Genomic DNA, 55,200 nt, shown 5'->3' on the forward strand with positions numbered 1-55,200 from the left:
CTTGCTCTCCTTGCAAAGGGCCGAAAGTGTAACCCATCTATCCGGAATGAACTGTCACCCATCTCTCGGGAAGGGCATATGAATCAGATAGGGACCCCACCGCTATCCCCAGCCCGCTTGGCTGCGGTGGTGCCGCAACATCTTCACCAATCATCCGCGGGTGCCATGGTCGAGTTCGACACGGGCATCTGGGGCCGCCGATTTGAGAGCCGATAAGGGGTGACTGCAAGGGCCGTAAAGCGTCTCGTAGTTACCATTCACGATGATTTTGGGCATGGTGGGCACAGGGAACCGGTAGCTATCCACCGCGTTCTCTCGGCATGCTCAAGAAAATCGCCTTTGCCGCCGTGCTTGTTCAAGTTGCAGCCTTGTCAGCCCTCCTGACGCAAACATTCCTCCTAGCATCCACGCCTACCCAAGCGGCCAGTGTGCAAGGCGAGCCCGTGGTGGCCGTTACGGCATCGGAATGCGCCAAGGCGACATGGCCTAATATTCCCGTTCAGTGCCTTGAGAGGGTTGAGGCGAGAGCGCAATAAAACTGGAGAAACGCAAGCCGGCGGGCCGCCTCCGACACACGGAATTGTTCCATTGCGTCCAAGGCGATCATTGCCATCGTCGAAAGCTACAGATTACTGCTGACGCCCGACCGGCGAAACTGTCACGATTAACGAATCATTGACCGCGCTGTCCTATTCTGAGACAGCGCGGTCAAATCCCAACCGGACTGCGCAGGCGGCTCCGGCAACCCAGCCCCCGCCGCACTGTCGGAGCCGCCACCATAAATGGAATACCAGCAATGGTTGAATCAACCGTTACTGCAGTTGTTGCAACTAGAACGAACGATTCCACTGTTCCGCATCATTCCACCTAGCGCGCCCGGTTCAAAAAACCGCAGGACGTCATAGGAGCCAAAAAAAGCCCGCCGGCGGAGTCAGCCCGCTCAGCGTGACAAACAGGAGACTGATAGCGAATCCGTTTCGATTTATGCTCTGAGCATGGAATGCGCCTTCGATGACATCGCCAGCGCCAGACAGCCCGCAAAGGGCAAACGGCAATGGGAAGCGCTATAGCAGCGAGTCCTGCTCTAGCTCCCTCTCGCAAGGCGTGGGCCGTGCCACAGCCGGCTGACACTCTACAGAAGAGCCGAGCAGTCTACCTGATCGCGCATCGAGGCTAGATCGTCGCGAACGAGCCATTCCGAGTAAGCCCTCAGTCGCCTGAGGCCAGCGGTCTTGGCGTCTCGCTCGGTTCGCTCAGTTTCCAGCGTTGCTGACGCTGGGAGCCACGCGATGCATTTAGGCTTCGGATGATACCGAAGTGATCCGACAATTTGATCCTTCACCGGCCATTCCCCTCATACGCCTTGTGAAGCTTTCACATGTGGCGGGGTAAGTCGTCCGTCATTGTGATGATGTCACGGCCAACTGCTATGCGTTAGCAATCGCTTGTTCCCTCTGGACTATCGCCGTGCCGACCGCGTTGTTTCCCGGCTGGTTCCAATGGCGGCACCTCCCAGCTGCGCGGGTGCAAAAGCCTTCGGCCGGGACAGGAGGCAGTTCAAAGGGGCGAACCGACAACAGGGAAGCGGACCAGTTCCGAACCTTCATGACCGGCACATATTTTTCAACCCACCAGCAAAAGGCCCGCCAGGTGGGAACCGGCGGGCAAGTTCTGGAGTGCTGGGATCAACCAGCATAGGTCAACGATGGGCGGCGAAGTTGGTTGCGGGGGCGACCCAACCGTAGACGGCTATTTCGACTCCACGCCCGGCTCAGGCTGAATGTCGATCGTGTCGCCATCTCCATGCACGGCATCACGGTCCCAGTCATTGGTCTTGTCAGGTGTTTTGGCAACCGCTTTTCGGGTGTCCCTTCCTCGGTCCTTGCGGGGTTCTGGACCTGGCAGTTCGCGTGATGACTTCGGCTCCACATGCGCCTCCTGTTCTCTACCAAAACAAAGTCGGGGGGCTCGGGTTCCAACAAAGCAAAGCCCGCCGCCTCCGGGAGGAGCGCAGCGGGCCATTCGGCCAAGAAATCTGGCTGACATGTCTCCGGCTAAAAGCCAAATAGCAAACGCCGATCGTTTGCCGGGGCGGAGCGGTTGCGGCGGCTGTTGGGCTAACACGCTATCTCACGGTCCCGTCATCAGGGAACCAATCCGCTGCCGATCTGTTGTTTTGGCAGCGTGGAGATGTCCCCTCAACTCCTAGCTCGGTCGCTTTTCGCTGCGCGTTCGTCTGGTGGCCCCGACGCTTGGTGCAACCCGACCGTCTCCCGCCGTTTGAATGATGCCGTTTCTGGAAGCTGGCGTATTAACGGTCAAGCTGGCGGGTAATCATCCCAACCCAACACCGCTGGTCAGGCCCGGCGGCGTCCCACCCCTCCTCGCCGGGCCGCCCGCATGTTGCACAAAGGCGAAGGTCGCCACCTTGCTCAGTCGGACTGCTGTGTACGCTCCGCGATGGCAAACGCCTGCAGGTTCCTGGCCTTGCCGATGTCCCGGTCGGCGTTCGCGATGATCGAAAAGAAGGCTGCTCTGGCGATATCCTTCTTGGAGGCCTTGGGGTGCGCTTTCCGGGCAGCCTTGACGAGCTGCTTGGGAGACATGTCGGGCGTGACGATCCTCATGAGGGTATCGCCGATCGCACTCATTTCGCTTGCATCCATGATGGGCGTCCCTGCTGACCGCAATGCCACAATAGCAAGGACAACTCGCGACCGACAATATGGTTCTGAAAATGAGAAACCCCGCCGGCAGGGACCGGAGGGGTTAGTCCTGGAAGGACGCGCGTTGCGCTGCGTTCGACAAGCGCGCATTGTCCAGATATCGCGCGGTTGCGACACCGATGTGACACAAGGACAGATGGCTGCGTACGCCCTTCGCAAGGACGATCGGTACGCGTCTCGCGGTCTTGCGACATCGGTGGCGATCACATGCCGGCCATAAGCATTATCGGAGATCCCTTCAGCCTTTGGAAAGGGAGATGTGGTTCTGCTGAGGAGTTGAAGCGCTGGCGGCGTGCCGGCGACAGGCTGGGCGATAGATGGACATCTTTGGCATCAAGGCGCTTTTGATCTGTGCGCTGATCTTCATTCCGTTCGAACATCTGTTTGCCGAGCAGCCGCAGAAGGTCCTCCGCAAAGGCTTGGATGTCGATCTGATTTATGTGCTGTTCAACACCTTCGTCATAAAGGCAGCCATGGCCATGATGGCGCTCGGCACCCTCGAAGCCGCCGCGATCCTTGTCCCGCAATCGGTAACGCGGGCCGTCAGCGGCCAGCCCATCTGGCTGCAGGTTGCGGAAATGATCCTGATCACCGATATCGGCGTCTATTGGGCGCATCGGGCCTTCCATAAAATCCCCGCTCTCTGGAAATTCCATGCGATACACCATGGCATTGAGGAGCTGGACTGGCTCGGCGCTTTCCATTCCCACCCGGTCGACGCGATCGTCACAAAGGCAATATCGTTGACGCCGATCTACCTCCTTGGCTTCTCCGACGCCTCACTCGCCGTCTTTTCGCTTATCTACTTCGGCCACACGATGCTTGTTCATTCAAACCTGCGGATTGCGTTCGGCCCCTTCAAGTGGTTGATCGCCAGCCCGCAGTTCCATCGCTGGCACCATGCCAACCAGCGCACAGCCTACGACAAGAACTTCGCCGGCCAATTGCCGTTCCTCGACGTGATATTCGGCACCTACAATGCCACCGGCAACAAGCTGCCCGAGAAATACGGCGTCGATGATCCCATCCCCTCCAGCTATTTCGGCCAGCTCGGCTATCCGTTCTTGCCTCACAGGAAGCCGTCGAAACGGGCAGCGCCGAGCGTCGAAGCAGGCTGGTTGCCGGACACGCCGGGCATCGAGCATGTCGACAGATGAGTTCGGGGCCACGGTGCCGAGGCCTTTCATGGCGAATCGGCTAAGCCTCGAGGCATGAACGAGACCTCACTCTACGCGCCGGTGAAGCGCTTCCTCGAAAACCTCGACTTCGTCGTGAAAGGGGAAATCGGCGGTTGCGACATCGTCGCGCTGCGCGAGGGAGAGCCGCCGATCGTCGTCATCTGCGAGCTGAAGCTGCAGTTCAATCTCGAACTGGTTCTGCAGGGCGTCGACCGTGCGGCTGCTTGCGATGAAGTTTGGCTGGCAGCGCGCATGTCGGCGCGGGGCAAGGGGCGCGAAAGCGATGCCAGGTTCCGCAATCTCTGCCGTCGGCTTGGCTTCGGCCTGCTCGCGGTGACCGCCAATGACAGGGTCGAAGTGCTTCTCAGTCCGGTCGCCCAGGCACCGCGCAAAAATGCGCGACGGCGTTCTCGCCTTGTCGATGAGCATCAGCGCCGCCGCGGCGATCCTGTCGCTGGCGGCGGATCGCGCACTCCGATCATGACCGCCTACCGGCAGAGCGCCCTCGCCTGCGCCGCCGCGCTTGCGGACGGCCCCAAACGGCCGCGCGATCTGAAAGCCTTGACGTCGATCGCGCCGAAGATTCTTCAGCACAATGTCTATGGCTGGTTCGCAAGGGTCGAGCGTGGTCTCTATGATCTCACGGATGCCGGCCGAGCTTCGCTGGTTCGTTGGCCGCAGGTCGCTCACGATGAAGCCCGACACGAGATTTTGATTGCGCCGGACCTCTGAATGCCGGGGTTTGCCGAGCATGAACCGCCGCTATTGGTTGATTTTTCAGACAAAACATGTTGCTTGTCCCGCCCATGAAGACACTCTGCATGATGGCCATTGCGTCCCTGACGCTGGCCTTTCCGGCCAGTGCGATGGACAACGCTTTGCGCGCCGGGCTGATGAAACTTGATCCGCAAACCCGCCTCGAACAGCGTTGCGATGCCGAAATCCTGGACCGGATCACCCACGATGATCGCAAGTTCAAGGCCGACCGCGTCGTCGCTTACGCCTTCGCGACGCCGGAGATGAGCGCCGACGCAATCCGGAGTCCCGGTGCGGCGTTCCGCAGCAAGGGGCAATGGTACCGGCTCAAATTCAAATGCCAGACGGGACCGGACCATATGGAAGTTCTCCAGCTCCGCTATCGGATCGGGGACGAGATTCCGGAAGCCGACTGGGCGAAATACAATCTCTACGATTAGGTTCTCGCGGGCTTGCGCCCGCCTCCGGCTTGTGCCGGCGGCTGTCGAGAACCTCCCGCAATTCCACCGCCACGAAAATGGTTTTCCAGCGTTGCCCGTTGCCGCACTTGACGCCAGCGGACCATGCCTTTAGGCCCGTTCGGACGATCGACGACGAACACTCGACGAAGGGCTTCCAGGTCGATGGAAATATTTACCGCCGCGGGCTTTTCGGCTCTCCTTCAGGTCATCGCCATCGACCTTGCGCTCGCGGGCGACAATGCCATCGTTATCGGCCTTGCCGCTGCCGGCCTGCCGGCCAGCCAGCGCCAGCGAGCCATTCTTGTCGGCATCGCGGCGGCCACCGTTCTTCGCATTTTCTTCGCCCTGATCACGCAATGGCTGCTGACCATTGGTCCCATGCTGCTTATCGGCGGCGGCCTGCTTTTGCTGTGGGTTTGCTGGAAGATGTGGCGCGAATTGCGTGTCAGCCACGACGATGAGCGCGACGCCACCGAAGCGCTGTCGAACGGCGACTTCGACAAGGATGGCGTCATTGGCGGCAAGGGGCCGAGCAAAACCTTCTCGCAGGCCGCCTGGCAGATTGTCATTGCCGACGTCTCGATGTCGCTCGACAATGTTCTGGCCGTCGCGGGAGCGGCTATGAACCATCCGACGGTGCTGATTGTCGGGCTGGCGCTGTCGATCGCTTTGATGGGCTTTGCCGCGTCATTCGTCGCGCGCTTGCTGCACAAATACCGCTGGATTGCCTATATCGGCCTGGTCATCATCCTCTATGTCGCGGTCAAGATGCTACTGGACGGAGCCGTGCAGCAATTCCCCGATCATTTCGCCTTCCTGTCACCCTGGTTCGGGTCAAGCGGGCACTGACGCAAATGCCGGGCCGCAGGGCTCCGTTTGCCTGATTGAGCAAGCCGTGCTATTGCGCCGCCCAAATTGAGCTCCTGCCAGGAGCCATGCAAGCCATCATATGTTGAGACTGCGGGCCGGATCGGTGTTTCCGGTTCGCGTCCATTGGAAAATTGCCCATGTCCGCCCCACGCGTCAGCTTCGTCAGTCTCGGATGTCCCAAAGCCCTTGTCGATTCCGAGCGCATCATCACGCGTCTGCGGGCCGAGGGCTACGAGATCGCCCGCAAGCATGACGGCGCCGATCTCGTTGTCGTCAACACCTGTGGTTTCCTGGATTCCGCCCGCGACGAGTCGCTTAACGCCATCGGCTCGGCACTGTCGGAAAACGGCAGAGTCATCGTCACCGGCTGTCTGGGCGCCGAGCCGGACGTGATCCGCCAGAAGCACCCCAACGTGCTGGCGATCACCGGTCCGCAGGCCTATGAGAGCGTGATGGCCGCCGTCCATGAGGCAGCCCCTCCCGCACACGATCCCTACATCGACCTGCTGCCGCCGCAAGGCGTCAAGCTGACGCCGCGCCATTATGCCTATTTGAAGATTTCGGAAGGCTGCAACAACCGTTGCACCTTCTGTATCATTCCGGCACTGCGCGGCGATCTCGTCTCGCGGCCGGCCGCCGATGTGCTGCGCGAAGCCGAGAAACTGGCCAAGGCCGGCGTCAAGGAACTGCTCGTCATCTCACAGGATACCAGCGCCTACGGCATCGACATCAAGTACCAGACGTCCATGTTCGGCGACCGCGAAGTGCGGGCGAAATTCCTTGATCTCTCGGAGGAGTTGGGCAAGCTCGGCATCTGGGTGCGCATGCATTATGTCTACCCCTATCCGCACGTCGCCGACGTCATCCCGCTGATGGCCGAAGGAAAAATCCTTCCCTACCTGGACATCCCCTTCCAGCATGCCTCGCCACAGGTGCTGAAGAACATGCGCCGGCCCGCTCATGGCGAGAAGACGCTCGAGCGCATTCGCGGCTGGCGCGACGTGTGCCCGGATCTCGCCATCCGCTCGACCTTCATCGTCGGCTTCCCCGGCGAAACGGATGACGACTTCGAGATGCTACTCGATTGGCTGGATGAAGCGAAAATCGATCGCGCCGGCTGCTTCAAATACGAGCCGGTCAGAGGCGCCCGCTCCAACGAGCTCGGGCTTGAGCAGGTGCCGCAGGAGATCAAGGAAGCGCGCTGGCATCGCTTCATGCAGCGCCAGCAGAAGATCTCGGCAGCGCAGCTGGCCAGGAAGGTCGGCAAGCGTCTGCCGGTGCTGATCGACGAGGCGCACGGCACTTCGGCAAAGGGTCGCACCAAATATGATGCGCCCGAGATCGATGGTTCGGTCCACATCCAGTCGCGCCGCCCGATGCGCGCCGGCGACATCGTCACCGTCAAGATCGAGCGCGCGGACGCTTACGATCTCTACGGCTCGGCTGTCTGAGCCTTCCATCAAGTTCACCATCCAAATGAAAAAGGGCGCCTCGCGGCGCCCTTCCCATAGAGACGTGGCGTGCTGCTTATTGCGGCAACTTGTCGTCGACGCCCTTGACGTAGAAATTCATGCCGAGCAGCGTGCCGTCGTCGGCGACCTCGCCGTCCTTCAGCCATGCCGAGCCGTCCTGCTTGGCGATCGGCCCGGTGAAGGGGTTCCAGCCTCCGGCGATCTTCTTTTCGGTCGCTTCGGCCATCGCCTTCACCTCGTCGGGCATGTTGGTGTAGGGCGCGAGCTTGACCGCGCCGTCCTTGATGCCGAGCCAGACATTGTCCGGCTTCCAGGTGCCGTCGATGGCCGCCTGCACGCGGCTGATATAATACGGACCCCATTCGTCCGTCAGCGAGGTCAGCTGCGCGTTGGGCGCGAACTTGATCATGTCGGACGACTGGCCGAAGCCGTGCAGCTTGCGCTCCTCGGCCACCTGCAGGGCCGCGGTCGAGTCGGTGTGCTGGACGATGATGTCGGCGCCCTGGTCGAACAGCGCCTTGGCGGCGTCGGCTTCCTTGCCAGGATCGAACCACGAATTGACCCAGACGATCTTGGCCTTGAAGTTCGGATTGATCGACTGCGCGCCGAGCATGAAGGAGTTGATCCCCATCACCACTTCCGGGATCGGGAAGGAGACGATGTAGCCGGCGACGCCGGACTTCGATTCCTTGGCGGCGATCTGGCCGAGCACGTAGCGGCCTTCATAGAAGCGGGCATTGTAGATGCCGAGATTGTCCCCGGTCTTGTAGCCGGTGGCGTGCTCGAACATCACCTTGGGAAACTTCTTGGCGACCTTCACTTCGGCGTCCATGAAGCCGAACGAGGTGCCGAAGATGATCTTGCAGCCTTCGCGCGCCAGGCGCTCGAAAGCGCGATCGGCATCGGGGCCTTCGGAGACGTTTTCCAGGTAAGCAGTCTCGACCTTGTCGCCGAGCGCCTTCTCGACCTCGAGGCGTCCCTGGTCGTGCTGGTAGGAATAGCCAAAATCGCCGATCGGGCCGGTGTAGACCCAGCAGGCCTTCAACTTGTCGGCTGCCTCCGCGGACACGGCCAGCGACAAAGCCGCTGTCGTCGTCATCAGGGCAATAAGCAGTTTTTTCATTGTGTTACCTCTCTGAGTTAAGCCTTGGAGCTTCCCGTCTTGTTCTTGTTGTCAACGATCCGGAACGAATGGCTGCCCCAGGGATGCCGGCGTGTTCATCATCGTCAGACGCTTGTTGCGCGAGATTAGAACGAGAACCACGACGGTTGCCAGATAGGGCAGAGAAGAAAGCATCTGCGAGGGCACTGGAATCCCAAAAGCCTGTGCATGAAGCTGGCCGATCCACACCGCGCCGAAGATGTAGGCGCCGGCCAGTACCCGCCATGGCCGCCAGGACGCGAACACCACCAGTGCGAGTGCGATCCAGCCTCGGCCCGCGGACATGTTCTCGACCCACTGTGGCGTATAGACGAGCGACAGATGCCCGCCGGCAAGACCGGCGCAGGCACCGCCGAAGATGACCGAGAGATAGCGGTAACGGATGACCTTGATGCCGAGCGCATGCGCCGAGGCATGGCTGTCGCCGATCGAGCGCAGCGTGAGGCCGGTACGCGTCTTGAACAGGAACCACATCACCGCCGCCGTCAGCGCGATCGAAATGTAGAAGATCGGATCCTGGCCAAAAAGAAGCCTGCCCACGACCGGTATGGAACTGAGGCCGGGAATATCGAGATTGGGCAGCCTGACGCCGGGCTGGCCGACGAAGCTTGTTCCCATCATGCCGGAAAGGCCGAGACCAAGCAGCGTCAGTGACAGGCCTGTTGCCACCTGGTTGGTGGCCAGCGACAGCGTCATCACGGCAAAAAGCAAGGAGAACAGCGCGCCCACGACAATCGCCGCCAGAAGGCCGATCCAGGGCGATCCCGTCAGATAGCCGGCCCCGAAGCCGCCGACGGCGCCCATGACCATCATGCCTTCGACACCGAGGTTGAGCACGCCGGAACGTTCGACCACCAGTTCGCCAATCGCCGCGATCAAAAGCGGCGTCGCCGCCGTGGCGATGGTCAGGAGGATGTTGACGGTGATGTCCATCAGCGGGCTTCCTTCAACTTTGGCGCGGCCTCGAGCTCCACGGGCGTTTCCTGTTTCGTCAGCGCCAGACCGATCAAGCGGATGCGGTAATGAATGAGCGTGTCGCAGCCGAGCACGAAGAACAGCAGCATGCCCTGGAACACCCTCGCCACCTTGTCGGAAATGCCGAGTGCGCTTTGCACGGCCTCGCCGCCGAGATAGGTCAGGGCCAGCACCAGGCCCGCGGCGACGATGCCGAGCGGATTGAGGCGGCCGAGGAACGCCACGATGATGGCCGTGAAGCCATACCCGGGCGAAATCACGGGCTGAAGTTGCCCGATGGCGCCGGAAACTTCGGAGATGCCGGCAAGGCCGGCCAGCGCTCCCGATAGCAGGAAGGCAAAGAACACCATCCGGTTGAGGCCGAAGCCGGCGAAGCGCCCTGCCCTTGGGCTGGAGCCCAGCACGCGGACCTCGAAGCCCTTGAGCATGCGGCCCATCAGGATCCAGATCAGCACCGCGGCCACCAGGGCGAACACAAACCCCCAATTGGCGCGCCCGGCATCGGGCATCAGTTCCGGCAGTACGGCCGCGTCGCCGAACTGGATCGTCTGCGGAAAGCCGTGGCCCTGCGGATCGCGCCAGGGACCCCGCACCAGCCAGTCGAGGAAGAGCTGCGCGACATAGACCAGCATGAGGCTGGTCAGGATCTCGTTGGTATTGAACCGGGTCTTCAGCAAGGCCGGGATCGCCGCGTAGGCCGCACCGCCGACCATGCCGAGCAGAAGCATCAGCGGCAGCACCAGCGGGCCATCGAATTGCGGGAACAGCACGGGAATGATCGAGCCGAAGATTGCCCCGAAGATGAACTGGCCTTCGGCGCCGATGTTCCAGATGTTGGCCTTGTAGCAGACCGACAGGCCGACAGCGATCAGGATCAGCGGCGCTGCCTTGATCGCCAGCTCATGCAACTGCCAGACCTGGCTGATCGGCTCGATGAAATAGATATGGAAGGCATTCAGCGGGTTGACGCCGAGCAGCGCGAACAGAACCGCGCCGGCAATGATGGTCAGCGCGAAGGCGATGAACGGCGACAGCATCGAAAACAGCGCCGAGCGCTGCGGGCGTTTGACAAGTTCGAGGCGCATCATGCCGTCTCCAGCGTATGTTCGGCGTGGCCGGGCTCGGCGCCACCCATCAGCAAGCCGACCTTCTCGAAAGTCGCTTCGGCGATCGGCATCGGCCTGGACAATTCTCCATTGTGCATGACGGCGATCGCGTCCGATATTTCGAACAGCTCGTCGAGATCCTGGCTGATCACCAGCACCGCCGATCCGCTGCGAGAGAGCTCGATCAAGGCCTGACGGATGTGCGCTGCGGCTCCTGCGTCGACACCCCATGTCGGCTGGTTCACCACCATCACGCTTGGGCGGCGGTCGAGTTCGCGGCCGACGATGAATTTCTGCAGATTGCCGCCCGAAAGTGCTGCCGCTTCGGGATCCGGCGCGCTCTTGCGCACATCCATCGCCTCGATGATGCGCTGCGAGGCGGCATAGACGGCGCCGCTCTTGACCATCCCGCCGCTGCCGACAAAAGCCTTGCCGTCCGTGGCATGGCGCGACAGCAGGAGGTTTTCCGAGAGCTTCATGCGCGGCGCGGCGCCATGGCCGAGACGCTCCTCCGGCACGAACGCGGCCCCCAACAGGCGCCGCCCGGTAATGGTGAGGCTGCCGGCGTTCTTGCCGCGGATGCGCACCGAAGCGGCATCCTGCTGCAAAACCTCGCCGGAGACGGATTCGAAGAACTCGCCCTGGCCGTTGCCGGCGACACCGGCAATGCCGATCACCTCGCCAGCGCGGACATTGAGGCTGATGTTCTTGAGCGGAATGGAAAACGGCGTTGCCGGCTTGCGGTTGAGGTTGAGGATTTCGAGCAGCGGCTGCGCGGTTTCGATCCCCTCGACCGGCGCGCGCACCACGGCCTGCACTTCGTTGCCGACCATCATGCGGGCGAGCGATGAGGCTGTCTCCTCGCGCGGGTTGCAGTGACCGACCACCTTGCCGTGCCGCAACACCGTGGCGCGGTCGCAGATGCGTTTGACCTCTTCAAGCCGGTGCGAAATGTAGAGGATCGATTTGCCTTCCGCGCGCAAGCGCTCCAGCGTCTCGAACAGCTTGTCCGCCTCCTGCGGCGTCAGCACCGATGTCGGCTCGTCCAGGATGATGAGCTGCGGCGTCTGCAGCAGGCAGCGGATGATCTCGATGCGCTGGCGCTCGCCGACGGACAGATCGCCGACCAGCGATTCCGGATCGAGCGGCAGGCCGTAGCTGTAGGAAAGCGCCCTCGCCTTGGCCGCGATGCTGCCGATCGGCGAGCCGTCATCCAGCGACAGCGCGATGTTCTCGGCGGCCGTCAGGGCTTCGAACAGGGAAAAATGCTGGAAAACCATGCCGATGCCGATCTTTTTGGCAACGCCTGGGCTGGTGATCCGCACTGCCTGGCCGTTCCAGAAAATCTCGCCGGAATTGGGTTCCAGCGAGCCGAACAGCATCTTGACCAGCGTCGATTTGCCGGCGCCGTTCTCGCCGAGCAAAGCGTGGATTTCACCTTTGGCGATGTTGAGATCGATATGATCGCACGCTGTCAGCGTGCCGAATATCTTGGTCAGGCCACGAACCTCGAGCAGGTTCGCCCCATCATGATTTGCACTCACAGTGCCTCCCATCCGGATTACCGGACATGTTCTGTGTTCCCGCAAGCATCGTATGCGCGGCCGGCTCTCGTGCGAAAGCAGCACCCAACTTGAAAGAGCTTCAAGAATTTCAGCGGAAACTCAAGGGCAAAGATCAGCCTTCCTTCGCACAAGCATATGGCGGGCCGGCTTTTCGGGCAAACCATGCTCGCGGCTGCGGCAGCGCGCTGAAAACCCAGGCAGATTGCCGTCAGGGAACCAGGATGGTCGTACCTGTCGTTCTGCGGCCTTCAAGGTCCGCATGTGCCTTGCCGGCATCTTTCAGCGCATAGCGCTGATTGATCTTGATCTCGACGGCGCCGCTGAGCACGACCTCGAACAGTGCGGCGGCGGAGGCATCGAGGTCCTCACGTCTGGCATTGTAGACGAACAGCGTCGGCCTGGTTGCGAACAGCGAGCCCTTCTGCGCCAGCAGCGACATCGAGAACGGCGGGATGGGTCCCGAGGACTGGCCGAAGCTGACGAACATGCCGAGCGGCTTCAGGCAGTCGAGCGAGGCCGGAAATGTGTCGTTACCCACCGAATCGTAGACGACGTCGCACTTCTTGCCGCCGGTGATGGCTGCTACGCCGGCGACGAAATCCTGCTCCTTGTAGTTGATGACATGGTCGAAGCCGTGCGCCTTAGCGAGTTCGATCTTGTCGGTGGAGCTGGCGGTGCCGATGACCGTCGCGCCGAGATGCTTCGCCCATTGGCCGAGGATCAGGCCGACTCCGCCGGCCGCGGCATGAAACAGGATGGTGTCGCCCGCCTTCACCTTGAAGGTGCGGCGCAGAAGGTATTCCGCGGTCATGCCTTTCAGCATCATGGCGGCGGCCTGCTCGTCGCTGATGCCGTCCGGTACCTTGACGACCTTGCTGGCATCGATGACGCGCTCTTGTGCGTAAGCGCCCGTCGTCACGGCATAGGCTATCCGGTCGCCCGGCTTCAGCCAGTCGATGCCCCCGCCGACTTCCAGCACCACGCCGGCGGCTTCGCTGCCCGGAATGAGCGGAAATCCGCCGGGCGGCGGATAAAGACCCGAGCGATGATAGACATCGATGAAATTGAGACCGATCGCGGTATGCCTGATCAGGATCTGCCCCGAACCCGGCTGGCCAGGATCGGCGTCCTCATGGATCAGGACTTCCGGACCGCCATTGGCGTGGATGCGGATGGCTTTGGACATGGAGAGGATTCCTTGAAGAGCGGCTGGTCAGGCCTTTTTGGCGCCGAGGTTCGGAAAGAACTGCATGAGGCCACCAATGGTTGCGAGATAGAGCCCGGTAACGGTGATTCCGATCTTGGTGAAAGTGCCGACTTGTTCGCCAAGCACGCCGATCTGGTCGTAGAAAGCGGCGAGTGCGGCCTGCGCAAGCGCGAGCGCGCCGAAAGCACACCACAACAGCGTCATGCCGAGATTGATCGGCCGCAGCCGCTTCACCCGCACCGGATGGATGAAGTTTATCGGGACAAAAGTCAGAATGCCGGCCACCACCACCACCGCGAACGAGACCCATTGTCCCGGTTCGATGACAAACAGCGTGAACACGACCATGTTCCAGACCACCGGGAATCCCTTGAAGAAATTCTCCTTCGTCTTCATGCCGGTGTCGGCATAGTAGATCGCGCTGGAGACGACGATGATCGCCGCCGAAAGGAACGACAGGCCTTCGCCCATGAAGCCCCGTTGGTAGAGCGCGAAGGCCGGGATCAGCACGTAGGTCACGTAGTCGATGATGTTGTCGAGGAGTTCGCCGGACCAGGTCGGCAGGATTTCCTTGACCTCCAGCTTTCGGGCGATCGGCCCGTCGATGCCATCGACGAACAGCGCCAGGCCTAGCCACCAGAACATGGCCGTCCAGCGCTCCTCGCTCGCCGCCACCAGCGACAGGAAAGCCAGGAACGAACCGGAGGCGGTCAGCAGATGCACCGAAAACGCACGCGCCTGCGGCCAGGTGACCTTCTTCTTCGGCCGTGGAATCCGGTCGGTGATCTTCCCGGCGATCTTGCGGGCTTTTGTGTTCTTGCTCACGGGCCCCGCCAATCAAGCTTGCAGATCTCGGCCGAGCGGCCGGCGAAATTCCAGTTGCGGCCAAAGGCGCGCATCTTGCTCTTGTCGGACCTTGCCACGATGATCTCCGGCGCGATCCAGTATTCCGAATTCGTGATCACCGTATCCTTGTCGCGGTCCTTGCCCGCGATTGGCGTGACCGCCCCGTCGATGATCTTCGGAATCTGGAAGATACGCGTCTTGTCCCGTGTCTCGTAGGTGATCGGCACCTGTTCTACGCCCAGGAATTTGCCGACCAGAATCGAGAGCAGCGACGTGGTCCCGCCGGCCTTGCCGGTGAAGATCTTGGTCAACGCCTTGACCGCGTAAACCGAGGCTCTGATGTCGATGAACAGGCCTGCGGTCCAATTGCCGCGGCTCATGTAACCGGGAATTTCCATGATCAGCCCAAGGTTGAGGCCGGAGAGGTCGACTTCGCCGAAGTGACCCGCATCGATACGGAACCCCGCCCATGTCTGGCAATAGCCCTCTGTTGGTGGGTGACTGCCGAGCGACAAGACGCAAGGGCAAAAAACCGTGCAATTGCAGGAGAGTACGAGCTCTCCTTTCATTGCCCAGCCCTGGTCAGTCATCGAACTCCCCCCAATCACAGTGAGACTACTAGCAGCACGGCTGCCCAGACAAGCAGTATCGCACCGGCCAGCCGGGTTGGAAGACTGCCCGTCGTTTGTTTTTCAATCAGGGTGAACACCCCGATCAGCGCCATCCAGAAGACGTTCATGACGCCGACTGCGAACATCACCAGCATCAGTGCCCAGCAGCATCCCAGGCACCAGATGCCTTGCACGATGCCCAGCCGAAAGATGCGGAAGGTCTCGGCACTCCAGTTTGAAAACAAGGTCGAGAATGGGTTCCGGCATTTCGTCAGGCAGGCCTCCTTGAGACCGCTGAACTGGTAGAGGCCGGCAACCAGCAGGGCCAGCCCACCAGCAACGCCAAGCACCGGATCGAATACCCCCGCGGACGCGACGACTGCGTGGACGGCAAGTGTCAGTGCCGCAAACAGCAGCGATGCGGCGAGCCAGGCGCAGAGGTAGCCGGCAACCAGCACCAGCGGATGGACGACCGGCGCCCGCTTGATCCGCGCCGTATCGGCGATCTCGCAATAGGTGCGGATCATCGGTGCCGCCGACGGCAGCATCGCGGCGATCGCCATCAGGAACCACATGAGGATGAGTGCCAAAGCACGCGGGCCGATGCTTGCGTCCAGCGGCGCTGGCGAAAGGCAAAGAACGAAAAAATGGTCCAGGAAATCGGGCAGCGGCAGCTGTGGCAGGTTGCGCAGGAGACCGTCACCCGGTGCGCTGATCCGCGCCTCGGCCCCGCGTATCGCCATCGCGGCAAGCAGCAGCCAGGCCAACGCGATGCTTGCACAGACGACGATGTTGACCGTCAAACGCGGGTCGCGCGCGACATTTGCCGTGGCGCGGCCGGCGCGGTCGAGATGGCTGAAGTCGTCCTGTTGGCCGGTCATGACATCCGAATGGGCCGAATCGCCGCGTTGATCAAGCCGCATGATCTGCCCTATATGCCTGTTTGGACTGGCAGGTCTGGTGGCCGCCTCTCAACTGCAGACCGGAAGCCGATCTTGGAGCATCAGCAAACAGCGCGGATACTGATTGCGGGCACGGGGCCGGCGGGGTTGATCGCCGCGCTTGCCTTCGCCGATGCCGGCTTTCCGGTGACGATTGCCGGGCCGGAAACCTCGGCTCCCGACGGTCGCACCACGGCGCTCATGACGCCTGCCCTGAAGGTGCTCGAAGGGCTGGGCGTGCTCGAGGACATCAGGTCCAAGGGCGCGCCTTTGAAGGTGATGCGCATTGCCGATGCGACCGGCCGGCTGATCCGCAGCCCCGTCGTCACCTTCCGCGCCAGCGAGATCGGCGAGGAACAGTTCGGCCTGAACCTGCCCAACGGCGTCCTTGGCCCGGCGCTTGCCAGCAAGGTGGCCGCGCATTCCGGCATCGAGTGGCGCAGATCCATGGTGAAGGCATGGCATCTCGGCGCCGGCAAAGCGCATGCCACGCTGGCTGATGGCAGCGGGATCGATGCGTCCCTTGCGGTCGCCGCCGACGGCCGCCTGTCGCCGGCCCGCGAGGCCGCGGGCATCTCGACGGCGGCGCGCGCCTACCCTCAGGCGGCGCTTGTCCTCAATTTCGGCCACAACCGCGAACATGGCTTCACCTCGACGGAATTCCATACAGAGACCGGCCCGTTCACGCAGGTTCCACTGCCGGGCAATCGCTCCAGCCTTGTCTGGGTGGTCAAGCCAGAGACCGCCAAGGAGCTTGCCGCTTTGGACGATGCAACGCTCTCGCTCCGCGTCGAGCAAAAGATGCAATCGATGCTGGGCCGGGTATCCGTCGAGCCGGGTCGCCAGATTTATCCATTGTCGACGGTGACCCCCCTGCGTTTCGCGGCGCGACGGGTGGCGCTTGTCGGTGAGGCGGCGCACGTGTTCCCGCCAATCGGCGCGCAAGGCCTCAACCTAGGCATCAGGGATATTGACGATCTGGTTGGAATCGCGCGTGAAAATCGTGAGGATCCGGGGGCTGTTGCGGCCCTTGCTGCATACGATTTCAAGCGCCGGCCCGATATTCTGGCGCGCAGCAGCGCAGTCAATCTGCTCAACATGTCGCTGCTTTCGGACATGTTGCCGGCGCAGATGGCGCGTGGCGTTGGCCTGGGTGTACTTGGCGGCTTTACGCCGCTGCGCGCCTTCTTCATGCGGGAAGGGCTTCGCCCGGGCAGCGGCTTTGCGGCAGTTGCGGGCGGCCTTCGGAAGCCGGCTCGGCAGCGGTAGCGATTTTGCGGACTTTGCCGCGGTATCGCGACGTTCATCAAAACCTTTGTTGCGCATACCGCGTATCTTGAAGGCGCTCAGACGCTCGGGATTGAATTGATGCGGAGTCTGCGCCAAATAAAGCCAAGGAATTCAGTGGTGAGTGCGATGAAAACGGCCAAATTCGCGATCGGACAGGTGGTTCGCCACCGGCTGTTCCCGTTCCGAGGCATCATTTTCGACGTCGATCCGCAATTCGCCAACACCGACGAATGGTACGAGGCCATCCCCGCCGACGTACGGCCGCGCAAGGACCAACCATTCTACCACCTGCTCGCCGAGAATTCGGAAACCGAATACATCGCCTATGTGTCCGAGCAGAATTTGCTCGAGGATCAGTCGGGAGAACCGGTCCGCCATCCGCAAATCAAGGAAATGTTCGACAAGAAGCCGGATGGGCGCTATGCGCCGAAACGGCAGTCCAGGCACTGACATCCGTCATGCTGAGTATGGCCAGAAATGAAAAAAGCGGGGCATGACCCCGCTTTTTTGACTCGCTATGCCCGACGCCGGATCAGTTGGCGGTCTTCGCCTTGTCCTGCTCGTCCTTGAGCTTCTTGGCGAAGTCCTGGTTGTTCTTGGCGACGAAGTCCTGAAGCTTCTTCTGCCGGTCCTCGATGTCCGACTGCTGCAGCGGCGGGCCGTCATAGGCGCCGCTGAAGCCCTGCAGCGCGATCTTGATCGGGTTGGCCTGGTTCTGGAAATTGATCGAGGTCAGCGTGATCCCCTGACCCTTCTTGAACGAAGCGACAAGCTGATCGGTCAGCGGCACTTCCGCCACGCAACGATCCGGGAAGCAGATGACATAGTCGAGCTTCTGCGCCTTGCCGGTGTCGATCTGCAGGCCGATGCCGGGAGGCACGAGGCGGCCGGTCGGGACCGTCACCTGGAACACTTTGCGGTTCACCTTGCCCTTGAGCTCGATCAGGCTGACGCCGGTGACGAGTTGGCCATTGCCAGCAGTGACGATGTTCTGGACATTGCAGATGTCGACGTCTTCCTGCTTGGTGCAGGCCTTGAACCAGCCCTGCGGAATCTGCGGCTGCTGCTGCGCGGAAGCAGAGGGAAGTCCTGCGCCGAGAAAGCCAACCACGCCTGCGGCCATGACCGACAGACGGTACGCGTTGCTGTTCAGGCTCGTCATGTCGTGCACTTCCTCTCAATGATCCCGGGACCGGCTTCTTCGTGCCGTGTGGTCCAGCTACCTGTTGCCAAAATGAGGCAACAGAATGACTTCGGACGGCGTGTTACACTGCAAGCGGCGTCGAATCCAGCCCGCCGACCGGTAATTCTTGACGACGCCATTGGCCGCCACGCAGGTGCCCCATGCTAGGGTGCGGACCGAATCATCAAGCCGACCTGTTAAGGAGACGGTCATGGGCCGCGTTCTTGTTTGGCTGGTCACCGCATTATCGTTTTTCAGCCTGTCGTCGCCACCGGCGCTGTCGGAGCCGAAACACGCGATTGCGATGCAGGGCGAACCGGCCCTGCCGCCGGACTACACCCATTTCAGCTACGTCAATCCCGACGTGCCGAAGGGTGGCAGCATTACCTATTGCGTCGTCGGCAGCTTCGACAATCTCAACCCTTTCATCCTGAAAAGCCTGCGCACGACCGCGCGCGGCATGATGGACACGATTTACGGCAATCTGGTCTTCGAGCCGCTGATGCAGCGCAGTGCCGACGAGGCCTTTACCCTTTATGGGCTTCTGGCCGACACCGCCGACATGGATCCCGAGCGCAAGACCATCGAATTCCATCTCAACCCGAATGCCAAATGGTCGGATGGTCAGCCAGTGACGCCGGAAGACGTGCTGTTCACCTACGATGCCTATACGCAGAAAGGCCGTCCGCCCTACAGCGACCGCATGGCCAGGATCGCCAAGCTCGAAAAGACGGGCGACCACAGCGTGCGCTTTACCTTCAATGACAAGGCCGATCGTGAGTTTCCCCTGATCATCGCGCTGACGCCGATCATCCCCAAACACGCTTTCGACATCGGCACTTTCGACAGGACGACGCTGAAGCCGTTGATCGGCAGCGGTCCCTACAGGATCGCACAGGTGACGCCCGGCCAGCGCATCGTCTTCAAGCGCAACCCCGACTATTGGGGCAAGGACGTTCCCGCCAAGCGCGGTTTCGACAATTACGACCAGATCACCATAGAGTATTTTCTCAACGCCAACGCCAAGCTCGAAGCCTTCAAGAAGGGTCTTTGCGCCATCGACGACGACAGCGATCCGGTGAAACGCGAGCGCGATCTCGACTTTCCGGCGTTTCACAGGGGAGACGTTGTCTCAGAAACCTTCGATACCGGCATTCCACCCGTCGTGACGGGTTTTCTGTTCAACACGAGGCTGCCGAAGTTTTCCAACCCCGTGGTTCGGCGCGCGCTCGGCATGCTTTATGATTTCGAATGGGCCAACAAGAACCTGTTCGGCGGCAAGTACACCCGCACGATGAGCTACTGGCAGAACTCGGAGCTTTCCGCGCTCGGCCATCCTGCTGATAACAGGGAAAAGGCGCTGCTGGCGCCCTACCCCGGCCGCGTGCCGGCCGACGTCATGGACGGCACCTGGAAACCGCCGGTGACGGACGGTTCGGGCCAGGACCGCAAGGTGCTGAAGACAGCTTTCGATCTTCTGAAAAGCATCGGCTACCATGTGCAGGACGGCACGATGATCGATCCTGACGGTAAACCTTTCGGCTTCGAGATTCTGACCGCCTCGCAGGATGAAGAACGTCTGGCCGGCATCTACCAGCGCACGCTTGAGAAGATCGGCATCAATGTCAGCATCCGCAGCCTGGACGGCGACCAGATCCAGTCGCGCAAGCAGCGTTTCGACTTCGAGGTCCTGATCGGCTCCAGCGGCTTCAACAATTCGTTGTCCCCTGGCATCGAGCAGATCGGGCGCTGGTCGTCCGCCGCGGCCAGGACCGAGGGATCGTTCAACCTCGCCGGCGTCGCCGATCCGGCGATCGATGCGGCCATCGACGCAATGCTGCGAGCCCGTTCAAAGGAGGATTACGTCGCGGCGGTTCGCGTTCTCGACCGGCTGCTGATCTCCGGCAATTACATGGTGCCGATGCAGTACAATACGCAGCAGTGGCTTGCTTACTGGAATTATCTGGAACATCCGCGCAAGACGCCCATATTCGGTTATCAGCTGCCAACATGGTGGCGCAAACCGAACTGAAGTCCGGAGATCGAGATGAGCGAAGCGAACGCCATAACCGTCGACGTGGTGTCGGACGTCGTCTGCCCCTGGTGCTTCATCGGTCAGAAGCGGTTGGACAAGGCGATCGCCGCGGCCGGCGATGTCGAAGTGCATATACGCTGGCGGCCGTTCCAGCTCGATCCAACCATTCCGCCGCAAGGCAAGGACCGCCACGACTACATGCTGGCCAAGTTCGGCAGCGACGAGCGCATTCGCGAAATTCATGCTCGCATCGAACCGCTTGGCGAAGCTGAAGGCATTTCCTTTGCCTTCGACGCCATCAAGGTGGCGCCGAACACACTCGACGCGCATCGGCTGATCCGCTGGGCCGGTGCCGCCGGCGAGGACGTCCAGAACCGACTGGTGCGCCACCTATTCCAGCTGAATTTCGAGGAAGGCGCCAATATCGGCGACCACACCGTCTTGGTCGAAGCTGCCCGCGAGGCCGGCATGGACGCAGCTGTTGTCGAAACGCTCTTGCCGAGTGACGCTGATGTCGAGGCGGTTCGCACGGAAATCGCCACTGCGTCGCGCATGGGCATCACAGGCGTGCCGTGCTTCCTGCTTGAGGACAAATATGCCGTGATGGGTGCGCAGGATGCCGACACGTTGGCCGATGCGATCCGTCAGGTCGCGGCGGCCAAGGCGCGTGGCGAGTTGGAGAAAGCCGGCTGAGGCCAGCGGACGCCAATTCGCCTTCATTTGGCGTGCTGATGAAAGAGCCGCTTGCCATTGGGCCGGTGCGGATCACCCCTTTGGTTGACGAATGGGCAAGAGAACGATCCCCGCTCTTCCAATCCGATATTGGCGACTTCGCCACGGCGAGGAATCAGACGCTGAGGACAGCGTGTTCTCAGGCATTCTGGCCAAGTCTCGGGAAGAGAACCCCGGCCCTCATGATTTTTTGAGTCACGAAACCGTGTGCCAGGTTTCCCCAGGGGAAGATCGACAGAAGCCCCGTTCGCCGCGTCCAAGTTGCTGAAACCAATCAAAATTTTCTGATCGTTGCCCACCGTTTTGCTGGCGATTCGATCTTCAATCTGTTGCCTCAGCGCAACGGCCGCCAGAGCAATCCCATAGGCCTGGTTTAAAAATTAATGGAAAATGATCAATTGGTGTTACCATCCGTAACAAAGCAAAAAAGGTTTGGGCGGGATCGTGATTCGGATCGGCAGGCGATCGCAAGAGTCAGTACCGGATGGACTACACAGCGACGCCGCAGGGCGGTCGCATTTGACGCCGGTATCCTCGATGCGCAATTTCTGGGGGCTCGTGCGAGCCTACTGGATCTCGGACCGCTGGAAGGAAGCCTGGGCGCTGACGCTGGTGATAGCCCTGCTCACCGCGCTGTCCAGCAAGGCTAGCGTGTGGTTCGCCATGGCGTCGGGCGAATTGGTGAATTCGATCGCCTTCCTGCACGATGCCGCCAACACCAGGCCCTTGGAAACAATCCTGACCAACGCCGGCATACTGGTGCTGCTCGTCATGCTCAAGGATGTCGGCTTCACCGGCGTGCGCAATCTCGTCTCGGCAACCTTGCACCGCAAATGGCGCGGCTGGCTGAACGACCAATTCAACCAGGCCTTGCTTGACGGCAACCATACCCATTTTCACGCTCAACATGGTTCCGCGGACGGCGGCATCGTTGCGCCCGACAATGTCGACCAGCGCATCCAGGAATCGATCAAGGACATGACCGGCGGTGCGATCGGCCTCGCCATGGGCGTGCTGGGGCTGGCGACTTCGCTCTATTTCATAGGCCAGAACCTGTTGCAGTCGTCAGTGGAGGTCAAAGGCCTGGAGTTCCTTGGCAGCTATGGCAGCGCTGTTCTCGCCCTTCTCGCGGTTGCCACCTACGTCCCCCTCAACACCTGGATCGCCGTCAAGCTCGGCAGCCTGCTGGAACGTCTCAATATTCGCATGCAGAAGGCCGAGGGAAGTTATCGTAGCGAACTGACGACGTTCCTGCGCCGCAGCTTCCATGTCGCCGCCTCGCATGGCGAGGGCGTGCAGAAGAGGATGCACGACCGGCTCTATGTCGACATCGATCGCACCTGGGGGCGGCTGAATGTCGTCAACTCCAGCTATATGTCGTTCGAGCTGATCTACAACTTCGTCGGCGCCCGTATCGTCGCCTATGCTCCAGGCCTTGTGCCGTTCATCCACAGCCGCTTGGACTATAAAGGCTACATCACCGGCTCCGAAATGGTCGCCCAGCTCATCAGCCAGTGTTCCTGGTTCATCCATGTCATGCCCGCCATCGCGACGCTGCGCGCCAACAGCCAGCGCGTGACGGAGCTCGCCAACGCGATCGAGAAAGTCCAGCACCCGCAGGAATTCTACAGCCAGAGCGGCCGTTCCGACTTCCACTACGCCAGCCAGAATCCGGTCTTCGGTCTGACCATCCAGAAGCTGGAGCTGGCGCATCAGGGTGAGGATGCGACACCATTTCTCAGTTCCGCCAACCTGCGCTTCCGGCGCGGCGAATGGACCTTCCTGAAAGGCGAATCCGGGTGCGGCAAGACCTCGCTGATCAAGGCGATCAACGGCCTGTGGCCTTATGGCCGCGGCACCATCGTCTTCCCCGAGGGCGTCAAGAGCTTCTATGCCGCCCAAGAGGTCAAGCTGCCGCAGGTGTCGCTGAAACAGCTGGTCTGCCTACCAGGCTCCGAAGGCGACCACGGCGATACCCAGGTCGCGTCGGCACTGCACAAGGCTGGCCTTGGCGATTTCATCGAACACATGGCCAATGAAAGCCGTGAGGGCAAGAGCTGGGATCAGGTCCTGTCGGGCGGCCAGAAGCAGAAGCTGGTGGTGGCTCGTATCATCCTGCAGCAACCGGGCCTGCTGTTCCTTGACGAGGCCACCGGGGCTCTCGACCCTGATGGCAAGATTGCCTTCCACCAAGCCATCAAGGACAACTGCCCTGATGTGACGGTGATCAGTGTCATGCACGAAGCCGTGGCACCGAGATCTGCCGCCGGGACCGAGTTCTACCACTCGATGGTCCTGATCGCCGACGGCGTCGCCACGAAGAAGCCGCTTGCCCCGAGCCTGCCGCTGGAACTCACCACGATCCTGGCCCAGCCAAGGCCGGTCGAGGACAAATGGACGCGTTTCTCGCGCCGGCTGAAGCAGAAATAACGCTGATGTCCCCGTGGCTTGCCACGGTGAACGGTCCACGGTGATCACAGTCTCGCGATCCGGGCCGTTCGGCACTGTTTTCCTTCCTCACCGCGATTGACTCGGCAAGGCGCGCTCCTATGTTGCGCCGGCTTGCAGCAGTCAAAAACGAACCCGCAAGCAGAAAGGTCATCGCGCCATGCCTGGCGACAGTCACAGTCGAACGCAACCGCCGTCCGCCTAGACGTGACCTGAATGGTTCATGTCCTGCCGGACGGCAAGGAGTGAGCCATGAACGATTTTTTCCCCGTAGCGGACGACGAGGCCGTCGCTATCGCCCGCATCCTTGCCAATGATCACGTCGCCGACCTTGTCGAGGCGCTCAACCATGAATCGCGCGAAACCGCGACGGAGCTGCTTTGCGCCGTACCCTTCGAACGGCTGGTCGAGATTTTCGACCAGCCTGAGCTCGAAGGCGCGCCCGAACTGGCGGAGGCCCTGCCCCGTCCCAAGGCGAGCAAGCTGCTCGCCGCCATGTCCGTCGACCGCGCGGCCGACATCCTGCGCGAGCTCGACGAGCCGGCACGCTCCGAGCTGCTCGGTGCGCTGGCGCCGCCGCTGCGCGCCACCCTGCTTTCCATTCTGGGCTATCCCGAAGGCAGCGCCGCCTCGATCATGACCACGGAGTTCGTCAGCGTGCCCTCCGACTGGACCGTCGGACGCACGCTCGACTACATCCGCAAGGTCGAACGGACGCGCGAGACCGTCTATGCAATCTACATCGTCGATCCGCGGACAAATCTCCTGGTGCGGTCGACGGGCTTGCGTCGGCTCATCACCGGTGAACCGGACGACCCGATCCTGTCGGTAGCGCCGGACCGCCTGCCGGTGACAGTCACTCCGCTGACGGATCGTGAACACCTGGCGCAGACGATCTCCAAATACGATTTGCTCGCCGTCCCGGTCGTCGACAACGGCAAGATCCTCGGCATCGTCACCATCGACGACATCATCGACACGATGATTGAGGAGACGACCGAAGACGTGCATCGCTTTGGCGGCATGGAGGCTTTGGACGAGCCGTATATGAAGATGAGCTTTCTCGCCATGATCAAGAAGCGCGGCGGTTGGCTCTGTGCGCTGTTCATCAGCGAGATGCTGACGGCCAATGCCATGCAAAGCTATGAGGGCGAGCTGGAGAAGGCGATCGTGCTGACGCTGTTCATCCCGCTGATTATGAGCTCCGGCGGCAATTCCGGCTCGCAGGCGACCTCGCTGGTCATCCGCGCGCTGGCGCTGCGCGAAATCGGCCTTCGTGACTGGTGGCGGGTGGCGCTGCGCGAACTGCCTACCGGTCTCGTGCTCGGCGCCATGCTGGGCGTGGTCGGCGTCTGTCGCATCGCGCTCTGGCAATATATGGGCTTCTATGACTATGGCCCGCACTGGCCGCTGATTGCCGCGACCGTTGGTGCCGCACTGGTCGGCATCGTCACCTTCGGTTCGCTGTCGGGGTCGATGCTGCCTTTCGCCCTGAAACGGATCGGTTTCGACCCCGCCAGTGCATCCGCACCGTTCGTCGCCACGCTGGTCGATGTCACCGGACTGGTGATCTATTTCTCGGTGGCGCTCGTCATCCTGCGCGGCACCTTGCTGTAGCGGTTCGACTGCCGCCGCCGGCCGTGGCTGGCGGCGGCAGCGCCGCGTCAGGCGACGTCAGACGCGCTCGCCGTCCTTCACTCGATAGGTCGGCTTGTACATGGTGACGAGCTCTTCGGAGGCGGTCGGGTGCACGGCCATTGTGCGGTCGAAGTCGTCCTTGGTCAGTCCGGCCTTCAGGGGGATGCCGAGCAGCTGTGCCATTTCGCCGGCATCCGGCCCCAATATGTGCGCGCCGAGAACCCTGCGCGAAGCGCCATCGACGACCAGCTTTATCAGCATCTTTTCGTCACGGCCCGACAGCGTGTGCCGCATCGGCCGGAAGCTGGCGCGGTAGATTTCGACATCGGCGAAGCGCTTTACGGCTTCGTCTTCCGACAGGCCGACCGTGCCGATTTCCGGTTGCGAGAAGACAGCCGTTGCGATCGTGTCGTGGTCGGGCGCCGTCGGGTTGTCCTTGAATGCCGTCTCGACGAAGCACATGGCTTCGTGAATCGCCACCGGGGTCAGCTGCACGCGGTTGGTGACATCGCCGATCGCCCAGATATTGTCGATGTTGGTGCGGGAATACGGGTCGACCTTGATCGCACCGGTCGCGGCGGTCATCTCGATGCCTATGCCTTCCAGGCCCATATTCTCGGTGTTGGGGAGGCGGCCGATGGCCAGCATCACCTGATCGACCGTCAGCACCTGCCCTCCGATGAGCTGCGCGTCGAGCCGTCCGTCCGGCCGCTTGCTGACCGATTCGGAGACGGAATGGCAAAGGATCTTTATGCCCTTCTTCTCCATCGTCTCATGCAGCGTGCGCCGCAGGTCCATGTCGAAGCGGCCGAGGATTTCCTTGCCGCGATAGACCAGCGTGGTGTCTACGCCGAGGCCATGGAAGATGTTGGCGAACTCGACCGCGATATAGCCGCCGCCCTCGATCATGATCGCCTTTGGCAGTTCCTTGAGGTCGAAAGCCTCGTTGGAAAAGATGCAGTGTTCGTGGCCGGGCAGCGCCGGATGCGCTGCCGGACGGCCGCCGGTGGCGATCAGGATCTGATCGGCGGTGACGGTGCGGTCCTCGCTCAGGAGGTGGATCACGTGCGGGTCGACGATCATCGCCCGCGTGTGAAACGTCTCGCCACCCGAACCCTCGACATTCTTCTTGTAGATCGCTTCCAGCCGGCTGATCTCGCGGTCCTTGTTGGCGACCAGCGTCTGCCAGTCGAAACTGGCTTCCGGCACTGTCCAGCCATAGCCGGCGGCGTCGGCGAAATGCTCGGGAAATTGCGAGGCATAGACATAGAGCTTCTTCGGCACGCAGCCCCTGATGACGCAGGTGCCACCGAAACGGTATTCTTCGGCAATGCCAACGCGTTTGCCGAGCGCTGCCGCGACCCGCGCCGCCCTCACCCCTCCGGAGCCGCCGCCGATGACGAAGAGGTCGTAGTCATAGCCGGCCATGAAGCGGCTCCTTGAACGCCAAAATGCGACTGACAGGTAGGCCGCAAACCGTCAAAAGAAAAGCCCGGACAAGCCGGGCTTCACAGATGGCCGCAAGGCCGTCGGAAAGATCACGATCAGTTCTGCGTGCCGTCCGACGGCGCAGAACCGTCGGCGGGGGCCGCGCCATCCGCCGGAGCAGCTCCGTCCGCAGGAGCAGCACCATCCGCGGGGGCGGTTGCATCGGCGGGTGCGGCCGGCGCCTTGGCTTTTGCCGCCGCTGCCAGAGTCTCGCCGACTTGCTGGGCGAGATCGCGCGCGACGCCGTTCTGCCAGATGTCGGCGGCCTTGACGAGGTCACGCGTCACGGTCGGGCCGCTGTCGAGCAGCTTCTTGCCGGACTCGGAGCTGTAGAAAGCCGCGATGTCGGAGAGTTCCTTTTCGGAAAACACCTTTGCATAGGCAAGAGCCGCTTCCTTCTCGAGATCCGCACGGCGTGAGGCCATCGCCAGCGCCTTCTCGTTGATCGTCTTGCCGATCAGTTCCTGCATGTCCGGGTTCTTCTGGATAAGCTGCGATTCGAGCGCCGCGGCGGCCTGCGGCAGGATGTTGTCGAACGGGTCGGTCGCGTGGATCGCGGCGACCGCGGCGCGTGCGGCCTTCAGATGCGATTCCGTGACGTCCTGCGCGAAGACAGGCGAGGAGAACGCGAAGACGGCCGAAGCCGCCACAAGGACGGAAAGACGGCGAACCCGGTTATGCAACATCATGATCGGTAGAACTCCCTGGTTTTCGGGCGGCATGGACAGTTTGGATACCGTCGCCGCCGGCGATGATGGCCGCTGACGCCAGCCCGATGAAAAGACCATGCTCGACCACGCCAGGAATGGCGTGGAGAGCATTCGAAAGCGCTCTTGTATCCGGAATGCGGCCAAAAGATGCATCGAGGATAAAATGGCCGCCGTCTGTAACAAAAGGCTGGCCTCCCGTCATCCTCAATGTCACCGGACCGGAAAGGCCGAGATTTCCAGCCGCCATGGCCACGGCGATCTCGGTCGCGCGCAGGCCGAACTGGTTGACTTCTATTGGAAGCGGAAACCGGCCGAGTGTCTCGACCATCTTCGAACGATCTGCGATGACGATCATGCGCTGCGAAGCCGCGGCCACGATCTTCTCGCGCAGCAGCGCCCCGCCGCCGCCCTTGATCAATGTCAGCTCCGGGTCGACCTCGTCGGCACCGTCGACGGTGAGATCGAGCTCGGGCGTTTCCTCCAGCGTCGACAGTGGCACGCCGAGTTCGCGGCACAGCGCAGCAGTGCGTTCAGAGGTCGGCACGCCTGTTATGGTCATGCCGGTGGCGACCTTGTCGGCAAGCAGCCGCACGAACTCCTCGGCAGTGGTGCCGGTGCCGATGCCGAGCCGCATGCCGTCGCTGACATGGGCAAGGGCCGCCCGCGCGGCCTCGACCTTCAATTGCCTCGCATCCATGCTGCTTTGCTGCCCCGAAACCGAATGCATGTCGCCCAAAATGACCTCGGCTTTGGGAAAACGACATGCATGAAAGAAAGACCTGAAGCGCGCCGCATGAGTCTGTTTCGACGCGACGCGCTTTAGCGTTTTCGGCTCCTAGCATTTTTGCAGGCCGGGTCAAAGCCCTTGGCAGCCGCCCCGCCGGTCTGCTTGCCTTAACGCGTCGCAGCCGTTATCGCCTGCCATGCACAAACCTGCGCAGGATGGATCATGACTCGCCCGATCATCGTGTTCGACCTCGATGGAACGCTGATTGACACGGCGCCGGACCTGCTCGACAGCCTCAACCACAGCCTGGCGGCCAGCGAACTATCGGCCGTCGACGAAGCCGGCTTCAAACGCTTCGTCGGCCATGGCGGCCGGGTGATGATCGAACGGGCGCATGCCGCGCAGCAACGATCCCTCAAGGTCGAGGAGCACGACCGGCTGCTGAAACTGTTCCTCGATCACTACACCGACAACATTCCGGGCAAATCCCGCCCCTACCCCGGCGTGATCGAGGCGATTGCCCGCTTTGAGAAGGCCGGCTATCTGCTGGCCATCTGCACGAACAAATACCAGGCCAATTCGCTGGCGCTGATCGAAGCACTCGGCTTGACCAGGCATTTCGCGGCAATTGCCGGGCAGGACACGTTCGCGTTCCGCAAGCCCGATCCGCGCCACCTGATCGAGACCATCAAACTCGCCGGCGGTGATCCGCACCGCGCCTTGATGGTCGGCGATTCGCAAACCGATATCGACACCGCCAAGGCGGCCGGCATTCCTGTCGTCGCCGTCGATTTCGGCTACACCGACCGTCATGTGCGCGAGTTCGAGCCCTCGGCGGTGATCTCGCATTTCGATGCGTTGACGCTCGATCTGGCGCAAAGGCTGATCGGCGCCGCCGCACACTGAGCGCCGACGATGAAAATCTCTGCGGAACGGGCCTTGGCGAGACCGCAAATCCGATCTGTGTGACAACACCAGACGCTGCCTTGACTTAATGGGTCGGCCTCCCTTATATCGCGGCTCGCTTGGCCTTCGGGCAACGAGCGGGCGATTAGCTCAGCGGGAGAGCACACCCTTCACACGGGTGGGGTCGCAGGTTCAATCCCTGCATCGCCCACCATCTGTTTGCTGAACATCACATCGGCAGCTACAGCCCGCCTTTCCCCTTTGGCGCTCTGCCTTCTGCACAGGCGCTGAACGCCGGAACACCCACATGCGGAACAAACCTGCATGACAGCGAGTTTCCTTGCGTCGAAACTTGAGGGAAAACCATGTCCAGATTTCTGCTTGCGGCCTCCGTCGCCGTTCTTTTCGCCGTCGGACCCGCCTTTGCCGCGGATGAAACTGCACTGCCGCCACCCAATGCCAAGAAGCTGTCGGAGATCATCGCCAAGGTCGAGCAGCGTGACGGGTTTCGCTACGTGAAGGAGGTCGACTGGGACAAGGACGGCTACACCGTCACCTACTATACCTCGGACAAGGCGAAGGTCGAAATCGTCTTCGATCCTGTGACGGCCGAACCAAAATAAGGTCCGTAGGAACATCCCCGTCGCGAATGCGCTGCGTCTGCGTATTCTCAACGACGACGGGCGTCAAAATTGTCCATCCTGGAGTATGTTAGGCTCCGGCGCGGGGGCCGCGCCTTGGGCAATCCTGTTGGCTTGGGGGCCATGATGCGATGTTTCGTTAGACCCTATCTTCTGTCAGTGTTCGCCATCGTCCCAGCCGGCGGCTTCCTTGCCGTTTCTCCGGCATTGGCGGACGGGCCGTCCTTCGACTGCGGCAAGGCAAACCTGCCGGCGGAAAAGGCGATCTGCGCCGACCCGCAGTTGTCGGCGATCGATCTGCTGGTTTCGAAGGCCTATAAGGAATTCGAGCCGGCGTTCGGCGGCGACAAGCGCAAGATTGCCCGCGGGCTGATCGCCGATCGCAATGCTTGCAAGAGCGATACCGCCTGTATCGCCAGCGCGCTCAACAACGCCTTGCAGACCTATGGAAATGCGCCGTCCTGGGTGCAGGACTACACCATCGCGCTGATCGGCAAGAAGGCGCTGGACGCCGCTGCACGGAACCCCGGCAATAAGGACCAGCCCCTGCCCTCGGCGATCGGCCAATGCGCGTCGACGCATATCGAGACGCTGACCACGCGGCTTGGCGACGATCCGCTGGAAACGGCTACTCCCGAAGCGGGCAGCGCGGCCACATTCACCAATGGCGGCGGCGCCGTATCCTATGATCGCGAGGCTGGCCTTGCCGCCGCCAAGGTCGGCGAACCCGTCGTCATGTGCTTGATCTCCATTCCCAGGGACTGCCCCAAGGACGACGACCGTGGCCGGGTTTATTATTCCGTCGACCTCGTCGCGAAAGGCTCCTGGGCTCTCCCGGATTCGCAGCACATGTGCGGCGGCGCCTGAGCGGCGGGATTTTCACCAGCGGGCCACCACGAGTGTTCCGTCTCCCCTTGCGTCAATTCGCCATTGATGGCTGACTGTGGAACGACCGGCTTCAGGGGGTGGGCATGTCGACTGCGAAGCACTTGATGAAGCGCGTCCTCATGATGCTGGCCGGCTATCTCGTCGCCATACTGGTTGGTCTGATCGCCGTCGTGGCGATCTATGCCGCGCTGAGTTCCCTGCCCAACGCGCCAGCCTATTTCGACCTCATGGGGGTCTCGCCGATCGCGGCCTTTGTGGTACCGCCGCTCGGCATGTTCATCTATTTCCTGACCATCGTGGTGACCGCGCCCCAGACGCTGATTTTTGCGCTGATCGCCGAATTCTTCTCTCTTCGCAACGCTATGCTGCACATGGTCTTCGGCGCCGCGGCTGCGGCCGGAGGTTTCTTCCTGATCTGGCCGGGCGCGGCGGAGGACGTGGATCTGGAGCGCTGGGCCGACATCGGCATCATAGCCGCCGCCGGTCTGGTTGCCGGGCTGGTCTATTGGCTGATCGCCGGGCGCGACGCCGGTTTCAGGCGCTCGCTGTCGGAGCGATAACGACTAGCTCGAGGGTGAGCGCACCGCCTCGGTTGCGTCCAGGGCCTGCTTCAGCCGGGAATCGCGATCGTAGACGTCGCTGAAATACTCGACCTTGCCGGACATGTCGGGCCAGGCGGTGAAATAAGCGACATAGACTGGGATCTTGCGTGTCACATCCTCGGTCGAGTGTCCGTGCTTCAGCTTCTCCGCGATATAATCGACCGAGGTGCCGAGCACTGCCGCCGCCATGCCGCGCGGATCCTGCAGGCGCACGCAGCCATGGCTGAGCGCGCGCATATCCTGCTTGAAGAACGATTTCTGCGGCGTGTCGTGCATGTAGATCGCGTGCTTGTTGGGGAACAGGATCTTCAGTTCGCCCAGAGCATTGGCCTCGCTCGGCTGCTGGCGCACATTATAGGGAATGTTGGCGCCATAAGCGCCCCAGTTCACCGCCGACGAAGGGATGCGCTTGCCGCGTGAATCCGTCACCTCGTAGCCGGCCCGGTCAAGATAGCCGGGATCGCCGCGCAACCTCGGCAGCATTTCGTTGACGATGATCGACTGCGGCACGCCCCAGTAGGGGTGGAAATCGACCTGCTTGATCTGGTCGTAGAAGAAGGCGGTCTGGTTGGTGACGCGGCCGACGACGGCGCGCGTCTTCAATTTTTCCTGACCGTCGTCGATATAGCTCGCGGTGAAGGCAGGCTGGTTGATGAAAACACGCGGGCTGCCGAGATCGGAAGGCAGCCAGCGCAGCTCTTCCAGCGCCACCTCCACCTTCAGCAGCCTGTCGGCCTTCGCCGTCCCGGCCAGCGTGGCGACCGTGCGTGGACCGATGACGCCATCGCCCTTCATGCCTTCCTTCTGCTGCACCGCCTTGATCAGCGGCACCAGCTCGGGAACGTAGACTTCGCTGGTTGCCAGCCGCGACAGGACCTCGCCATAGGTGCCGCCCATCTCGTCATCGAGATTACGCGCGATCAGCGACAGCAGCTTCGGCAATTCGGGGCTGGTTTCGCCTGGCTTCAGCAGCAGCTTGGGATCGACGACGATTTCGTTCTCGGCGCTCGCCTGCAGCGCTTCCAGTTCGACGCGCAGCGCCTGATATTCCGCATTCTGCGGATGGCGCGATTCCAGATAGGTGCGAACCTCCTGGGTATGCGCCAGAGTCTTCAGCACGCCCATCATGTCGAGCGGCTTGGCCGGGAAATCGTAGTAGCCGGTCATGCGGTTGGGCTCGACACGGCCATTCTGGGCGTCATGGGCATAGCGCAGGACACGTGCCGACAGCGCCATCTCGAATCGCACGAGCTCCTTCAGCTTGACCTCGTCGTCCGCCGAGGACGAACTGGCGGCAGGCACATCGACCGTGTAGTCGGCAGGCGTGAGGCCGTAGCTTGCAGCCTCGCCAAGCACCCGCACGGCATCCTGCGCGCGGTTGTTCGGGGTGGTTCCGGTCACCCAGATGAAATCCGGGTTGGCCGAGTAATAGGCGATCAGCGCCTTGGCGATGTCGGGCTCGGCATAGAGTTCATAGTCGGCGAGCCCGGCAATGGCTTCATGGAAGGCAGCACCCGTGGCCGAAGGCACGAAAGCGGCGTCTTGCGGTGCAGCCGGCTGCGGCGCCGTCGCCAGCGTCGAGAAGTCGACACGCACCAGCTTGTCGGCCTTGTAAGTATAGTAGGACGGACTGCTGATCCTCACGCCGCCGCCGGCCGGAGCGTTCGGCTTGGGTTTGTGCTTTGGCGGAGGAGGCGGAAACTCGCCTTTCGGCTCATGCCTGATGCCACCGCCGAACAGCATGTCGAAAAATCCCTGAGCTCCTGCCTGAGGCATGCCGAAAGCCAGCGTCGCCGTAATCGCCACCAGCGGCATCACGGTTGCTTTTTTACCGAGGAATTTCATGGATCACCCGCTCCGGTCGCAACCGGTTCCCGTTCCGCACGCTAGACCGTCCCGCTCACCGCATGGCGGATGTAAGGCGCGACTATACCGATTCATACCGATTTCGTTAAGCTTTCATAAATTTCGGCAGGGCTGTTGCAGAACGGTTTCACAACATCGTGACGGCCCGCGCGCCCCCACTGTCGCCCCGGCCCGGGAATCCCTGTGGCTTACGCGTTTGCGCCTCCATCGATGGTCAGCGCGGCTCCGGTGACGAACCTGCCCTCCGGTCCGGCGAGCCAGGCAACCATGCCGGCGATATCGTCCGCCTGGCCGAATCGCGGGGTGGCCATCTTCTGGCGCTGATGCTCGGCATGCGGGCCGTCGGCCGGGTTCATATCGGTGTCGGTCGAACCGGGATGGACGACATTGGCGGTGATGCCGCGTGACCCGAGGTCGCGGGCCAATGCCTTGGTCAGGCCGACCAGCGCCGCCTTGCTAGCCGAGTAGGCGCCCAGGCTGGTGTCGGTGACCCGCTCGGCCAGATTGCTGCCGATCGAGATGATCCTGCCGCCCTCGCCCATGTGCCTTGCCGCCGCTTTCGAGGCGATGAACGGCGCTCTCAGATTGATCGACATGGTTTCGTCGAAATCGGCAAGCGACAGCGCATCGATCGGCGCGGCGCGCCAGATGCCGGCACTGTTGACCAGGATGTCGAGCCGGCCGAAGGCAGTCACAGCATCGGCCACCGCCTGGTCTATGGCCTCGGCGTCACGGTTGTCGGCTTTAATGGCGATGGCGCGACCGCCCTTGGTCTCTATCTCGGCGACGACGGACCGAGCCTGCTCCTCGCCATGCACATAGGTCAGCGCCACATCGGCCCCCTCCGCCGCCAACCTTCGTGCAATGGCCGCGCCGATACCGCGGCTGCCTCCGGTGACGAGTGCTGCCTTGCCGTTCAAATTTCCTGATGACATCGGTTTCTCCATTTATGTAGCGATTGATACATAAATACCTGCCAGCCTTGCCTGGCCGCGTCAACTCATTTATGTATCGATCAACACAGAAAAGAGCATCATGTCGGAAAGAGGCCGTCCCCGAACCTTCGATCGAACCGCGGCCTTGCGGCGCGCGATGGACGTGTTTTGGGCCAAGGGCTATGAAGGCGCATCGATCAGCGATCTCGCCGTGGCAATGGGCATAAATTCGCCGAGCCTCTATGCCGCCTATGGCAGCAAGGAGGCCCTGTTCCTCGAGGCGACCGATCTCTATTCCCGCGTTGAGGGCGCCGACATCTGGCTCGCGCTGGAAGAGGCGCCAACGGCGCGGCTTGCGATCGAGCGGTTCTTGCGCCGGACCGCGAAGGCCTATTCGCAAAGCGATCGTCCGCAGGGCTGCCTGATTACGCTGGGTGCGCTGCACGAAGACTCGAGCCGGGGCGCGATCTGCGCGGATTTGCGGCGCCGGCGCGCCGAGAATCTCGCCGCGCTGAAGAAGCGTCTGGAGCGCGGCGTGGCCGAAGGTGAATTGCCTGCCGACTTCGATTGCCGTGCAGCCGCGACCTTTTTCGCAACGGTCCAGCATGGCATGTCGATTCAGGCGCGTGACGGCGCTTCCCGCGCCGCCCTGATGGCGACGGTAGCCGGGGCAATGGCCGCTTGGAAGGCCATGGCCGGCACCATCGAGGCGTGACAAACACCATCCGTTGTGCTCGAAATCCGACTTGCCAGCAAACTTGCGGCCGGAGGGAACCACGTGAAAAAAGGGTATCGCGAATTGCTGGATGAAGCCAATGCCGAGATCGAAGTGGTTTCGCCCGAGGAAGCGGCAGGGCTGCTTGAGGACGAAGACACCATCTTCGTCGATCTGCGCGATCCTCGTGAAATCGAACGCGACGGCAGAATTCCCGGCGCCAAGCACGTCACGCGTGGCATGCTGGAGTTCTGGATCGATCCCGAAAGCCCCTACCACAAGCCTTTCTTCGCTTCCGGAAAAAGCTTCGTCTTCTTCTGCGCCGGCGGCTGGCGTTCAGCGTTGGCTACCAAGACGGCGCAGGACATGGGTCTTTCCCCGGTCAAACACATCCTCGGCGGCTACACGGCCTGGAAGGCTGCCGGACTGCCTGTAGAGCCCGGAGACAAGAAGAAATAGCCTGAGTGCCGCTCAGTGGAGCAGCGACGGGTTCTGCTGCATGGTCACGAAGCCGACGGCGCGTTCAACCACGCCCTTGTCGGCCAGAATGCGGCGATGGCCGAGCCCGTCGGCCCAGTGCAGCCGTACATGGTCGCCGGCGCCGGCATAGCGTCGTGCATGTTCAGCCGGCACCTCCCGGTCGTCGGGCGCGTGGATGACCAACGTCGGCACGGGCGCCTGGGCGAGCTGCCGGTCACCGGTGAATTCGTGCAACGGCCGGCCGGAGAGATATTCGACGCGGTCAGCCATGGCGACCTGCGAGCGGGGACCGACATTGAGCATGCGGCTGAAGTCGGCGAAGATTGCCGGCAGCGAGCTTGGTGCCGCGATCAGCACAAGACGTGCGGCCGACAGCGGCGGGATGTCCTTGACGGAGCCGGCGATGGCATTGGCGGCAACGGCGCCTCCGAAGGAATGGCCGACGGCAGCCACGAACGGCCCAAACCATTCGCCGGCCACTCTTGCGGCTTCGACGGCATTGACCATGTTCAGGTGCCTGCCCTGCGAATGGCCATGACCGGGAAGATCGAGCGAGACGACCTTGTAGCCGGCGGCGCGAAAACCTTCGATCAGCACGCGCATATATTCGGTACGCGAGCGCCAGCCATGGATGACGAGGACGGTGCCGGCGGACTCGCGGCCCGGCTCGGGGCGGAATTCATGAACCATGACGCAGCCGGTCGCGGTCTTCAGCCGATGATGCCGCGCCTCGGCCATGAACTCCGCGGCGCGGTCGATGGCGCGGCGCTCGCCGTCGGTCAGTGTCCTGGTGCTTGGCGTACGGCAGAACAATTCGAAAGCCGCGCGCCCGGTGATGCGCGGCGCGACATGTTCGGCCGCACCAAACACACCTCGGATGACCTTCAGCCCGAATGATGCCATAGTCAGAATCCATCCATACGTTCAAGCATGAACATAATAGTTCAAAGATGAACAATAAACAAGAGCTACCCTGGGACAACCCGCGTTTTCGCAACTGGGTCGCGGTGGCGCGCGCCTGCCATGTGCTGGAGCGCACGCTGGCGGTGAAACTTGCGCCGCTCGACCTTAAGCCGGCGCAGCTCGACGTGCTGATGAACCTCTACCGCCACCCGGGCATGTCGCAGCACGACCTCGCCCGCAAGCTGCTCGTGGGCCGCTCCAACATCACCATGCTGTTGCCGCAGTTGGAGACGCGTGGCCTGCTGCGGCGCGAAGGCGATGAGAAGGACAAGCGCATCTTGCGGCTTACGCTGACCGAAACCGGCGAGGCGCTGCTGATGCGGGCGCTGAAAGTGCATATGGCGCTGATCGAGAAGGCAATGAGCCAGTCGACGCCGGAACAATGCGACATGATCGGCGAGCAGATGCGCAAGATCTATGACGTGCTGAACGAGGCGTGATCGCCCTTTCAGGCGATCACCACATCGATTTCTTCGCCCGCTCCGGCCACTCCCTGTCGTAGGTTTCGCCGTCGATATTCTTGCGGCTGGTGATCTCTAAAATCTTTCCGGGTGTCGGCAGCGACTTCGGGTCGACATGCTTGGCAGGGTTCCACAGTTCCGACCGCACGATGGCGCGAGCGCACTGGAAATAGACCGAATCGACATCGATCACGGTGACCGAACGCGCAGGCTTGCCGTCGACCATGAACGACGCGCACAGCGCTGGGTCCGTGGTGATATGGGCTCGGCCGTTGATGCGCAGCGTCGTGCCGGAGCCCGGCACCAGGAACAAAAGGCCGACGCGCGGATCCCTGATGATGTTCTTCAGCGAATCGGCACGGTTGTTGCCGCGCCGGTCCGGCATCATCAGCGTTTTCACATCGACGATGCGCACGAAGCCCGCGAGATCGCCGCGCGGCGAACAATCCAGCCCCTCCGGGCCATTGGTGGCTAGCGCGACAAAGGGCGAGGCTTCGATAAAGGCGGCGTATTCGGGAATGACATGGTCGAGTTCCTTGACCACCGAGGCCTCGCCCGGCAATCCGTAAAGGGCTTCGAGTTGTTCGACTGTGGTGATGACCGACATTTTTTTCCGTCTCCCGTTCCGCCGCCCTACTCCCGATCGGTGACGTTCTGACGACGCAATGGCGGCTAACGATCGCGGCTTAGGCCCTTCTCGGCGAGTTCCGCGAGATAGGCATTCCAGCGCGCATCCTTCTCATGGCCGAGCGTGTGCAGGTAATTCCAGGTGAAGATGCCGGTGTCATGGAAGTCGTCGAAGGTGATTCGCACCGCATAGTTGCCGACCGGCTCGATCTTCAGGATGGCCACATCGCGTTTGCCGGGAACCGTCACCCGCTGTTCGGGCGAATGGCCCTGCACTTCCGCCGACGGTGAGGCGACGCGCAGCAGCTCGGCCGGCAACTCGAACGGCTGGTGGCCGGGAAAGGTCACGGTGAGCAGCTTGCGGTCCTTGGAGACCCTCAGTTCTTTCGGAGCCGTCATGATCGATCCTGCCTGAATTTGCCCTTCCCTACGCTGCTTCGCGCCAAGCGAAAAGGTATGGGATCGTGCCGACACGCAATGTCGGTCGCGGAATGTTATCAAAGATCGAGGTCGGCTATCTTGAATGGCGGGCTGGATCGTATCACATAGCTGTATATAACGGCGCCGTTAACGGCCACGGAAACGCTCGAACATGAACATGATCGACCCCTTCGGTCGCACGATCAGCTATCTCAGAGTGTCGGTCACCGACCGCTGCGATTTCCGCTGCACCTATTGCATGGCCGAGGATATGGCCTTCCTGCCCAAGAAAGACCTGCTGTCGCTGGAAGAACTCGACCGGCTCTGCACCGTGTTCATTGAAAAGGGTGTCAAACGGTTGCGCCTCACCGGCGGTGAGCCGCTGGTGCGCAAGAACATCATGCATCTGGTGCGCCAGCTTTCCCGGCACCTTGACAGCGGCGCACTGGAAGAACTGACGCTGACCACCAACGGTTCGCAGCTTTCGCGCTTCGCCGCGGAACTCGCCGATTGCGGCGTCAAGCGCATCAATGTTTCGCTCGATACGCTCGATGCCGACAAGTTCCACGCCATCACCCGCTGGGGTCATCTCGGCAAGGTCATGGCGGGCATTGATGCCGCCCAGGCGGCTGGATTGAAAGTCAAGCTCAACGCGGTGGCGCTGAAGGATTTCAACGACGCCGAGCTGCCCGAAATGATGCGCTGGGCGCATGGTCGCGGCATGGACCTTACCGTCATCGAAACCATGCCGATGGGCGAGATCGACGCCGATCGCACCGACCAGTACTTGCCGCTGTCGCTGCTGCGCGCATCACTCGAGCGCCAGTTCACGCTGACCGACATTCCGTTCAAGACCGGTGGCCCGGCCCGCTATGTCCAAGTCGCCGAGACCGGCGGAAAACTCGGCTTCATCACGCCGATGACGCATAATTTCTGCGAAAGCTGCAACCGGGTCAGGCTGACTTGCACGGGCACGCTCTATATGTGCCTTGGCCAGGAAGACGCGGCCGACCTACGCGCTCCGTTGCGCGCGTCCGAAGGCAATGAACTGGTTGCCGACGCTATAGACGAAGCCATCGGCCGCAAGCCGAAGGGCCATGACTTCATCATCGACCGCCGCACCAGCCGTCCGTCGGTGTCTCGGCATATGAGTGTCACCGGCGGCTGACCTTGTCTCCTGTCCGTGCGAGAATGCCGTGCAATCATCGGCTTCGGGGCAAGGCATGCGACGGCTCTACTCAATCATCATATCTCTTGCCGCGGTCTCGGCGAATACCGCGTTTGCCGCGCAATCCACCTACGTGAACGAGCGCTTCGGCACCGTTTGCACCTTCCCCGACGATATCTTCACCGATCGCCAGCCCGAGCCTGAGAATGGCGACGGTCAGGTATGGCTGAGCGCGGACGGCGCCAGCCTGACATGCTCCGGCATCCTCAACATCGACCATGAGACGCCGAGAGACTTTGTCGTCGGCGAAAAGACGAGCAATGAGCCTGGCTACAAGGTCACCTACGGCAAGGCCGGCAAGGATTGGGCGGTGCTGTCGGGCGTGAAGGACGGAAAGATTTTTTATGAGCGGCGGCTGTTTGACGGGGATGGCGTCATCCGCACGATCTGGATCGACTATCCGCCGGCGCTGAAATCGAAATATGACCCGCTGGTCGGCGCCATCGCTGGCAGCCTCAAGGGGCCATGAACCGTTCGGGCCAAGAGTATTTTAGCCACACCGCAAACAAATCTCTGTCGGCAAATGTCGGTCTGATTTACTGGTCATGGTTTCCCGCCTACCCTCCGTTCCGTAGCGATTCATCGCATTTTCGGGGGATTACATCATGCGCAAACTTCTTCTCGCTTTCGCCTTGCTCGGCTTGGCTGCCCTGCCGGCGGCTGCCCAGTCGATCGGCGGCACTTACACCGTTGCCGGCACCAATTTCGATGGTTCGTCCTATGGCGGCGAAGCCACCATCACGCTGACCAGCGGCACCACCTGCACGATCCACTGGGAGACCGGCGGTTCTTCTTCCGATGGCATCTGCATGCGCAACGACAACGCATTCTCCGCTGGCTACGAAATGGGCAAGGATATCGGCCTCGTCGTCTACAAGGTCGAGGATGACGGGTCGCTGCATGGTCTGTGGACCATCGCCGGCAAGGAGGGGAACGGCACCGAGGTGCTGTCACCCAAGAAGTAGGCAATCCCTCGTCCGCACCGTGTCGGGAGGCGTTGCCGCCTTCCGACAGAATTCATACCTCGTCCGGGATGGTTTCACGCCGGCGAAGATGGATATCGGGTCCTGGCCCAGCCCTTTGCCGTTGCTGTCTCGTGGCGGGCTGTTACAGCCTTGCTTGCCAAAGCAACCGGTAGATGTCTTGCCCCTTTCCCCAAATCTTCGCGGCGCGTTGTTCATGGTGGTAGCGATGGTTGGCTTCACGCTCAACGACGCCATCACCAAATACTCTTCGGAGTCGATGAATATGGCGCAGGTCATGTTGATCAGAGGGGCGTTCGCCTCGCTGTTCGTCGGTCTGCTGGCTTGGCAACGTGGCGCACTTTTTCAGCCGCGCCTGATGCTGCAGCCGCTGGTGGCGGTCCGTGTCCTGGGCGAAGCGGGCGCTACGGTGTCCTTCCTGGTCGCGCTCGCCCATTTGCCGATCGGCAGCGTTTCGGCCGTTCTGCAAGCGCTGCCGCTGGCGGTGACGATGGGCGCGGCGCTGTTTTTCGGTGAAGCGGTCGGCTGGCGGCGCTGGCTGGCGATCGCCATCGGGTTTGCCGGGGTCATCATCATCGTGCGGCCGGGTTTCGAGGGCTTCAGCATTTACTCGCTGGTGGCGCTGGCATCCGTCGCCTGCTGCACGGTGCGGGACCTTGCCACCAAGCGCATCCCCCAGGCCATCCCGACGATGCTGGTCTCGACCGCCACCGCGCTGGCCATGACCGTAGTCGGTGCGTTTTTGTTGACGCCGATGGGTGGCTGGACACCGATGACCGGCAAAAGCACGGCGCTGCTGGCGCTGGCCGCGGTGCTGGTGCTCATCGGCTACCAATTCATCATCATGGCGATGCGATCGGGTGAGATCTCCTTCATCGCCCCGTTCCGCTACACGGCGCTCCTCTGGTCGATACTGCTTGGCTTGATTATTTTCGGTGACATACCGGACGTGCCGATGATTGCCGGCGCGGCAATAGTTGTTGGCTCGGGTCTCTATACGCTTTATCGCGAGCGGATGGTCGGCCGGCGAAAGATCGTCGCCGAAAGCACCGGCCCGGCCATGGCGCCGGAAGGACTCTAGCACCCCCTTGAAGCCGCTTGCGATTTCCCGCGGCTGGCGTACAGGCTGGATAGCATGAAGCGGGATATTGCTGGGCTCATCCTGGCAGGTGGCCAGTCGAGGCGGATGGGCGGTGGCGACAAGGCGTTGTTGCCGCTGGGCGGCGGCTGCGTGCTCGACCAGGTGCTGTCGCGATTTGGCCCGCAGCTCGAGACCCTGGCGCTCAGCGCCAATGGCGATCCGGCGCGGTTCGCCCGGTTCGGGCTGCCGGTGCTTGCCGATACCATCGAAGGCTTTGCCGGGCCGCTTGCCGGAATCCTGACCGGCCTGGAATGGGCCGCCGCCGGCACGCCTTGCAGGGCGATCGTCACAGCGGCCGGCGACACGCCTTTCCTGCCGCCGGATCTCGTTGATCGTCTTGCGGCGGCGCATCAACACCCCGGTTCGATCGCCGTCGCCTCTTCGGCGGGCCGGCGGCATCCGACCTTCGCGCTGTGGCCAACCGGATGCCGCGAAGCCTTGCGGCATTTCCTGGTCGATGAGGACAACAGGCGCGTTTCGGCCTTTATCGAACAACACGGCCATGTCGACGTGGAATTCCCTGTCCCGCAATCCGTCGGAATCGATCCTTTCTTCAACATCAATGTGCCGGACGATCTTGCCCAGGCTGAACAGCTGTTGCAGAGCATGTCGCCATGAACAGACGCATCTTCGGCATCACCGGATGGAAAAACTCCGGCAAGACCACACTGACGGAAAGGCTGGTCGCGGAGCTTGTGCGGCGCGGCTGGAAAGTCTCGACGGTCAAACATGCTCATCATCATTTCGACATCGACAAGCCCGGCGCGGACAGCTTCCGCCACCGGCAGGCGGGTGCTACCGAGGTTGCGATCGTATCGGGCAGTCGCTGGGCGCTGATGCACGAATTGCGTGGCGAGCAGGAGCCGCCGCTGGACGCCATCCTGTCGCGGCTCGCCCCCTGCGACATCGTGCTGGTCGAAGGCTACAAGCGCGAATCCCACCGTAAGATCGAAACGAGGCGGCTGGAAGCGAAGGACCGGACGCCGCTTGCGGTGGATGATCCCAATATTGTCGCCGTCGCCGCGGATTTCGCCATCGCCGACCAGAGCCTGCCGGTGTTCGACCTCGATGACGCAAAATCCATAGCCGACTTCATCGAGCGTACGACCGGCCTCGTTGCTTGAGAAGTAACGTAACGGTAGAAGCCCATTACCGATTTCGGCGGTTTTGCGGTTGCTTTTTTCTTGGAAAGAGTGGGAGTATCGGCCTAGCGGGCGGTCAAAAAGCACCGCCCCACAGAGCCGTTTCGGAACGACGGCCGGGACCATAAAGAGAGGACTATCATGCGTATTGCACTGCGTATCGCGCTCGCCGCATCGGCTGCGCTGCTGACGCTCGGCGTAGCCCAGGCCCAGGAGAAGACCCTGCGGATCGGCACCGAAGGCGCCTACCCCCCCTTCAACAACCTCACCGCCGATGGCCAGCTTGTCGGCTTCGACATCGACATCGCCAAGGCACTTTGCGATGAGATGAAGGTCAAGTGCACCTTCGTCGCCCAGGATTGGGACGGCATCATCCCCGCACTTCAGGCCGGCAAGTTCGACGCCATCGTGGCCTCGATGTCGATCACGCCGGAGAGGCAGCAGAAGGTCGACTTCTCGCACAAATACTACAACACCCCGTCGGCGATCGCCGTGCCGAAGGATTCGCCGCTCAAGGGAGTGACCAAGGAAGACCTCGCCGGAAAGAATATCGGCGTCGCCACCACCACCACCCATTTCAACTATGCCTCGAAGACCTACACGGACAGCACCATTAAGGGCTATCCGAGCAGCCCCGAGGAACAGGCTGACCTCGCCAATGGCCGTCTCGACGCCATCGAGGACGATATTGTCGTGCTGCAGCAGTTTCTGGATTCGCCTGAAGGCGCCTGCTGCAAGATTCTCGGCCAGCCCTCGCCGCAACCTGTCGAAATTTTCGGACCTGGCGCCGGCATCGCCGTTCGAAAGGGCGATACCGACCTGGTCAACAAGCTGAATTCCGCCATCGACGCCATCCGCGCCAACGGAAAATACAAGGAAATCAACGACAAGTACTTCAAGTTCGACGTCTACGGCGCCGAGTCCTGATCATCATTGCCAAGGCGGCGGGGTTCCCCTGCCGCCTTGTTCATCTCGGGAGCGCCGTGGGGTAAGGCCAGTCAATGCCAGTCCAAAGCATATGGACACTGCTCAGTTGGGGACCGGAGGGCTGGAGTGACGATATTGCCTATGGTGCGTTGGTCACCATCGCGCTCGCGCTTGCAACGCTGCCGATCGGCCTGACGATCGGCTTTTTCGTAGCCTGGGCCAAGCAGTCCGAAGAACCGTCGCTGCGGCTGGCCGCCAACATCTACACCACCATGTTTCGCGGCCTGCCGGAATTGGTGACGCTGTTCCTGTTCTTCTTCGGCATGCCCATCTTGCTGCAATACGTCATCCGCCTCTTCAAGCCCGAGGCAACGATCGATGTCGACAGCTTCATCGCCGGCATGATCGTGCTGTCGCTGATCTTTTCTTCCTACGCCAGCGAGGTATTCCTCTCCGCCTTTCGCGCCATTCCGAAGGGCCAGTATGAAGGCGGCTATGCAATCGGCCTGTCGAAATGGCTTACCATGCGCAAGGTGATCCTGCCGCAGCTGCTGCGCATCGCCTTTCCCGGCCTTGAGAATTGCTGGCTGAGCCTGCTCAAGGACACCGCCCTCGTCTCGGTCGTCAACCTCGCTGAAACCCTACGCAATGCCGGCGTGGCGGCACGTGTCACCAAGCATTCCTTCCTATTCTACAGCGTCGCCGCACTGGTTTTCCTCGTCCTGGCGATCCTGTCCTCGATCGCAACCGGGTTCATCTTGCGCTCGCTGGGGCGGAGGGAGGCACGATGAGCGTCACGGAAGCGATCTCGGTCGACCGCCCGCCGCCGCGGGCACGCGGCTGGCCGCGCACCCGCATCGTCGGTTACGCACTCGTCGGCCTCTGGATCCTCTTCGGCCTCGGTATCCTCACCTATCTCGTCTACGCCTGGAATGGCGAGTTCTTTGCCAGATATGCACCCGCCTATCTGCAGGGGCTGTGGACCACGCTGTCGCTCGTGGCGATCTCGATGGTGGCCGGCGCGATCTTTTCGCTGCCCGTCACCTATGGCCGCATGTCGAAGAACCGGTTCTTGTCCGGCCTTGCCTATTGCTATGTCTATTTCTTCCGCGGCACACCGCTGCTCGTCCAGGTCTACCTCGTTTACTATGGCTTGGGCTCTTTCCGGCTGCAGCTCGAGTCCATCGGGCTGTGGTGGTTCTTCCGCGAGGCCTTCAACTGCGGCGTGTTTGCCTTTGCGCTCAACACCGCGGCCTATCAGGCCGAAATCCTTCGCGGCGCCATCGAGAGCGTGCCCGGGGGCCAATGGGAAGGTGCTGCCTCGCTCGGCCTGCACAAGCTGCAGACGCTGCGCAAGGTCATCCTGCCGCAGGCATTCATCGTTGCCTTGCGGCCCTACGGCAATGAACTGGTTCTGATGATCAAAGCCTCGGCCATCGTCGCAATCATCACGGTCTACGACCTGATGGGCAATGCGAAACTTGCCTACGCCAAATCCTTCGATTTCCAGGCCTATGTCTGGGTCGCCATCGTCTATCTGGTGATGGTCGAAATCCTGCGCCATGGCGTCGAATGGATCGAGCGCAGGATTACGATCCACCTCAATCGCTAAGCCGCTCCTGATCGGCCTGTGCCAGTCGATGCCGCACCGCGCGCCTTGACGAATTCGTCGCATGGCCTAGAGCTTCCGCAGCTGAAATCTCTGTTTCGCCGGAAGGACAAGGCATGGCATCGGTGGCATTTCTCGGTCTTGGCGTCATGGGCTATCCCATGGCCGGACACCTGAAGAACAAGGGTGGCCACGACGTGACCGTCTACAACCGCACCCAAGCCAAAGCTGAGCAGTGGGTCGCCCAACATGGCGGCGGCTTTGCCGCGACGCCGGCCCAGGCCGCCGAGGGCAAGGATTTCGTTTTTTCCTGCGTCGGCAACGATGACGATCTGCGTTCCGTGACCACAGGCCCCGCGGGCGCCTTCAAGGCGATGAAGAAAGGCTCGGTCTTCATCGACAACACCACGGCTTCGGCTGAAGTCGCGCGCGAACTGGCCGAAGCCGCGCAATCGGGCGGCTTCTCATTTCTCGACGCGCCCGTCTCCGGTGGCCAGGCCGGCGCCGAGAACGGCGTGCTGACCGTCATGGTCGGCGGCGATGAGGCCGCCTTCGACAGGGCCAGGCCAGTTATCGACGCTTTTGCCCGCATGGTTGGACTGATGGGATCGGCGGGCGCCGGGCAGCTCACCAAGATGATCAACCAGATCTGTATCGCCGGGCTGGTGCAGGGGCTTTCGGAAGGCATCCATTTCGGCAAGAAGGCAGGTCTCGACATTGAGAAGGTCATCGAGGTGATTTCCAAGGGCGCGGCCGGTTCCTGGCAGATGGAAAACCGGCACAAGACCATGAATGCCGGCAAATATGACTTCGGTTTCGCCGTCGACTGGATGCGCAAGGATCTCGGCATCTGCCTTGAAGAGGCCGATCGCAATGGCGCCAGGCTGCCGGTGACCGCGCTGGTCGACCAGTTCTACAAGGACGTGCAGGCGATGGGCGGCAAGCGCTGGGACACGTCCTCGCTGCTGGCGCGGCTGGAGAAGTAGGCGCAGTATCCCTGCCCGTTCCAGGCTGGACCGCGCAGGACATCGTCGCCCATCTGCACGCGATCGGAACCGAGGAAACCCGCGCCGGCATGGGGCGGTTCGGTATCAACACCGCGACCGCGCTCGGTGTCGCCAATGCGGATTTGCGGCCTTTGGCGCGCAAGCTGAAGCGCGACCACAAGCGATCCCTGGCGCTGTGGGACAGCGGCGTTCGCGAAGCACGGCTGATGGCGGCCTTCACCGGCGAGCCGAAAAAGATTACCATTGAAGAATGCCGCCGCTGGGCCGGCGATTTCGATTCCTGGGAGATCGTCGACACCGTCTCGGATCTGTTCGTGGATACGCTGTTCTGGCGCCAGCTGGTCGAGGAGTTTGCCGCCGACGAGCGCGAATTCGTTCGCCGCACGGCCTTCGCGATGCTGGCATGGGCGTCAGTGCATTTGAAAAAGGAGCCGGACGCGACGTTTCTGTCCTACCTGCCGCTAGTCGAGGCTCATTCCCGCGACGAGCGCAATTTCGTCAGGAAAGCGGTCAACTGGGCGCTGCGGCAAATCGGCAAACGGTCGGTGGGTTTGCATGGCCCTGCCCTTGCCCTGGCGCAGGAACTTGCCAACTCCGCGAACAGGACGGCGCGCTGGATCGGCAAGGATGCGGTGAAAGAACTCTCGCATGCCAAAACCCACGAACGCCTCGCCACCAGAAAGACCTGACAAGGCGGGGATTGCCGCAGCCGGTTCCGCCGACATGTGACGCGGCTCGAGCATTGACGCCACCGACAGCGGCGTCTTTACTCGCCCGCAAAGGATGCGACCATGAACCATTTCAAAGCGATCCTGGCGCTTGCGGCCGCGCTTGCACTCTCCACCGCGGGCGCTTCGGCCGAGACCACGCACATCTTCTGGAAGGATCTGCGCCCGGCGACGCAGGCCATCGCCGAAGACGCCGGCTTGCCGATGATCGCGGCGAAACTGCCGGATCATGGCGAGACACTCTCAGTCGCCCTGCACGACAAGACCATACAATTAGCCGGCTATGCATTGCCGGTCGATCGCGACGGAGATCTCGTTTATCAGTTCCTGCTGGTGCCATGGACGGGTGCGTGCAGCCACATGCCGACGCCTCCGCCCAACCAGATCGTGCTGGTCACACCAGCCCGTCCCTACAAGATGTCCGAGGCCTACCAACCGGTTGCCGTCACCGGCGCCCTGAAGCCGGACATGGAGAAGAGCCAGCTGTTCATTCTCGACGGCGTCAGCGTCATCCAGTCCGGCTACACCGTGCGCAAGGCAGATGTCGTGGCCGTCGACACGGTTCCGGACTCCGTTGTGTTGCCGGTGAACTCGCCCTGGAGCTTCCTCAACAAGAAGAAGAATTGAACGGCGGGCTCAGGCCGCGTTCGCGCCCGACTCCTTGTCCAGCAGCATATAGTCGAGCGGGATTTCCGTCGTGTACTTGATCTGCTCCATGGCGAAGGACGACGACACGTCCCGGATCTCGATCTTGGCGATCAGCCGTTTGTAGAAGGCGTCGTAGGCGGCGATGTCGGGCACCACGACGCGCAAGAGGTAATCGACGTCGCCACTCATGCGATAGAATTCGACCACCTCGGGAAATTCCTGGATAACCTCGGAAAACCGGCGCAGCCATTCATGACTATGCGAATTGGTGCGGATCGACACGAAGACGGTGACCCGCACATTGACCTTCTCGTGGTCGAGAATGGCGACGCGCCGTTTGATGACGCCCTCCTCCTCCAGCTTCTGGATGCGTCGCCAGCACGGCGTGGTCGAGAGGCCGACTTTCTTGGCGACGTCGGCGACCGCGAGCGTCGCGTCCTCCTGCAGCAGGCGGAGAATTTTTCGGTCGAGGCGATCCATCGGAGGCTCCTGGTGGAATAGTTTCGCTATATTCCCTTTTATTTGGGCCATTCACAAGAAAAAAATTCTGCCGCTTGCGTCAAAAGCGAGTGTTTTCTTGCTCAATGCCTAACCGAGGCGATAGCGGATTTCCGAGCGCAGGAAAGGCAGCAAATCCATTTCAAACCACGGATTCTGCTTCAACCAGCCGGTGTTGCGCCAGGATGGATGTGGCAGCGGCAGCACTTTGGGGCCGACGGAATTCTCCCAGATGGCGCGCCAGTCCATCACCGTTTCCGTCAGCGAGGCGCGCCGCGCCGCGCCCATATGCCAGGTCTGCGCGTAGATGCCGATCGTCAGCACCAGGTCGATCCGCGGCATCAGCGCCATCAAGGGCGCGCGCCAGGCCGGGGCGCATTCGCGCCTCGGCGGCAGGTCGCCGCCCTTGGCGTCCTGTCCGGGAAAGCAGAAGCCCATCGGCACGATGGCGAATTTCTCGATGTCGTAGAATTCGTCGCTGGTCACATCAAGCCATGTCCGTAAACGGTCGCCCGAAGCATCGGTGAAGGGCATGCCCGACAGATGCACCTTGGTTCCCGGTGCTTGGCTGGCGATCAGGATACGGGCGCTGGAAGAGGGTCGCAGCACCGGACGCGGCTCATGCGCCAGCGGCTTGCCGATGGGATCGTCCGCGCAGATGCGGCAAGCGCGGACCGTCGCGGCGAATCTGTCCAGTTCCACGCTCAAGCAGCGGCACTCGGCCGGCTGGAGATTGCCTGATGCCAACGCGACACATTGGTACATTCCTCCGGCACCTTGATGCGTGCCGGCTTCATGAAGTCGATCGCGATCAGCCCTGTGATGTCGGCAATGGAATAGCTGTCGCCGGCGACGAATTCACGGCTGCCGAGTTCAGCATCGAGCAGCATGAGAAACTCCACCGCCTTCGGCTTGTTGGCCTCACCCCATTCAGGGATCTGCGGAATTTCCCATTCCTTCATGGCGGGATGGATATGGCGGAAAGCCTGCGTGACGCTGCTGAGCAGGTTGAACTCCATCCGCCTCTGCCACATCTCGACCTTTGCCTTGCCAAGCGCGTCGTGTCCGAACAATGCCGGCTCGGGATGGAGTTCCTCGAAATAGCGGCAGATGGCGACGGATTCGGTGAGGATGGTGCCGTCATCGAGTTCCAGCACCGGCAGGCGCCGCAGCGGGTTGCGCGAGCTTACCGGCTGCTGTTTGTGCTCCAGCGCGCCCATGTCGACGGGCACCAACGGAACCGCGATCCCCTTCTCGGCGAGAAAAATCCGAACCCGCCGAGGGTTGGGTGCCCGGCCGCCGTCGAACAGCTTCATTTCGATCCTCCTTTTCCTTCCGCCAGACACGCTTCACCAGAAGCGAAAGATCTCGCGCGCCGCGTCGCCGATCGACGCCAGTGTGCCATGTTTTCGCTCGACGACCTCGCCGTGGTGACTATCGCGCCAGTCCTGCGGCAGGTCGAACGTGCCCGCCCAGATGCCAACCCTGGCCGCGCGGGCCGTTGCTTCATCGCCTTCGAAAGCGCCATAGGCAACGGCCCAGCCGGCCTCGACTTGGGCGCGGTTTAGGTCGGTGCCGCCGGCCTTGCAGTCGCCGAGCAACCGGCCATAGCGGTCGCGCTGCCAGCCGCTGCAGGTGACCGGCCTGCCGGCGATCAGCCGCACCAGCGACTGGCGCGCCAGCGTGCCACAGGCATAATCGGCGCCGTTCTTGTGGCAAGTCTGGGTGTATTCCGGGGCGTCGATGCCGCGCATGCGGATGCGCTCGGCGCCGAGCGTGATCGAATCGCCGTCATTGATGATGGCTGTACCTTGCGTCTTGCGTGTCTCCACTCGATCGAGACGCGCCGCAAGCAGGATCAGCAGCCCCAGAATGATGACGGTCAGCCCGTAATCCAGCAGCTTTCGCCACGGACTTCTCGGGCGCGCTGCCGCGTACCTCGGGCGCGACCTTGGCGACCACGAACGGCTCATATGGCAAACGGTTGGTTAATCATTCGAACGTAGCTTAACACCTTGAAATCGCTGCGCGCATAAATTGAAGCTTTTGATGCCCTTGCAACGCTCGAACACGGCGGACAAGTTCATTGTGGACCGCAGGAAACGGCATCGCAACAGCGATGTCGCGCGCGCGGTTCGCAAGACGCGCGACCGTCTTTCGCAGCAGGCCGGCAATCTCGATTTCGACCGCGAGCTGCTGAAGCTCCATGCCCAGGCGATGACCAGCGGTGCCGTCGTCATCCCGATGCTCGTCCTGGCGATCGCCGCGGCCGGTCGTCTGGCCGGTGTCGGCAATGAGATCGGGCTCTGGGCGTTGTTTACGCTGACCTCTTATACGATCGTCGTTTTCATGGCGCGGCGCATCGAGCGCACGGAAGCTTCCGAACTTAACGCCTTGCAAACGCGAAGGGAATTCCTGGTCGGCCACTTCCTTTGTGGTCTGGGCTGGGCCTGGTTCGTCTGGCTGGGCTGCGGGGCCTGCGAGGTCGACCAGTTCCAGGCGGTCAAGGCGGTGGTGCTGCTGTTTGCCATGGCAGGGACGGCGCTCATGGCCTCGTCCCTGGGCGGAGCACTGCTGGCGACCTTCGCGGTTCCAGTGGCGCTCTACGCCTATGCCGCGACCAAGTCCTGGATGCCGGTCGGGGCCACCATGGCTGCGCTGCTTGTCCTGTCGCTGCCTTTCTTCGCCTATATTGCCAGTCACCTCAATCGCTTTTCCCTGCTGCTGTTGTCGTTCCGCTCCGAAAAGGACGCGCTGATCGCCGAAGTGGAGACGGCGAAATCGATGTCGGATGAGGCTCGGCGGCGGGCCGAGGACGCCAACCTGGCAAAATCGCGTTTCCTCGCTTCGATGAGCCACGAATTGCGCACGCCGCTCAACGCCATCCTCGGCTTTTCCGAGGTGATGGCGAACGAGGTCCTCGGGCCGATGAGCAATCCCACCTATCGCGATTACGCCCACGACGTGCATGACTCAGGCCAGCATCTGCTCGACCTCATCAACGAGATCCTCGACCTGTCGCGCATCGAGGCCGGCCGCTACCAGCTCAACGAGGAGCCGGTCATGTTGCTCAACATCGTCGAGGATTGCTGCCACATGATGGAACTCAAGGCGCGCAACAAGGACATCCGCGTCGTCCAGGATTTCGAACAGACATTGCCGCGGCTGTTCGCCGACGAGCGCGCCGTGCGCCAGATCACGCTCAACCTTCTGTCCAATGCCATCAAGTTCACCGCCACCGGCGGCGAAATCCGCGTCCGAGTCGGCTGGACGGCGGGCGGCGGACAATACATTTCGATCAAGGACAACGGTCCGGGCATTCCCGAAGACGAGATTCCGGTCGTGCTTTCAGCCTTCGGCCAGGGTTCGATCGCCATCAAGAGCGCCGAGCAAGGCACCGGGCTTGGCCTGCCGATCGTCCAAGGGCTGCTCGCCATGCATGGCGGCGAGTTCGAGCTTCATTCCAAGCTGCGCGAAGGCACCGAGGCGATCGCTATTTTCCCGCTGAGCCGGGTGATGGAAGAACTGCCGGCGCTGCCGACCGCAGCGGTGGCCGCGCGACGGCGGTAAGGACCCCGTAAACGCTGGTGCCGCGTGGTCAACCCCGCACAGCCGCCGCCATGCCCGAACTGGTCAGTGCCGCCGCCTTGACCAGCCCAGCCGTTAGAGCGGCTCCCGCCCCTTCGCCGTGGCCGATCCCCAGATCGAGCAGCGGACGCAGCCCGAGGTGCTCGGCCGCCCTTGCATGCGCGCACTCCGGCGACAGGCTGGCGAGAAGACAATGATCAAGGGCTGCGGGGTTCGCTGCATGCAGCACCGCCGCGGCTGCCGTTGCCGCGAATCCATCGAGCAGTACCGGTATCCGCTGCATCCGCGCGGCAAGGATTGCGCCGGCTATCGCCGCGAACTCGCGGCCGCCCACCCGGCGCAGCGCCTCAAGCGGATCTTCTAGATGGCGGCCGTGAAAGGCCAGCGCCGCATCGACCACCTCTGCCTTGCGAGCCCGCATCGCCGCGTCGGCGCCGGATCCCGGGCCAACCCAGTCGGCACCCCTGCCCCCCAAAAGCGCGGCGAGCAGGGCGGCGGCGACGGTGGAATTGCCGACGCCGAGATCGCCGAGGCAAAGCAGGTCGGTGCCGCCGGCAATCGCCTCCATGCCGAAGGCCATGGTGGCGGCGCAACCGCGCTCATCGAGCGCGGCGTCCTCGGTGATGTCGCCGGTCGGGATGTGCAGGGCAAGATCGAACACCTTCAGACCGAGGTCGTTGGCAATGCAGATCTGGTTGATCGCCGCACCGCCGGCCGCGCAAAGCTCGACCGCGTTAGCGGTCGCCGCCACAGGCCTCGGCGAAATGCCTTGCCTGGCAACGCCATGGTTGCCGGCAAAGACAGCCATCAGGGGCCTGGTCACGGCAGGCGGAGCGCGACCGCTCCAGGCTGCGAGCCAGGCGGCGATGTCCTCGACGCGGCCAAGCGAATTCTCAGGCTTATCGGCCTTGGCAAACAGTGTGCGCACGCGCGCTTCAGCTTTGAGGTCGGCCAATGGCAGATTGCCGAGCAGGTCGCGGAAATCATCGAAAGGCAGTGCACTGGTCATGTCGCGAACAATCGTTGCTGGAGCAGAGGAGCGGAATAGCTGTCTTGCGTGACCGGCACAACCTCCTCGATCGTCCTTCCTGATTTGCCGCAAAGGCGGCCACGGAAGGCGCGATCGGGAGGGCTTGCATTGGCTTTGCCATTGCACCATGTGGAGGTGGAAGAGCGGATTCCGGACCGGGTCCACCGAGAGAAAGTCATGACGGCCATCGAATCTCCCTGCATCCTGGTCTGTTCGATCGATATGAAAACCGGCTTCTGCTTCGGTTGCGGCCGCACGCGCGAGGAGATCGGCGCCTGGATAGGGATGACGCCCGAGACGCGCCGCAGCGTGATGGCCGAACTGCCAGCCCGGCTCGAAACCGTCGAGCGCCGGCCGCGCCGGGAAACGCGCCGCACCCGCATGGCACGCGAACGCGACGCACTCTAGCGAGGGAAGAGTGAGCAGCCGGCTGTTCTGGGTTGTGATGGCGGTGATCGGTGTAGGGGCAGCCCTGCTCATGCTCAACGATTCCGCCGGCAGCACGTTCGGCGTCGAGAATTACGATTTTGGCCGGCTGATCTGGCTTGGGGCTTTCGGCGCCCTTATCGGCGCCGGCTTGCTGCGGTCCGCTCCGCTGGGAGTAATGGCCCGCAACCTCGGCGCCTGGGCGGCTATCGTGCTCGCGCTGATCGCCGGCTATCAATATCGCTACGAGCTGCAGGACGTCGCCAGCCGGGTGACCGCCGGCCTCGTTCCCGGCAGCCCGCTGGCGCTCGGTGTCGAAGACGGCCACGCCACCGTGACCTTGGACAAGGCCGACAATGGCCATTTCGAAGCGCGCATCCTGGTCAACGGCAACGCGGTTCGCGCCGTTGTGGACACCGGCGCCACCAGCACGGTTCTGACTTCGGAGGACGCCCAGGCCGCAGGCTTCAATCCCGCGGCGCTCAACTACACGATACCGGTTTCGACCGCCAATGGCATGGCGCGCGCCGCGGCGGTCAAAACCGACGAACTGGCGATCGGCGGCATCGTGCGCAAGGATATGCCGGTGATGATCGCCGCTCCCGGCATGCTGAGCCAAAGCCTGCTTGGCATGAACTTCATCGGTTCGCTGTCGGGCTTCGACGTGCGTGGCGACCGGATGATCCTCAGGGACTGAGCTCAGGCCGCTTCGGCGGCCGCTCCACCGAGTTCGACAGCCGCGAAAGCCGTCTTCAGCATATCCGCCCCGGCCCCGGGTCGGGTCGCGTCGGTGGACAGGATCTGACGGTAGCGGCGCGCGCCGGGCAGCCCGTGAAACAGCCCGACCATATGGCGGGTAATATGGCCGAGCCGGCCGCCCTGTTCGATATGGTGCGCCGCATAGTCCGCCATCGCATCGATCAGTGCCGCGAAATCGAACGCTTCCGACCGCGCACCGTAGAAGGCGGCGTCAACACCGGCCAGAATGCCTGGTGTGTGGTACGCGGCGCGGCCGAGCATGGCTCCGTCGACATGATCGAGATGCAGCCGCGCCTCGTCAAGAGACTGAATACCGCCATTGATGCCAATGAATTTGTTTTGTTTTCCAGCCTTCAACCGATAAACCCTGTTATAGTCGAGCGGCGGGATGTCGCGATTTTCCTTGGGGCTCAGCCCTTCCAGCCACGCCTTGCGAGCATGCACCCACAAGGCATCGGCGCCGGCATCGAAAACCCCATTCGCCAGCGCATCGAGCGCCGGCTCCGGATCCTGTTCGTCGACGCCGATGCGGCACTTGACCGTGACTGGCACCGTCACCGCCGCCTTCATCGCCGCGACGCAGGTTGCGACGAGGTCGGGTACTTTCATCAGGCAAGCGCCGAACGTGCCCGACTGGACGCGGTCGGAGGGGCAGCCGACATTGAGATTGATCTCGTCATAACCGAAGGCTTCGCCAACGCGCGCCGCTTCGGCAAGTTTTGCCGGATCGGAGCCGCCAAGTTGCAGGGCGACGGGATGTTCCACCTCATCGAAGCCAAGCAGCCGCTCGCGCGCGCCGTGGATGACCGCGTCGGCCACAACCATTTCGGTATAAAGCAGCGCATATGTCGTCAGCTGGCGATGGAAGAACCGGCAATGCCGGTCCGTCCAGTCCATCATGGGTGCGATAGCCAGTCTATATTGTTGATTTTTCAGCATTTTCTTTAACATTCAAAACGCTAGACCCTGCCGAGTGCACACGAATTTACGCCAAGTCGATCATGGTGAGACGCTGACAAAGTCCCGTATAGCGCGCCTGAAGCCCTTCGGCGAATTCATCGACCTTCATATCGACGACATGTGCGATGTAGGCAAGTCCCTCTCCGATCTGTGTCGTAAGCACATGAGTTGTCCGGATTAGGTAGCAGATGAGTTGTCCGGGTTTATCGCCCGCCAAAAGAGGCTTGGGATGACACGGACAGCATGGCTGAGCACCAGCCTCCAAATCCAACTGCACGAATTTTTCCAAAGCAGGAACATAGAAGCATTGTGCGAGTTAGGCACGGACGCCTGCTCGCGTTCCACGATCTGCCAGGGTTCTCTTTGATGTTCGAACGAATGCCCAAGACAATGTATCGCTGTCAGCTTTTCGTATCTGCCTTTGGTTTGTTGTTGCTGATGGGCGACCTGCTCCACGATGACAGGGCCATGGCGCAGCAGGCTTGTCCGGCCGATCACGATAGGCTGCTTACAGTCCTCAAAGCCAATGTGAAGGCAAGCGGCGGACCAGCCAATGGCGGCTTTGAAACCAACGAATGGGGCGCGATCGTTGCCCGCGATGGCACTGTCTGCGCGATTGCGTTCAGCGGCCCCGCAGTCGATTCGCAATGGCCGGGCAGTCGGCTCGTCGCAGCGGAGAAAGCCAACACCGCCAACGGTCTCAGCCTGGCTCAAATGGCCCTGTCGACGGCCAATCTCTACGCTGGCGTGCAACCGGGTGGGCCGCTGTTCGGGCTGCAGGCGACCAACCCCGTCAACCAAGCCGCGGCTTATGCGGGCGATCCCAAAACCTTCGGCAGCGCCAACGATCCGTTGGTCGGCAAGCCTATCGGCGGCGTCGTCGTGTTTGGCGGGG

General features: G+C 62.0%; 59 protein-coding genes and 1 tRNA gene (1 of these 60 only partly in view). 35 read left to right on the top strand and 25 right to left on the bottom strand.

Features of this window, described 5'->3' with window-relative positions; translation table 11 throughout:
- Nucleotides 1-2,432: 2,432 nt before the first annotated feature.
- Nucleotides 2,433-2,666: a hypothetical protein gene (locus LB554_RS23465; RefSeq protein WP_023784107.1), complete on the bottom strand. Its 234-nt coding sequence runs from the start codon at nt 2,664-2,666 to the stop codon at nt 2,433-2,435.
- Nucleotides 2,667-3,043: 377 nt separating this feature from the next.
- On the opposite strand from LB554_RS23465, the gene LB554_RS23470 reads away from it, so the two are divergent.
- From LB554_RS23470 to rimO, 5 genes are all read left to right on the top strand, one after another.
- A complete protein-coding gene (locus LB554_RS23470; protein ID WP_015317896.1) occupies nt 3,044-3,883 on the top strand; it encodes a sterol desaturase family protein in 840 nt (279 codons plus the stop codon).
- 54 nt (nt 3,884-3,937) lie between these two features.
- Nucleotides 3,938-4,636, top strand: coding sequence for a DUF2161 domain-containing phosphodiesterase (locus tag LB554_RS23475; RefSeq protein WP_015317895.1), 699 nt, complete (start codon nt 3,938-3,940; stop codon nt 4,634-4,636).
- A gap of 56 nt (nt 4,637-4,692) precedes the next feature.
- Nucleotides 4,693-5,100: a DUF930 domain-containing protein gene (locus tag LB554_RS23480; protein ID WP_041163455.1), complete on the top strand. Its 408-nt coding sequence runs from the start codon at nt 4,693-4,695 to the stop codon at nt 5,098-5,100.
- A 183-nt stretch (nt 5,101-5,283) separates the two neighbouring features.
- The gene (locus LB554_RS23485; protein ID WP_023773709.1) at nt 5,284-5,970 is read left to right on the top strand and encodes a TerC family protein; all 687 of its coding nucleotides are present in this window, start codon (nt 5,284-5,286) and stop codon (nt 5,968-5,970) included.
- Between the two features lie 158 nt (nt 5,971-6,128).
- Complete coding sequence (rimO, locus tag LB554_RS23490; protein ID WP_224587176.1) at nt 6,129-7,442, top strand: 30S ribosomal protein S12 methylthiotransferase RimO; 1,314 nt, start codon at nt 6,129-6,131, stop codon at nt 7,440-7,442.
- Between the two features lie 76 nt (nt 7,443-7,518).
- On the opposite strand, the gene LB554_RS23495 is transcribed toward rimO, so the two are convergent.
- The 8 genes from LB554_RS23495 to LB554_RS23530 all read right to left on the bottom strand — a co-directional run bounded on the left by LB554_RS23495 (nt 7,519) and on the right by LB554_RS23530 (nt 15,858).
- The gene (locus tag LB554_RS23495; RefSeq protein ID WP_224587178.1) at nt 7,519-8,586 is read right to left on the bottom strand and encodes a BMP family ABC transporter substrate-binding protein; all 1,068 of its coding nucleotides are present in this window, start codon (nt 8,584-8,586) and stop codon (nt 7,519-7,521) included.
- Nucleotides 8,587-8,637: 51 nt separating this feature from the next.
- A complete protein-coding gene (locus tag LB554_RS23500; protein WP_015317890.1) occupies nt 8,638-9,558 on the bottom strand; it encodes an ABC transporter permease in 921 nt (306 codons plus the stop codon).
- Entirely contained in the window at nt 9,558-10,688 is a 1,131-nt protein-coding gene (locus LB554_RS23505; protein ID WP_224587179.1) for an ABC transporter permease, read from the bottom strand. Before LB554_RS23505 ends, LB554_RS23500 begins: the two co-directional genes overlap by 1 nt.
- Nucleotides 10,685-12,262 (bottom strand): ABC transporter ATP-binding protein, encoded by a 1,578-nt coding sequence (locus LB554_RS23510; RefSeq protein WP_224587182.1) that lies wholly within the window; start codon nt 12,260-12,262, stop codon nt 10,685-10,687. The genes LB554_RS23505 and LB554_RS23510 overlap by 4 nt, the downstream gene beginning before the upstream one ends.
- 217 nt (nt 12,263-12,479) lie before the next feature.
- Complete coding sequence (locus LB554_RS23515) at nt 12,480-13,457, bottom strand: quinone oxidoreductase family protein (protein ID WP_140824442.1); 978 nt, start codon at nt 13,455-13,457, stop codon at nt 12,480-12,482.
- Nucleotides 13,458-13,484: 27 nt separating this feature from the next.
- Nucleotides 13,485-14,252 (bottom strand): phosphatidylcholine synthase, encoded by a 768-nt coding sequence (gene pcsA / locus LB554_RS23520; protein ID WP_224587278.1) that lies wholly within the window; start codon nt 14,250-14,252, stop codon nt 13,485-13,487.
- A 47-nt stretch (nt 14,253-14,299) separates the two neighbouring features.
- Nucleotides 14,300-14,914: a DUF1326 domain-containing protein gene (locus LB554_RS23525; RefSeq protein ID WP_224587183.1), complete on the bottom strand. Its 615-nt coding sequence runs from the start codon at nt 14,912-14,914 to the stop codon at nt 14,300-14,302.
- A gap of 14 nt (nt 14,915-14,928) precedes the next feature.
- The gene (locus LB554_RS23530; RefSeq protein ID WP_224587186.1) at nt 14,929-15,858 is read right to left on the bottom strand and encodes a DUF2182 domain-containing protein; all 930 of its coding nucleotides are present in this window, start codon (nt 15,856-15,858) and stop codon (nt 14,929-14,931) included.
- Nucleotides 15,859-15,930: 72 nt separating this feature from the next.
- Here LB554_RS23530 and LB554_RS23535 point away from each other — a divergent pair, with 72 nt between their 5' ends.
- On the top strand, nt 15,931-17,145 hold the full coding sequence (locus tag LB554_RS23535) for a UbiH/UbiF family hydroxylase (protein ID WP_224587187.1): 1,215 nt from the start codon (nt 15,931-15,933) through the stop codon (nt 17,143-17,145).
- Between the two features lie 147 nt (nt 17,146-17,292).
- Entirely contained in the window at nt 17,293-17,616 is a 324-nt protein-coding gene (gene hspQ, locus LB554_RS23540) for a heat shock protein HspQ (protein WP_027142695.1), read from the top strand.
- 82 nt (nt 17,617-17,698) lie between these two features.
- Here the strand turns inward: hspQ and LB554_RS23545 are convergent, their stop codons facing one another.
- The gene (locus LB554_RS23545) at nt 17,699-18,328 is read right to left on the bottom strand and encodes an invasion associated locus B family protein (RefSeq protein WP_015317881.1); all 630 of its coding nucleotides are present in this window, start codon (nt 18,326-18,328) and stop codon (nt 17,699-17,701) included.
- Nucleotides 18,329-18,560: 232 nt separating this feature from the next.
- Between LB554_RS23545 and LB554_RS23550 the strand changes: the two genes are divergently transcribed.
- From LB554_RS23550 to mgtE, 4 genes are all read left to right on the top strand, one after another.
- Nucleotides 18,561-20,381 carry an extracellular solute-binding protein gene (locus tag LB554_RS23550; RefSeq protein WP_224587190.1) on the top strand — a complete coding sequence of 607 codons (1,821 nt, stop codon included), beginning with the start codon at nt 18,561-18,563 and terminating at the stop codon, nt 20,379-20,381.
- Nucleotides 20,382-20,396: 15 nt separating this feature from the next.
- Nucleotides 20,397-21,077 (top strand): DsbA family oxidoreductase, encoded by a 681-nt coding sequence (locus LB554_RS23555; protein WP_140619654.1) that lies wholly within the window; start codon nt 20,397-20,399, stop codon nt 21,075-21,077.
- A 576-nt stretch (nt 21,078-21,653) separates the two neighbouring features.
- Nucleotides 21,654-23,546, top strand: a complete 1,893-nt coding sequence (locus LB554_RS23560) for an ABC transporter ATP-binding protein/permease (RefSeq protein ID WP_181173931.1) — start codon at nt 21,654-21,656, stop codon at nt 23,544-23,546.
- Between the two features lie 270 nt (nt 23,547-23,816).
- Nucleotides 23,817-25,181, top strand: a complete 1,365-nt coding sequence (gene mgtE / locus LB554_RS23565) for a magnesium transporter (RefSeq protein ID WP_224587192.1) — start codon at nt 23,817-23,819, stop codon at nt 25,179-25,181.
- A gap of 57 nt (nt 25,182-25,238) precedes the next feature.
- On the opposite strand, the gene gor is transcribed toward mgtE, so the two are convergent.
- The 3 genes from gor to rpiA all read right to left on the bottom strand — a co-directional run bounded on the left by gor (nt 25,239) and on the right by rpiA (nt 28,097).
- A complete protein-coding gene (gene gor, locus LB554_RS23570) occupies nt 25,239-26,630 on the bottom strand; it encodes a glutathione-disulfide reductase (protein ID WP_224587194.1) in 1,392 nt (463 codons plus the stop codon).
- 116 nt (nt 26,631-26,746) lie between these two features.
- Complete coding sequence (locus tag LB554_RS23575) at nt 26,747-27,379, bottom strand: DUF2059 domain-containing protein (protein ID WP_224587196.1); 633 nt, start codon at nt 27,377-27,379, stop codon at nt 26,747-26,749.
- Nucleotides 27,366-28,097, bottom strand: coding sequence for a ribose-5-phosphate isomerase RpiA (gene rpiA, locus LB554_RS23580; RefSeq protein ID WP_140664506.1), 732 nt, complete (start codon nt 28,095-28,097; stop codon nt 27,366-27,368). Before rpiA ends, LB554_RS23575 begins: the two co-directional genes overlap by 14 nt.
- Nucleotides 28,098-28,349: 252 nt before the next feature.
- On the opposite strand from rpiA, the gene LB554_RS23585 reads away from it, so the two are divergent.
- From LB554_RS23585 to LB554_RS23605, 5 genes are all read left to right on the top strand, one after another.
- Nucleotides 28,350-29,033 (top strand): phosphoglycolate phosphatase, encoded by a 684-nt coding sequence (locus tag LB554_RS23585; RefSeq protein WP_023773727.1) that lies wholly within the window; start codon nt 28,350-28,352, stop codon nt 29,031-29,033.
- 139 nt (nt 29,034-29,172) lie between these two features.
- Nucleotides 29,173-29,247: transfer RNA gene (locus LB554_RS23590), tRNA-Val, on the top strand.
- Nucleotides 29,248-29,398: 151 nt separating this feature from the next.
- Entirely contained in the window at nt 29,399-29,656 is a 258-nt protein-coding gene (locus tag LB554_RS23595; RefSeq protein WP_224587198.1) for a PepSY domain-containing protein, read from the top strand.
- A gap of 141 nt (nt 29,657-29,797) precedes the next feature.
- A complete protein-coding gene (locus LB554_RS23600; protein ID WP_224587200.1) occupies nt 29,798-30,541 on the top strand; it encodes a lysozyme inhibitor LprI family protein in 744 nt (247 codons plus the stop codon).
- A 104-nt stretch (nt 30,542-30,645) separates the two neighbouring features.
- Entirely contained in the window at nt 30,646-31,122 is a 477-nt protein-coding gene (locus LB554_RS23605; RefSeq protein WP_224530866.1) for a hypothetical protein, read from the top strand.
- Between the two features lie 3 nt (nt 31,123-31,125).
- Here the strand turns inward: LB554_RS23605 and LB554_RS23610 are convergent, their stop codons facing one another.
- Entirely contained in the window at nt 31,126-33,009 is a 1,884-nt protein-coding gene (locus LB554_RS23610) for a murein L,D-transpeptidase (protein ID WP_224587202.1), read from the bottom strand.
- A gap of 209 nt (nt 33,010-33,218) precedes the next feature.
- A complete protein-coding gene (locus tag LB554_RS23615; protein WP_015317868.1) occupies nt 33,219-33,965 on the bottom strand; it encodes a 3-oxoacyl-ACP reductase family protein in 747 nt (248 codons plus the stop codon).
- Nucleotides 33,966-34,065: 100 nt separating this feature from the next.
- Here LB554_RS23615 and LB554_RS23620 point away from each other — a divergent pair, with 100 nt between their 5' ends.
- Nucleotides 34,066-34,680, top strand: coding sequence for a TetR/AcrR family transcriptional regulator (locus tag LB554_RS23620; RefSeq protein ID WP_140718199.1), 615 nt, complete (start codon nt 34,066-34,068; stop codon nt 34,678-34,680).
- A gap of 63 nt (nt 34,681-34,743) precedes the next feature.
- The gene (locus tag LB554_RS23625) at nt 34,744-35,139 is read left to right on the top strand and encodes a rhodanese-like domain-containing protein (RefSeq protein WP_015317866.1); all 396 of its coding nucleotides are present in this window, start codon (nt 34,744-34,746) and stop codon (nt 35,137-35,139) included.
- 12 nt (nt 35,140-35,151) lie between these two features.
- Here the strand turns inward: LB554_RS23625 and LB554_RS23630 are convergent, their stop codons facing one another.
- The gene (locus LB554_RS23630; RefSeq protein WP_015317865.1) at nt 35,152-36,063 is read right to left on the bottom strand and encodes an alpha/beta hydrolase; all 912 of its coding nucleotides are present in this window, start codon (nt 36,061-36,063) and stop codon (nt 35,152-35,154) included.
- A 47-nt stretch (nt 36,064-36,110) separates the two neighbouring features.
- Here LB554_RS23630 and LB554_RS23635 point away from each other — a divergent pair, with 47 nt between their 5' ends.
- Nucleotides 36,111-36,563, top strand: coding sequence for a MarR family winged helix-turn-helix transcriptional regulator (locus LB554_RS23635; protein WP_023773737.1), 453 nt, complete (start codon nt 36,111-36,113; stop codon nt 36,561-36,563).
- Nucleotides 36,564-36,579: 16 nt separating this feature from the next.
- On the opposite strand, the gene LB554_RS23640 is transcribed toward LB554_RS23635, so the two are convergent.
- Both LB554_RS23640 and LB554_RS23645 read right to left on the bottom strand, forming a co-directional pair.
- The gene (locus tag LB554_RS23640) at nt 36,580-37,191 is read right to left on the bottom strand and encodes a pyridoxamine 5'-phosphate oxidase family protein (RefSeq protein WP_140664523.1); all 612 of its coding nucleotides are present in this window, start codon (nt 37,189-37,191) and stop codon (nt 36,580-36,582) included.
- A 65-nt stretch (nt 37,192-37,256) separates the two neighbouring features.
- Nucleotides 37,257-37,610 carry a gamma-butyrobetaine hydroxylase-like domain-containing protein gene (locus tag LB554_RS23645; RefSeq protein WP_140619676.1) on the bottom strand — a complete coding sequence of 118 codons (354 nt, stop codon included), beginning with the start codon at nt 37,608-37,610 and terminating at the stop codon, nt 37,257-37,259.
- A 193-nt stretch (nt 37,611-37,803) separates the two neighbouring features.
- Between LB554_RS23645 and moaA the strand changes: the two genes are divergently transcribed.
- The 12 genes from moaA (at nt 37,804) to LB554_RS23705 (ending at nt 47,023) form a co-directional block, all read left to right on the top strand.
- A complete protein-coding gene (gene moaA / locus LB554_RS23650; RefSeq protein WP_140664526.1) occupies nt 37,804-38,799 on the top strand; it encodes a GTP 3',8-cyclase MoaA in 996 nt (331 codons plus the stop codon).
- Between the two features lie 55 nt (nt 38,800-38,854).
- Nucleotides 38,855-39,328, top strand: a complete 474-nt coding sequence (locus LB554_RS23655; RefSeq protein WP_224587204.1) for a hypothetical protein — start codon at nt 38,855-38,857, stop codon at nt 39,326-39,328.
- Between the two features lie 136 nt (nt 39,329-39,464).
- The gene (locus LB554_RS23660) at nt 39,465-39,824 is read left to right on the top strand and encodes a hypothetical protein (protein ID WP_015317859.1); all 360 of its coding nucleotides are present in this window, start codon (nt 39,465-39,467) and stop codon (nt 39,822-39,824) included.
- Between the two features lie 178 nt (nt 39,825-40,002).
- Complete coding sequence (locus LB554_RS23665) at nt 40,003-40,923, top strand: DMT family transporter (protein WP_015317858.1); 921 nt, start codon at nt 40,003-40,005, stop codon at nt 40,921-40,923.
- A gap of 54 nt (nt 40,924-40,977) precedes the next feature.
- Nucleotides 40,978-41,601, top strand: a complete 624-nt coding sequence (gene mobA / locus LB554_RS23670) for a molybdenum cofactor guanylyltransferase MobA (protein ID WP_224587206.1) — start codon at nt 40,978-40,980, stop codon at nt 41,599-41,601.
- A complete protein-coding gene (gene mobB, locus LB554_RS23675; RefSeq protein WP_140619683.1) occupies nt 41,598-42,107 on the top strand; it encodes a molybdopterin-guanine dinucleotide biosynthesis protein B in 510 nt (169 codons plus the stop codon). Before mobA ends, mobB begins: the two co-directional genes overlap by 4 nt.
- 159 nt (nt 42,108-42,266) lie before the next feature.
- Complete coding sequence (locus LB554_RS23680) at nt 42,267-43,052, top strand: ABC transporter substrate-binding protein (protein ID WP_015317855.1); 786 nt, start codon at nt 42,267-42,269, stop codon at nt 43,050-43,052.
- A 74-nt stretch (nt 43,053-43,126) separates the two neighbouring features.
- Nucleotides 43,127-43,843 (top strand): ABC transporter permease, encoded by a 717-nt coding sequence (locus LB554_RS23685; RefSeq protein ID WP_015317854.1) that lies wholly within the window; start codon nt 43,127-43,129, stop codon nt 43,841-43,843.
- Nucleotides 43,840-44,664 carry an ABC transporter permease gene (locus LB554_RS23690; RefSeq protein WP_224587208.1) on the top strand — a complete coding sequence of 275 codons (825 nt, stop codon included), beginning with the start codon at nt 43,840-43,842 and terminating at the stop codon, nt 44,662-44,664. The genes LB554_RS23685 and LB554_RS23690 overlap by 4 nt, the downstream gene beginning before the upstream one ends.
- 113 nt (nt 44,665-44,777) lie before the next feature.
- Nucleotides 44,778-45,647, top strand: a complete 870-nt coding sequence (locus tag LB554_RS23695; protein WP_140664534.1) for an NAD(P)-dependent oxidoreductase — start codon at nt 44,778-44,780, stop codon at nt 45,645-45,647.
- Nucleotides 45,608-46,357: a DNA alkylation repair protein gene (locus LB554_RS23700; protein WP_411962649.1), complete on the top strand. Its 750-nt coding sequence runs from the start codon at nt 45,608-45,610 to the stop codon at nt 46,355-46,357. The genes LB554_RS23695 and LB554_RS23700 overlap by 40 nt, the downstream gene beginning before the upstream one ends.
- 102 nt (nt 46,358-46,459) lie before the next feature.
- Nucleotides 46,460-47,023, top strand: coding sequence for a DUF3299 domain-containing protein (locus LB554_RS23705; protein ID WP_224587210.1), 564 nt, complete (start codon nt 46,460-46,462; stop codon nt 47,021-47,023).
- 9 nt (nt 47,024-47,032) lie between these two features.
- Here LB554_RS23705 and LB554_RS23710 read toward each other — a convergent pair whose 3' ends face one another.
- The 4 genes from LB554_RS23710 to LB554_RS23725 all read right to left on the bottom strand — a co-directional run bounded on the left by LB554_RS23710 (nt 47,033) and on the right by LB554_RS23725 (nt 49,515).
- Entirely contained in the window at nt 47,033-47,524 is a 492-nt protein-coding gene (locus LB554_RS23710) for an Lrp/AsnC family transcriptional regulator (RefSeq protein ID WP_015317849.1), read from the bottom strand.
- Between the two features lie 108 nt (nt 47,525-47,632).
- A complete protein-coding gene (locus LB554_RS23715; RefSeq protein ID WP_224587212.1) occupies nt 47,633-48,307 on the bottom strand; it encodes a uracil-DNA glycosylase family protein in 675 nt (224 codons plus the stop codon).
- Entirely contained in the window at nt 48,247-48,858 is a 612-nt protein-coding gene (locus tag LB554_RS23720) for a glutathione S-transferase (protein WP_140619692.1), read from the bottom strand. Before LB554_RS23720 ends, LB554_RS23715 begins: the two co-directional genes overlap by 61 nt.
- Nucleotides 48,859-48,891: 33 nt before the next feature.
- Nucleotides 48,892-49,515 carry a thermonuclease family protein gene (locus tag LB554_RS23725; RefSeq protein WP_140619697.1) on the bottom strand — a complete coding sequence of 208 codons (624 nt, stop codon included), beginning with the start codon at nt 49,513-49,515 and terminating at the stop codon, nt 48,892-48,894.
- Between the two features lie 76 nt (nt 49,516-49,591).
- Here LB554_RS23725 and LB554_RS23730 point away from each other — a divergent pair, with 76 nt between their 5' ends.
- Complete coding sequence (locus LB554_RS23730; RefSeq protein WP_224530889.1) at nt 49,592-51,112, top strand: sensor histidine kinase; 1,521 nt, start codon at nt 49,592-49,594, stop codon at nt 51,110-51,112.
- Nucleotides 51,113-51,140: 28 nt separating this feature from the next.
- On the opposite strand, the gene LB554_RS23735 is transcribed toward LB554_RS23730, so the two are convergent.
- The gene (locus LB554_RS23735; protein ID WP_140873876.1) at nt 51,141-52,139 is read right to left on the bottom strand and encodes a nicotinate-nucleotide--dimethylbenzimidazole phosphoribosyltransferase; all 999 of its coding nucleotides are present in this window, start codon (nt 52,137-52,139) and stop codon (nt 51,141-51,143) included.
- A 198-nt stretch (nt 52,140-52,337) separates the two neighbouring features.
- On the opposite strand from LB554_RS23735, the gene LB554_RS23740 reads away from it, so the two are divergent.
- On the top strand, nt 52,338-52,568 hold the full coding sequence (locus LB554_RS23740; protein WP_041163452.1) for a DUF1289 domain-containing protein: 231 nt from the start codon (nt 52,338-52,340) through the stop codon (nt 52,566-52,568).
- Between the two features lie 10 nt (nt 52,569-52,578).
- Nucleotides 52,579-53,283, top strand: coding sequence for a TIGR02281 family clan AA aspartic protease (locus LB554_RS23745; protein WP_224587214.1), 705 nt, complete (start codon nt 52,579-52,581; stop codon nt 53,281-53,283).
- 2 nt (nt 53,284-53,285) lie between these two features.
- Here the strand turns inward: LB554_RS23745 and dusA are convergent, their stop codons facing one another.
- Both dusA and LB554_RS23755 read right to left on the bottom strand, forming a co-directional pair.
- Complete coding sequence (dusA, locus tag LB554_RS23750) at nt 53,286-54,284, bottom strand: tRNA dihydrouridine(20/20a) synthase DusA (RefSeq protein WP_224587216.1); 999 nt, start codon at nt 54,282-54,284, stop codon at nt 53,286-53,288.
- 46 nt (nt 54,285-54,330) lie between these two features.
- Nucleotides 54,331-54,468 (bottom strand): hypothetical protein, encoded by a 138-nt coding sequence (locus LB554_RS23755; protein WP_157163660.1) that lies wholly within the window; start codon nt 54,466-54,468, stop codon nt 54,331-54,333.
- A 275-nt stretch (nt 54,469-54,743) separates the two neighbouring features.
- On the opposite strand from LB554_RS23755, the gene LB554_RS23760 reads away from it, so the two are divergent.
- Nucleotides 54,744-55,200: the 5' portion of a heme-binding protein gene (locus LB554_RS23760; protein ID WP_224587218.1), read on the top strand. Its footprint extends 278 nt past the window's final position; only the first 457 of its 735 coding nucleotides appear in the window; its start codon is at nt 54,744-54,746; the stop codon falls past the right edge of the window.

The sequence above is a fragment of the Mesorhizobium sp. CO1-1-11 genome (assembly GCF_020164995.1).
Taxonomy (GTDB): domain Bacteria; phylum Pseudomonadota; class Alphaproteobacteria; order Rhizobiales; family Rhizobiaceae; genus Mesorhizobium; species Mesorhizobium australicum.

What these genes read in the sequence shown, in the direction of transcription:
- LB554_RS23465 (WP_023784107.1), bottom strand. Translation starts at nt 2,666, where the DNA reads ATGGATGCAAGCGAAATGAGTGCGATCGGCGATACCCTCATGAGGATC.
- LB554_RS23470 (WP_015317896.1), top strand. Translation starts at nt 3,044, where the DNA reads ATGGACATCTTTGGCATCAAGGCGCTTTTGATCTGTGCGCTGATCTTC.
- LB554_RS23475 (WP_015317895.1), top strand. Translation starts at nt 3,938, where the DNA reads ATGAACGAGACCTCACTCTACGCGCCGGTGAAGCGCTTCCTCGAAAAC.
- LB554_RS23480 (WP_041163455.1), top strand. Translation starts at nt 4,693, where the DNA reads ATGTTGCTTGTCCCGCCCATGAAGACACTCTGCATGATGGCCATTGCG.
- LB554_RS23485 (WP_023773709.1), top strand. Translation starts at nt 5,284, where the DNA reads ATGGAAATATTTACCGCCGCGGGCTTTTCGGCTCTCCTTCAGGTCATC.
- rimO (WP_224587176.1), top strand. Translation starts at nt 6,129, where the DNA reads ATGTCCGCCCCACGCGTCAGCTTCGTCAGTCTCGGATGTCCCAAAGCC.
- LB554_RS23495 (WP_224587178.1), bottom strand. Translation starts at nt 8,586, where the DNA reads ATGAAAAAACTGCTTATTGCCCTGATGACGACGACAGCGGCTTTGTCG.
- LB554_RS23500 (WP_015317890.1), bottom strand. Translation starts at nt 9,558, where the DNA reads ATGGACATCACCGTCAACATCCTCCTGACCATCGCCACGGCGGCGACG.
- LB554_RS23505 (WP_224587179.1), bottom strand. Translation starts at nt 10,688, where the DNA reads ATGATGCGCCTCGAACTTGTCAAACGCCCGCAGCGCTCGGCGCTGTTT.
- LB554_RS23510 (WP_224587182.1), bottom strand. Translation starts at nt 12,262, where the DNA reads ATGGGAGGCACTGTGAGTGCAAATCATGATGGGGCGAACCTGCTCGAG.
- LB554_RS23515 (WP_140824442.1), bottom strand. Translation starts at nt 13,457, where the DNA reads ATGTCCAAAGCCATCCGCATCCACGCCAATGGCGGTCCGGAAGTCCTG.
- LB554_RS23525 (WP_224587183.1), bottom strand. Translation starts at nt 14,914, where the DNA reads ATGACTGACCAGGGCTGGGCAATGAAAGGAGAGCTCGTACTCTCCTGC.
- LB554_RS23530 (WP_224587186.1), bottom strand. Translation starts at nt 15,858, where the DNA reads ATGCGGCTTGATCAACGCGGCGATTCGGCCCATTCGGATGTCATGACC.
- hspQ (WP_027142695.1), top strand. Translation starts at nt 17,293, where the DNA reads ATGAAAACGGCCAAATTCGCGATCGGACAGGTGGTTCGCCACCGGCTG.
- LB554_RS23545 (WP_015317881.1), bottom strand. Translation starts at nt 18,328, where the DNA reads ATGACGAGCCTGAACAGCAACGCGTACCGTCTGTCGGTCATGGCCGCA.
- LB554_RS23550 (WP_224587190.1), top strand. Translation starts at nt 18,561, where the DNA reads ATGGGCCGCGTTCTTGTTTGGCTGGTCACCGCATTATCGTTTTTCAGC.
- LB554_RS23555 (WP_140619654.1), top strand. Translation starts at nt 20,397, where the DNA reads ATGAGCGAAGCGAACGCCATAACCGTCGACGTGGTGTCGGACGTCGTC.
- LB554_RS23560 (WP_181173931.1), top strand. Translation starts at nt 21,654, where the DNA reads ATGCGCAATTTCTGGGGGCTCGTGCGAGCCTACTGGATCTCGGACCGC.
- mgtE (WP_224587192.1), top strand. Translation starts at nt 23,817, where the DNA reads ATGAACGATTTTTTCCCCGTAGCGGACGACGAGGCCGTCGCTATCGCC.
- gor (WP_224587194.1), bottom strand. Translation starts at nt 26,630, where the DNA reads ATGGCCGGCTATGACTACGACCTCTTCGTCATCGGCGGCGGCTCCGGA.
- LB554_RS23575 (WP_224587196.1), bottom strand. Translation starts at nt 27,379, where the DNA reads ATGATGTTGCATAACCGGGTTCGCCGTCTTTCCGTCCTTGTGGCGGCT.
- rpiA (WP_140664506.1), bottom strand. Translation starts at nt 28,097, where the DNA reads ATGGATGCGAGGCAATTGAAGGTCGAGGCCGCGCGGGCGGCCCTTGCC.
- LB554_RS23585 (WP_023773727.1), top strand. Translation starts at nt 28,350, where the DNA reads ATGACTCGCCCGATCATCGTGTTCGACCTCGATGGAACGCTGATTGAC.
- LB554_RS23595 (WP_224587198.1), top strand. Translation starts at nt 29,399, where the DNA reads ATGTCCAGATTTCTGCTTGCGGCCTCCGTCGCCGTTCTTTTCGCCGTC.
- LB554_RS23600 (WP_224587200.1), top strand. Translation starts at nt 29,798, where the DNA reads ATGATGCGATGTTTCGTTAGACCCTATCTTCTGTCAGTGTTCGCCATC.
- LB554_RS23605 (WP_224530866.1), top strand. Translation starts at nt 30,646, where the DNA reads ATGTCGACTGCGAAGCACTTGATGAAGCGCGTCCTCATGATGCTGGCC.
- LB554_RS23610 (WP_224587202.1), bottom strand. Translation starts at nt 33,009, where the DNA reads ATGAAATTCCTCGGTAAAAAAGCAACCGTGATGCCGCTGGTGGCGATT.
- LB554_RS23615 (WP_015317868.1), bottom strand. Translation starts at nt 33,965, where the DNA reads ATGTCATCAGGAAATTTGAACGGCAAGGCAGCACTCGTCACCGGAGGC.
- LB554_RS23620 (WP_140718199.1), top strand. Translation starts at nt 34,066, where the DNA reads ATGTCGGAAAGAGGCCGTCCCCGAACCTTCGATCGAACCGCGGCCTTG.
- LB554_RS23630 (WP_015317865.1), bottom strand. Translation starts at nt 36,063, where the DNA reads ATGGCATCATTCGGGCTGAAGGTCATCCGAGGTGTGTTTGGTGCGGCC.
- LB554_RS23635 (WP_023773737.1), top strand. Translation starts at nt 36,111, where the DNA reads ATGAACAATAAACAAGAGCTACCCTGGGACAACCCGCGTTTTCGCAAC.
- LB554_RS23640 (WP_140664523.1), bottom strand. Translation starts at nt 37,191, where the DNA reads ATGTCGGTCATCACCACAGTCGAACAACTCGAAGCCCTTTACGGATTG.
- LB554_RS23645 (WP_140619676.1), bottom strand. Translation starts at nt 37,610, where the DNA reads ATGACGGCTCCGAAAGAACTGAGGGTCTCCAAGGACCGCAAGCTGCTC.
- moaA (WP_140664526.1), top strand. Translation starts at nt 37,804, where the DNA reads ATGAACATGATCGACCCCTTCGGTCGCACGATCAGCTATCTCAGAGTG.
- LB554_RS23655 (WP_224587204.1), top strand. Translation starts at nt 38,855, where the DNA reads ATGCGACGGCTCTACTCAATCATCATATCTCTTGCCGCGGTCTCGGCG.
- LB554_RS23660 (WP_015317859.1), top strand. Translation starts at nt 39,465, where the DNA reads ATGCGCAAACTTCTTCTCGCTTTCGCCTTGCTCGGCTTGGCTGCCCTG.
- mobA (WP_224587206.1), top strand. Translation starts at nt 40,978, where the DNA reads ATGAAGCGGGATATTGCTGGGCTCATCCTGGCAGGTGGCCAGTCGAGG.
- mobB (WP_140619683.1), top strand. Translation starts at nt 41,598, where the DNA reads ATGAACAGACGCATCTTCGGCATCACCGGATGGAAAAACTCCGGCAAG.
- LB554_RS23680 (WP_015317855.1), top strand. Translation starts at nt 42,267, where the DNA reads ATGCGTATTGCACTGCGTATCGCGCTCGCCGCATCGGCTGCGCTGCTG.
- LB554_RS23685 (WP_015317854.1), top strand. Translation starts at nt 43,127, where the DNA reads ATGCCAGTCCAAAGCATATGGACACTGCTCAGTTGGGGACCGGAGGGC.
- LB554_RS23690 (WP_224587208.1), top strand. Translation starts at nt 43,840, where the DNA reads ATGAGCGTCACGGAAGCGATCTCGGTCGACCGCCCGCCGCCGCGGGCA.
- LB554_RS23695 (WP_140664534.1), top strand. Translation starts at nt 44,778, where the DNA reads ATGGCATCGGTGGCATTTCTCGGTCTTGGCGTCATGGGCTATCCCATG.
- LB554_RS23705 (WP_224587210.1), top strand. Translation starts at nt 46,460, where the DNA reads ATGAACCATTTCAAAGCGATCCTGGCGCTTGCGGCCGCGCTTGCACTC.
- LB554_RS23710 (WP_015317849.1), bottom strand. Translation starts at nt 47,524, where the DNA reads ATGGATCGCCTCGACCGAAAAATTCTCCGCCTGCTGCAGGAGGACGCG.
- LB554_RS23715 (WP_224587212.1), bottom strand. Translation starts at nt 48,307, where the DNA reads ATGTACCAATGTGTCGCGTTGGCATCAGGCAATCTCCAGCCGGCCGAG.
- LB554_RS23720 (WP_140619692.1), bottom strand. Translation starts at nt 48,858, where the DNA reads ATGAAGCTGTTCGACGGCGGCCGGGCACCCAACCCTCGGCGGGTTCGG.
- LB554_RS23725 (WP_140619697.1), bottom strand. Translation starts at nt 49,515, where the DNA reads ATGAGCCGTTCGTGGTCGCCAAGGTCGCGCCCGAGGTACGCGGCAGCG.
- LB554_RS23730 (WP_224530889.1), top strand. Translation starts at nt 49,592, where the DNA reads ATGCCCTTGCAACGCTCGAACACGGCGGACAAGTTCATTGTGGACCGC.
- LB554_RS23735 (WP_140873876.1), bottom strand. Translation starts at nt 52,139, where the DNA reads ATGACCAGTGCACTGCCTTTCGATGATTTCCGCGACCTGCTCGGCAAT.
- LB554_RS23740 (WP_041163452.1), top strand. Translation starts at nt 52,338, where the DNA reads ATGACGGCCATCGAATCTCCCTGCATCCTGGTCTGTTCGATCGATATG.
- dusA (WP_224587216.1), bottom strand. Translation starts at nt 54,284, where the DNA reads ATGCTGAAAAATCAACAATATAGACTGGCTATCGCACCCATGATGGAC.